The organism is Massilimicrobiota sp. An105 (genome assembly GCF_002161155.1).
Lineage (GTDB): Bacteria > Bacillota_I > Bacilli_A > Erysipelotrichales > Coprobacillaceae > Allocoprobacillus > Allocoprobacillus merdigallinarum.
Genome location: NZ_NFLY01000022.1, coordinates 1 through 41,705, shown reverse-complemented (window position 1 = coordinate 41,705; position 41,705 = coordinate 1). Strand labels below are relative to the sequence as shown.

The window sequence follows — 41,705 nt, the reverse complement described above, 5'->3', positions numbered from 1 at the left end:
ATCATGAACTCCATGTGTGAGCTAAGATATAGTGACTTTACAAATGAATTTTCATTTAAGACCATATAATCAATATATTTTAAATATAGTTACCAACATTTATCTAGGGTTAGATTTTAATAAAAAAATGCATGAAAACATGCATTTAGTCTAATATTTTTGTTAAGTCTATCGGTTGTTTAAAGAAGGTCTGAGGATCATTTTCATTAAATTGATGTAAGAATTCTATAACTTGATTTGTTAAATAGGTTGGTGTAGATGCACCTGAAGAGACTGCAGCTTTCTTTTTCCCTTTTAACCAGTTAATATTTAAATCATCAAGACTCTCAATCATATGAACTTCTTTCTTTTCACTAGCAATGCTTGCTAGTTTTTGAGTATTGTTAGAATGAGGATCACCCACAATGAAAACAATATCAATATCTTCTTCCATGTTTTTAATAGCTTCTTGTCTGATTTTCGTTGCTGTACAAGTTTCTTTTTCGATTGTGACATGAGGAAGTATCGTTTTGGCATACTCACATAAATCATAGACATCGTATAAAGACATGGTTGTCTGATTCGTCATCACATAATGCTTATTTGGATCCATCATTTGAATATCATTTTTACTGGTAATCAAATGAACACGTTTTTCATCAATAGAAATGGCACCTTCAGCTTCAGGATGTCCTTTTTTTCCAATATATAAAATGTCATATCCTTCATTCAATTTCTTTTTGATTAAATCATGTGTCTTAATCACATCTAAACATGAAGCATCAATGACATTGAGACCTTTATTTTTCGCTTTTTGAAATACCTGATCACTAGCACCATGAGCAGTGACAATGACAGTTCCATGTTGAATCTGATCTAATAATTCTAGACGTGTTTGACCAGGAATATCAATTGTCTGAATACCTCTTTCTTTTAATGCATCAACAATATATTGATTATGAACAATCATTCCTAAGATATAAATAGGTTGTTGTTCATTTTGTGCGTTTTTAGCTATTTCAATAGCACGGACGACACCTTTACAGTATCCTCTTGGGGTAATAGCTTTCACTTGCATACCTTTTCACCTCCACTTCATTGTATCATAATTTCTTGTGATGATGAAGAAATCTTTATATAATGAAAGCAGGTGGTTGATGATGCATATTCAGGAAGTTTCTCAACAATTAAATTTATCTAAGAAAGCGATTATGATTTATGAACAAAAAGGGCTCATTCATCCTCAAAAAGATGCTCATGGTTATCGTGTTTATCAACAGAAAGATATTGAAAGATTAATGCAAATGAAATGTTTAAGACAACTTGATTTCTCTATTTCTCAAATTAAAGATATACTGATCAATAATCAATATGATATTTTTGATCTGAAAAAAGAAGAATATGAAAAACAGATTTTTGATATTGAAACATCATTACAATATATTGATGATGTGAAAAAGAGTTTGACGCAAAAACGGACATTAGATAATTTAAGCCATCAGCTAGAACAAACCAAACAATTGAAAAAAATCAATTTTTCTACACAAACCATCCTACTCTTTGAAAAAATCATAATTTGTTTATCTGTTTTTATTTATGCTTTATTTTTATTTGATAATGACTCATTTTTATCTATATTGGCTTCTTTAGCCATGTTACTTATTTTAGTGATTCACTTTTCTTCTACATTTAGACTGTTTTTATATGAAATTTATCAAAAAATAAAAAAATAGTTGCTTTACCCCAAGGGTAGTGCTGTAAAGTCAAGGTGAGGTGAGATACCATGATGATATTTTGGGTAGCTATTTTACTGATATTGATAGTGATTATGGTTTTGAAAGGCTTATGGAATGTTTTTATGCATAAACGATTAGTTCAACTGTTTCCATATCAGCTTGAAAAGGATGAAATAGAATGGAATGAGGAATATGCTGAAACTTTAAAAGAAAAAGCAATATCTAAACAGGAAATTGATGATTTTCAGTTATTAAAAGTTTTACAGAAATGTGACTTTACTTATACGAATATAGGTAGAGAATATATGTATGGTCGTATGTTATCAAAACAATGTGATCATCGTTTGTTAGAAATGATGGTTCAGCGTTATCAGAATCCTCAAATTTTATCTGATACACTTTATCATCTTTATCAGTTAAGTAAAGAATATGACGCATGTTTAGGCTTGTTTCAGCATTCTCAAGTCTTTTCGTTATGGGAAAAACGACTCATTATGTGCTTAGGTTTTTGTCCGATTGTATTTATCATCATGTGGTTTTTCTTAGGTGAGCTGATTTTTTTACCACTTTGTATATATGCAGCTTTGATGATTCTTTTGAATACTTATTATAGTCAACGTACAAAGACTATTGTGACGGAAACAATGAGTTATTGTTTTATGATTGAAGCTTTATCACATTTGGTTAAACATCGTGTTTTTCCTGAAGAAGATATTCAAAAATTAAAGCCAATGCTTAAAAAAGCAAAGACATATACAGTATTGGCACGTGTCATTTATAAGATTTCTAAAATAGATGTTTTCTATTTCACACAGACAATCCAAAGCTTCTTTATGTTATCACTACATCAATATCTCATATTATTAAAGCATCAAGAAGACATGGAAAGCTATATGCTTACTTTCTATGAATATTTAGGAACTGCAGATGTTGCTTTAAGTGTGCGATTAGTACGTGAACGTTATGTCACGTGTTTGCCTGAATTAACACAAGATAAACAGCTTTCATTTGTCGAAGCTTACCATCCTTTAATTTCTAATCCTGTAAAAAATAGTTTTTCAACAACACGTTCTTGTATGATTACAGGATCCAATGCATCAGGTAAGTCTACATTCTTAAAAATGATTGGTATCAATATGCTGATGGCGAAAACTTTGCATACATGTTTTGCAGATGAATGGAAGTGTTATCATTATACGATTCATAGTGCCATTCATATGAAAGATGATTTAACATCAGGAGATAGCTATTATGTAAAAGAAATTAAAACTTTAAAAGCCATGATAGATGATGTGAAAGAAAAGGATTGTATGATCTTTATTGATGAAATTTTAAGAGGAACAAATGAAAAAGAACGTGTGATGATTTCTCAGGCTATTTTGACTTATTTATTTCAAAGTTCATCATTGATTTTGGTGACAACACATGATTTATCTTTGGTTGAAAAGTTTCCTTGGATTGATCAGTATTGTTTCCGTGATGCGATTGTGAATAATCAATTATCCTGTGATTATAAAATACATCAGGGACGTTGTACAGTAGGAAATGCGATTGCATTATTAGAAATTTATGGATATGATGCAGACATTATCAATGCTATAAGAAAGCCTAACTAGGCTTTCTTACTGGTAACATATTTTCAAAAGTCTGTGATTCCACTTGAACATTTTTATCAATATCCTCATCTATGTCATCTAAATCAAAACTCTTTACAGCTTTAACAACACGGAAAGCTGTTTTGGCGTTATGCAAAACAGGACGTAATTGATTGATAATAGGAATGAGCTGATTAGCCGTATAAAGTGTTTTTTGAGCTGTCTGAATTGTTGATGAAAGGTTCATCTGATGAAGTGAATATCTCATAGATTGTAATAATGATGGTTTTTGATACATCATTGGTGGATAATAGGGATAAAAATCATAGGGTGGATATTGTGGATACATGATTAACACCTCCTATGTTAAGATATGTTAAAAGAAAAAAGATGATACTTGTGTTTTGGATAAAGAAAAATAACGACTTTGAAGAGGAATCATCAAAATCGTCATGAGATATTTTATGCTCTTTGTTTATAAATGAGAAGATTAACAATACTGCCAAGCATGATATAAATCATCCAAAAAAGAATAAATCCAACATAGGAAGCATCAAGAAGAGGATATGGAGCAGTTCCTAAGCCACTTGTCATGATGTTATATGCCATAGATAAAGGAATGAATGTTAATATCCATATATTTATGGACCAAAATAATTGTTTGGCTTTTGTCTGAGAAGATTGATCTGAGATGACCATACCAATACCATAAATCATACATCCAAAGATAATCAAAATGAGTCCAGTGAGTGTTGCGATTGCAGTTTGTTTTTCATTCCATATCATTGCAGCAACAATCAATCCCAGGGCATTCATTGTTGTTGCGACGATTGTAAAAATGACACCATTAGGTTTTTCGTGCGTTGATATAGACTCACAAGGAGTGGGCTCAATACCTTTGAGTAAATAGTCTGTTGTTACTTCAAAAAAGTCACTCAATAAAATAATCTTTTCAATGTCTGGTAAAGTTTGTTCGCTTTCCCATTTAGAAACGGATTGTCGTGAAACACCAATTTGATTGGCAAGTTCTTCTTGTGATATTCCTTTTACTTTTCTTAAATGTTGTATTCTATCAGCAATGTTCATATATAGTCTCCTTTCTTAGGCACTCATATTATAACAAAAAATAAAAAAGCAATACTACCAACTGATGTGGTCATTTTGACAACTTTTACGTTCTTTTTGTCACTTTGTTTGTTTTTGCTTAATAAAAGGCTTTTTATTATTGTAACTAGGATCATTTGTAATATCAAGATATATGTCAAATATGTCTTTCCATCTTTTTTGCTTTGATAAATAATCAAAGAAAATATAAGATTTTATCAAAGTTTTTTGCTTTTTTTAAAGTTTTAGTGTATAATCATATGGCTAAAAGGAGGCGATTATATGAAATTATTTGAACAATATCAATTTCAACCTTTTGTAAAAGAAACATTACAAAAGTTGAATTTTCAATCACCAACAGAAATTCAAAAATCAGTCATTCCACTTGTTTATAAACATCGAGATGTGATTGGCATATCACAGACAGGAACAGGGAAAACACATGCTTTTTTAATTCCAATTATGGATATGATAGAGACATCAGCAGATTGTGTGCAGGCAGTCATTACTGCTCCTACAAGAGAATTGGCACAACAGATTTATGATCAGGCTAAAGTTTTTATAAATTATAATAAGAATTTAAGGGTTTCATTAATCATTGGTGGTAAGGATAAACAAAAAACAATTTCAAAGTTGAATGTTCAACCTCATTTGGTTATTGGAACACCTGGACGAATTAAAGATTTATCTTTAGAGGAACAGGCTCTTAAAATTACAACTGCGGATATATTTGTCATTGATGAAGCAGATATGACATTAGAGTATGGTTATTTAGAGGATATTGATGCAGTACTGGGAAAGATGAAAGAGAATCTTCAAATGCTTGTCTTTTCCGCAACAATTCCACAAATGTTAAGACCATTCTTAAAGAAATATATGGACTCACCAAAGATTATAGAAATTGATGAGCATCTGTCAACATCACGTAATATTTCACATTATCTGGTTCCAACGAAACATCGTCAGCGTTATGAAGTTTTAAAAAATATTATGCAGGTCATTGATCCCTACATTTGTATTATCTTCTGTAATAAACGTGAAGAAGTTGAACAGTTAAGTCATCAGTTGCGTGAAGATGGTTATAAGGTTGGAGAAATACATGGAAACCTGGAACCAAGAGAAAGACGACAGATGATGCGTCGTATCAAAAATATGGAATATCAATATATTGTCGCAACTGATATTGCTGCAAGAGGGATTGATATTGATGGTGTCAGTCATATTATTAATATGGAATTTCCAACTGAGCTAGATTTCTATATTCATCGTAGTGGTCGTTGTGGACGTGGAAAATATACGGGTGAATGTTATAATATGTATGATACATATAATCAACAAATGGTTGAAGCCTTGGAGAAAAAAGGTATTCATTTTGAAGTCAAGGAATTAAAAGGACAGCAGTTTAAACAAAGTCAAGAACGAGAAAAACGTAAGACACGTGTTAAACATCAAACTGAGCTGGAAAAGAAAATTTCAGCTATTGTCAGAAAACCAGCTAAAGTGAAACCTGGATATAAGAAAAAACGTAAAAGACAAATTGAAGCTATGGTTCAAAAAGAAAGACGTGCGATGATTAAACAGGACATTAGAAGACAAAAGAAAGAACGTGCAAAACAGGCACAAAGAGAAAAACGTGAAAGAGAGGCACAGTAATGTTGAAGATTGGTAGTCATGTTTCCATGAGTGGAAAAGAAATGATGCTAGGATCAGTGAAAGAAGCTTTATCCTATGATGCAACGACATTTATGTTTTATACAGGTGCTCCACAAAATACTGCCAGAAAACCAGTGAGTCAGTTACGTGTTGAAGAAGCCAAAGCATTAATGACAGAACATCATATTGATATTCAGGATGTTGTTGTTCATGCGCCATACATTATCAATTTGGCAAATACGATTAAGCCTGAAACATTTGAGTTAGCTGTACGCTTTTTAAAAGAAGAAATTGAAAGATGTGAAGCTATTGGTATCAAACGTTTGGTTTTACATCCTGGTTCTCATGTCAAAGCAGGGGATGAGGCTGGCTTGGATCAGATTGTAAAAGGATTGAATGAAGTCTTACATGAAGACCAAAAAGTACATATTGCTTTAGAAACAATGGCAGGTAAGGGAAGTGAAGTTGGAAAAACTTTTGATCAGCTTCAGTATATTATTGAACATACAAAGTTATCTTCTTTACTGGGTGTTTGTTTGGATACTTGTCATTTACATGATGCAGGTTATGATTTAACTCATTTTGATGACTTGTTGAAAGAGTTTGATCAAAAGATAGGTTTAGATCGTTTATTGGTTGTTCATGTGAATGATTCTAAAAATGAACGAGGAGCTCATAAAGATCGTCATGAAAATATTGGATATGGATATATTGGCTTTGATACACTCAATACTATTGTTCATCATCCTCAATTAAAAGATGTTCCAAAGATTCTTGAAACACCTTATATTGATGGAAAAGCTCCTTATCGTGAAGAAATCAATATGTTTGTTCATCAAACATTTAATAATGGTTTAAAATAATGATTTAATAATACAAGTATTTTTTGACAAGTGAATTCACTTGTCAATTTTTTTATATAGTTTTCTAAAACAAAATGATATTGTTCATGTTGTAAGGCGTATTGATTGTTTTTAATCATGTTTAATAATCTTTGTTGTGTAGATTGATCAAGTTCGATATCAAATTCTTTTAAAAGAACTTGAAAATCATCTAGTTGAAGTGATGATATATATTCATTGTTTTGATTTGTCATAATTTCCTCCTTAACTATATCCTATGTAGGCGTTAAGAAAATAGACCACATTTTTGATAAGACTTGCGTCAAATATCAATTGTATGATAGAATATGAGCGTTTTAAATAGAAAGGATTAGAAAGATGAGTAAAGTTAATCAATTAGGAAATTACACAGGAATTGAAGTCAAAGTGACTTCACGTCAAGTATTAGACGAAGATGTTGAAAAAGAAATCCAACATTTATTATCACAAAAGAGTCAATTGGTTGAAAAAGAAGGAACTGTTGAAAACGGGGATGTCACAACAATTGATTTTAAAGGATTGAAAGATGGAGTGGCTTTTGATGGTGGAACTGCTGAAGGATATCAATTAGAAATTGGTTCAGGATCATTTATACCAGGATTTGAAGAACAGATGATTGGTATGAAAAAAGGAGAAACAAGAGATTTAAATCTGACTTTCCCAGAAAATTATGGGGTTGCTGATTTAGCAGGTGCAGATGTTATTTTCCAGGTTACAGTTCATCACATTGCATCAAAAGTACAAGCTCAACTTGATGAAGAATTCGTTAAATCTTTCCAAATGCCAGATGTTGAGACAGTGGAAGATTTCAAAAAGAAAGTTAGAGAAAGTTTAGAAAATCAAAATGCTCAGACATTACGTGCTGAAAAAGAAAATAAAGTTTTAGGTGTTTTGATTGAAAACAGTGATGTAGAAGTAGATGAAGCTGATATTCAAAAAGCTTTAGATCAACATGTTCAATATGTCAGCAATGAATTAGCTGGACAAGGTATGGCTTTAGAACAATATCTTCAAATGATGGGAATGGATATGGATGCATTACATGCACAATTAATGCCAGCTGCTAAACAACAAGCTATTTTTGAAGCTATTATTGATGAAATTATTCGTGTTGAAAATTTAATGACAAGTGATGAAGATGTTGACCGTCAGGTTGATTTGATGTCACAACAATATCAAATGGATAAAAAAGATATTTTAGAAAAGATTGATTTAGAAGGTTTAAGACGTGATTTAAATCGTATTCAAGCAAGTCAATTGATTTTAAACAGTGCTAAATTTATTATGGAGTAAAGATTGTCTCAGGGCAATCTTTGTTTTTATTTATTTTATAAATCTGCTAATAAACATATTATAATATAATGGATATAGATGTTGGTGAGAGTTGAAAGAGAGATGAGACTATGAAAAATCAGAATATTTTTATAAGTTTAGGAATTGTCATTTATATTGTGATGTCTGGGATAGATAAATTTGTTTATAGGCTTCCAAATATGGTTTATATTCCCATTGCTATTTTAGGTATTATTTTGATTCTGATTGGTTTTTTAAAAATAAAAAAAGACAATCATTGACAAATGTGAGTAAGAAGATGTTATTTAAAGATAATAAAATATGAGGATTGTCCAAGATCGTTTAATGAAATGATAAAAATGGGGAGGATAAAGTGTGTCGGTATTAAGAAATTTTGAATATTATAAAGAAGAAATAGAATTAGCACTGATTCAAAATGCTGGTGTAGAAATTGAGCTTTATTCCATTGTAGCAAGTATGATAAGAGAATCACAAAATACATCTCCATTATCTATACGAGATGTATCTGCAAGGAGAAAAAGTGATATTTCAATGAAGTTTTATGGGCAAGCAGGTTTCCCGGATTTTGTTGTATTGGCAAGAGAAAAGGACAGTAATGCGAAGCTATATGGATGTATTGAAGTAAAAATGCCAACAGTTTCACTTGATGGAAATGATGAACAGTTAAATGGACATATTCAATCGTTTAAAAAGGTTCTTTATACAAATGGAATCAGATGGATATTTTTTGAGAATGATATAAAAAATGTTCTTTTTGATATTGAACTTGGAGATATAAATAAGAGTCAAATTCTTTGGAAATCACAGAAATATTGGGATGATTTATTACGATGTATGGATCAAATCAAATGGGATTTATAAAAGATAGTAGAAATAAAAAACGCCAATATAAAAAAGCAATGATTTTTTGTCATTGCTTTTCTATCATTTTGAGTATTTCATCTTTTAAGACTTGGACCATGTCTTCTTGTTTGACTTTTTTTATAACTTCACCTTTTTTAATCAATAAACCTTCTTTAACACCACCGGCAATACCAATATCAGCATGTTTTGCTTCACCAGGGCCATTGACTGCACATCCCATGATGGCGACTGTGATATCAGCATGGATAGTATTCAAGAAATCTTCAATCTCATTTGCGACTGGAATCAAATCATATTGAATACGACCACAAGTTGGACATGATACCAAAGTTGGAACATGATCAATCAGTTCTAATTCCTTTAATAATGTTTTAGCAACTTTGATTTCTTCTACAGGATCAGCACTTAAAGAGACACGAATGGTATTACCAATACCCTGATATAACAATGTACCAATACCTAAACTTGATTTGATCGTTCCACCAAGCTTTGTGCCAGCTTCTGTGACACCAATATGTAAAGGACAATCAAAAGTTTGACTGGCAAGAGTATAAGCTTCGATGGTTAATAAAGTATTGGATGATTTTAAAGAAATGGCATAGTCATGAAAATCTAATGACTCTAAAATATCAACATGTTTTTTGGCACTTTCAATCATCCCTTGTGCCGTTGGTTTTCCATATTTTTCTAAAATATCTTTTTCTAAAGAACCACCATTGACACCAATACGAATAGGAATATGATGTTGTTTGCAGGCTTCTACAACAGCTTTAACCTTATCCATAGAACCAATATTACCAGGATTAATACGAATTTTATCAATACCATTTTCAATTGCCAGTAAAGCCAAACGATAGTCGAAATGAATATCAGCAATTAGAGGAATATGAATCTGTTTTTTGATATCAGCAATTGCTGATGCATCCTCTTTATCAAAAATCGCCACTCTTACCATTTCACAACCTGCTTTTTCCAACTCATGAATCTGTTTGACAGTTGCTTCTACATCTTTTGTTTTGGTATTGCACATAGATTGAATAATGACATGATTATTGCCACCCATTGTTAAATGTCCAATTTGAAATGATCTTGTTTCTGTTCTTAACATAATCTAACCTCGTTTCTGTTTTTATTATACACGAAGTTATTCAAAAAATAAATCTATTCCCTATTTTCTATTGAGAGTGATTTTTTCATATATTAAAGTTATCGAAAATCAATAAACAATATTTTCCTTTTTTCGACCGTTATGCTATACTAACCAAAGGAGGGAGAGGAAATTTATGATCAAGTATGAAGATATACTTTTTTTTCGTGATCAGCATATTGTTGATGAATTGTATCAAAAACTGAAAACAGACAATGATAACGAAGAATTAGAAAAAGCATATCAACAGATATCAACAAATAATCAGACACAGTTACATACATTTTTATATCAGTATCGTCAGATTATGACTAAAATCTATAGTGTATGGAATGTAATCAGTTGGCTATTATTTGCAATCTTATTTATTGTATCAGGATCAATGATCTGTGCAACAGGGGTTGCTTATCTGTTTTTCGCAATTGATTTTTTTAATGCGATTTATCAGTTGATCAGTGAAATAGGAGTAAGTTTGTTGGAGGGGATCTTTCGTGTTCCAACAGAAACAATCACTTATTTTCAACAAGTTTCACCGATATTTTTATGTATTGTAGGATTAACATTTCTTTTTATTGTGTTATTTACGACTTTATATATAATCAGTTTATTTAAAAAAGATTATCAAAAACAAACATCAATACAAATGAGTCTTGATGATTGTTATCACAGTTTACAGTGTTGTCAAGATGATCCTTGGGATTATATTCGTCAATCTTTTGAAAAAAGAATACATACTAGACGAAACCATCATTTTTTTGAACGCTATTATTATGCCTATATCAAAATTGCTCAAAATCATGAACTTGTAGAAGGGACTGTTCAAGATTTAACAAAAAAAGAACAAATCATTTTATACATTCGTACTTTTACAAATAGTATTAAAAATATTTTTGGTGCATTTTCAATGCCTATCTATATATCAACAGCTCTTTTGATTTCTTATTATAGAAATTTTCAGGCTGTGAGTGCATTAAGATTAAAAAATATTTTAGAATATATACATTTAGGAGATTGGATTTATAGTTTTTAGACTTATGTTATGGAATTGTCAGTCATTTTCCATTATTTTATTATTTAGAAATCTTAGATTTAGAATTCGTAAAAGTCATTTCTTTTTGTATTTGTTTAACGATTGTATGGGGTCTTTATACAATTATAAAGACACGTATCAGTGAAATCAAAAGACAATATTTACGTCGCCAACAATTCTATTTGAAAAAACATCAAGGGTTATATGCATCAAATGAGAAGTTCCCTAAAGTTTATCAATATAGTGTACAATGGACTGTTTTTGTTGTATTTGTATGTATAGCTATAGGATTATGGCAGGCTTTCTTGGCATCTTTTCCATATGATGTAGAAGCAGTTTTTGCGATGATGAAACAAAGACAAGTTGTCTTAGATCAAATGCAGCCTTATGTTGAAGAAAAAAATCATATTTTAGGGAATTGGGAACAACGTCTTTCACCTGAATATATAGCAGTTGATTCTTTAACGGATATGGAAAAAACAGGAACTTATAATAACCCTTATTTAAGAATTTATACATATTATACACAAGAGGATGCTACAAAAGCTTTTGAAGATCAAAAAGACAGTTATGATCATTATAAGAAGAAAGAAGATCAATTACAATTAAAAATTCAATCTTCCCAAATTCCTTGATTTTTCAAGGCTTATCGCCTATCAAATATCAAAACCTTATGTATTTTCCCTTGTTTTTGCCCTTATGAGCCGAAACAAGGGAAATTTTTTATGCTTCGCCCACGACCTTATCCAAGAGCCTGGCGGAAGTCCGCTTTGCTTCTCTGGTAGAGTGAGCATAAATGTTCATTGTGGTACTGACATCAGAGTGTCCGAGAAGTTCCTGCACATCTTTGGGTTTTGCACCGCCTGAAAGCAGGTTGCTCGTATATGTGTGGCGGAGTGTGTGGAAATGGAAGTCCTCCAATCCCTCAACCTCTGCCTTTGCTTTGCGGCAAATCTGACCGACTGCACTTGCAGAAACAAAAGCACCGTCCTCCTTTAAGCAGACAAAGGATAATTCCCTGTCATTTTCGGGCGTTTCCTGCGTCCTTTGCAGACTGTAAACCTCGTAATAGGTACGCCCCTTTTCTTTGACTGCCTTGCAGTAGTTAAGATGATACAGTTCGCCATAGCGAAAACGGTTTTTATGCTGTTCTGTTTTTGCTTTCCGTAAGATGTCAGCCAATGTGTCGCAGAAATCAACGGTACGGACTTTCCTGCGTTTTGTTGTGCCGACCTCGTGCTTATGCCTTGTGCCATTGTACCGCATACTGCGTCTTACGGTTAGATACTGCTCGTCAAGGTTGATGTCCTGCCAAGTCAGACCGCAGACCTCTCCGATACGCAAGCCTGCATAATAGGCTATCTGCACCGCAAGCAGCGCAGGGTGTTTCTTTGCAATTAAGAAGTCCGCCAGCTTTTGGTATTCCCCGTGTGTAATGGTAGGAATGGGAGTAATATCTTCTTCGCTGTCCGAGAAAATATCCGTTTCCTCTTTTCTGCCACGCAGCTTTACATACTGCATCGGGTTAAAGGTTATCAGCCTTTTCGGGAATACCGCAAAGCGGAATGAGTTTTGCAGCACCGCCGAGAATTGCAACATATAGCCTTTGCTCATAGGCTTTGAATTTGTACCGTCGGGATTGACCCCTCCGTAACTCATAAGGTCGATAAACGCCTGTAAATGGTCAGCGGTCACGGTTTTCAGTTTTCGGCTGCCAATGGGATATTTCTTAATCTTTTTGACTGCCGCCGTGTACGCCATAACCGTACCGTTGCTAAGACTGCCGGGCTTCAGTTCTTCCTCCACCCACATATCCAGCATTTCGCCTACCGTGATGTTTTCGGCTTTCCCGACAAACTTCTTTTCCTCATAGTCAGCGATTGCCTTTCTGAGCAGGGCTTCTGTTTCAGACTTGCTTTCTGTTCCCACAAACTCTTTCTGTACTTTTCTGCCGCTTTCATCTTCGATGTAGAAGCGTGCGTACCACTTTTTACCTTTTTTTCTTACAGAACCTTTTGCCATAGATAAATTTCCCCTTTCTATCCGTGGCAATCGGGACTGTGACATATGGTGTGCGTAAAGTAATAGTGTCACTTATGCCGAGGAATGTCAATCGGCATTTTCACTTGTCAAAGAGCCACGGAATTTTTCTTTTTCAGCAACCCTTTCTTCTGCTGCTGTCCCTATCCCGAACAGGTCGCCCATCTTTACAGCGGTGCGTCCCTCATCGTAGATATGTAAAATCCCATCTAAAAACTGTTTCATATCCTCGATAGGAAGTTCCATTTCTTTACGGTAAACTCTCTCCATAATCGCCCCTGACTCAATCGCATAGCGGCGTAAAGACTGCTTTAAGCCCTCGTCCTCCGCCACACGGTCAACCTCAGCCATAGCGTCTGCAAAGTGATAAGTCATAACCGTATAGAGGTCAATCATCTTTCCGAGGAATGTAGTGAGCAGTTGTTGGTGCGGTTCGCCCTTTACCACAGAAGAAACCGTATCAAGATATTTTTTGATATGTTCCTCCATATCCCTTGCACATAAAGTGCGGCTGTCATATTCCTTATCTTCGGAAAGTCCTGTCAACCATTCGGGAGTGGTAAGCAACGCTTCTGCCAGTCCGTTGATAATCATTGTGCGTTTCGGGTCTACTCCGTCCGCTTCATATCTCTGAATGGTAGATTTGTTTACTCCGACACGCTTACCAAGTTCGGGCATTGTTAAGTTTAATTCTGTTCGGCGTTCTTTTACTCGTTCACCGACCTGTTTTGCGGTGAATGTAATTTCTTTTTTCAAGGTTTTCACCTCCTATTGCTGATAGTATAGCATAACGAAACCTATTTTGCAACCGCAAATTTAAAAAAATGAAAAAATATTTCTTGATAAGTTGCAAAATAGGTTGACATTAGATAGCAAAATAAGTATAATAGCATACACATAGTTGTAAAATGCGTATTTTGAAAGGGGGGTCGATAAAATGAGCAACATCAAAATGGGTTTAACCATAGAAGAAGCAGCAGAATGTACGGGTATCGGAAGAAATACAATGCGTAAGTTGGTCGACTGGGGCAAACTTCCCGTCCTCAAGGTCGGTAGAAAAGCGATTATCCGCAGGGATACTTTAGAGCGATTTATGAGCGTCAATCAGGGAAGAAACCTGCTGAATGAAAACGATGTCCGCAAAGTAGAATAACCATTCTCCAAGCCCTCGGCGTTTGAGAGCGAAATACACCCCTCGCACAAATCTTCGATTTGTACTCTGGGTATTTCGCCCTTGCAGGGGGCTATGTATCACAGCTTCGGGCAATGCACCGCCGCTATGATACAGAAGAAAACAGCACGCTGTTTTCTTCGCTGTCCGTCTGCTTGCGCCGCCGAAACAGCGGCAACCGATTTATCGGTTGCAAAAAGAGTATGCCCGTCACGGGAGGAAGGAGTTTATGGCAAGACACTCATTTATACAGATGTCGAAGCTACCCAATGTCAAGGGAAGAATATCCTATATCACAAGCCACGCAAGGCAGGAAAATCTCTATGCCACCTACCGCACCGCCGACAATGAATTTTGGAAAAACCTTGCAAGGGAAAGCCAGCAGGAATTTAAGCGAAGCGGCACAGAGGGCAAATGTATCGAAGCAAGGGAATTGATTATTGCCCTGCCCGAAATTTATACAAGATATGAGCCACAGCAAGTGCTGGAGGACTTTACGGAGGAGTTTCGCAAGCGGTATGGTGTGGAGTGCGTGTCAGCCCTCCACCACAATAAACGCAAAACAAACTATCATATCCATCTTATCTTCAGCGAAAGAAAACTGCTCCCTGAGCCTGACATCAAGATAGCCACACGCAGCGTGTTCTATGATGAAACAGGCAAAAGGGTACGCACCAAGAAAGAAATCACAGGGGAGGACGGGCAGATACGAAAAGGCTGCACCGTCATAAAAAAGGGAGAAATTTATGAAAGCCACCTCTTTACCGTGAAAGATGATAAATTCAAAAGCGAGCCTTTTCTTCGGGAAGTGAAAGAGATTTATACCAACCTTATCAATCGCCATATTGCTGATCCCGAACAGCAGTTAAAGGTATTTGATAAGAACAGCGTTTATCTTCCCACAAAGAAAATCGGAAAGAACAATCCCAAAGCCGCAGAAATTGAAGCTGACAACACCGCAAGGCAAGAATGGAACAGGACAGCGGATATGGCGTTGTTATCGGGTATTTCCGAAGCAAAGATTTTAGAAGTTAAGCAGACCGAGATACACGAAAAAGCAAGTCAGTCCATCAAAATCAAGGGCTGGCTGCCCAATCTGTTCCGTGGGATTGTGGCAAAGGCAAAAGACTTCCTGCAAAACCTTATCCGAGAAAAGGATATGCCGCCCAAACCTACGTTTGATATTGATATGGCAGAATTCCGTCATATGCGAAATCTGATGATAAAAGTACAAGACAAAGCGGTAAAAATAAAAAACTTGCAGGACAAAGTTCTGCCGCAGTTGAAACAGCAGCTTGCCGATACAAAGGGGCTTTTCAAAGGCAAAGAACGAAAAGCGTTGGAGGCAAAAATCAAAGAAACCGAAGCAGAGATTGCCGACAGACTGGATAAAATCCCCGATACGCTCAAAGAGGACGGTTATCCCGATGTTCAGATATTTATGCGTACTTTCCGAGAAATGGAAAGCGTTGTGGAACAGTACAACCGTGACCTTGCCGAGTGGGAATACCAAGTCAGCAGGAAATCGACAGCCACCGCCAAAGAACAGCACAGACCGCCCGAAAAGCAGAGTGTGTTAAAACATCTGCGTGAGATACAGGAACGCAACAAGCAGAAACCACCGCAAAAACAGCGTAAAAAATCCTTAGACAGAGATAGCCGATAGGCATTGAAAAACACCACAAGGCGGTTTTCTTGCCTTGTGGTGTTACATACATCGGATAACACTCTTCAAAATTTATCATCTTGAAGAGTGTTTTTTCCTGTGTTAATCGTAAGATTATTTCTTTCTGTTATGAAAAAACACACAACTAACAGCCACAAATAATCCCAACAGAATCCACGGAAGTGCCGCTTGAAAAAATTCATACATTTATATTTACCTCTACCTTCTTACTTAAATTATTTTCTGTTGCTCTTATACTGACTATATTTCACAAAGAATATAGCGAATATCACAATGTACATGGTTAAAACCCCACCAACAAATGCAGCTATAAAATAATTGTGTGTGTCAAACAAGTTGGTAAGAAACTGCGGCAATAGTATGAGAAAAAATATAATCAACAGTGGCAACATTCTTCCCTTTAATACCCGCTGCATCATCTGAAGTCTTGATTCATCATCGCAAAAAATTTCTTCAGCTACACCATCGTCAGAAACTACTTTTCTAAAATAACTATAACCCAAATAATCCTGTATGTATTCCCAACCGCAGTCATCAAACATTTTCAAATATTCATCTTTATGAGTAAGTCCGTCTTTGTTATAATCCAGTTGATAGACCACATCTTGAGGAAGGCATTTTTCAAAATAATACATTCCCAAGCCAGTTACTTTAACAAATCGCCAACCTGACTTGTGCATTTCTCGCAAATAATCCTGTTCTTTTTCGTATTCAAATATTGTAAACCATTTGAATTGTTTTTTTGCTTCCATTCTACATTTCCTCCTGAGCTATCTTATATAAGCGTTCAATTCGTTTAAGTTCAATCCGTAAAACTTCTAACCCTAAATCTGTTATTTGATAGATTTTTCGTTTATCCTCTTCACGAATAAAATGAATTACATTGTCTTTTTCCATTTTTGATAAACTCCCGTACATCGTACCGGGCGTAAGTCTGATAGCACCATCTGTCATTTTTTCAACCATTTGAACAATACCATATCCGTGATTAGGTTTTCGTAAACACAATAAAATGAAAAAAGCAGTTTCCGTCATAGGAACATACACTTTTTTTATATGTTGATCCATTTCACATACCTCCCATCAATTCCAGTGCGATACATCGTACTTCGATATATATAGTATATCGCAGTACGATATGAAAGTCAATGACTTTCGCAAAATAAATAGATGGCAGAGAGAAAATCTCCCTGCCACCATTCTTTGGTTAGTTGAAAATTATATCATGATTTACGATTTCCATAACTCTGCTACGGATGTTATTCATCCGAGTGACCCACTCCATGGGATTGTCAGCTTTCAGTTGCTCGGTCACATTCTCTAACTTTGCAATCTGCTTTATCAATCTGTGAAACATTTGCTCTGCCTGTTGGTTAATATCTGCAAGATAGCAGTTAAGTGTACCATCAATCAGCATTGTGGTATAAAAGAACTGCTTATGTTCCTTTAGGTACTGTTTATGGCGTTGTCCCCACAAACCAATGGGCTGTGTTTCTTCTTCGGAAAGTATCAGACAAGGAATATAATAATTTCCTTGTAGTTCATACCAAAGACCGTTGCTTTCATCACAAATATACTTGTCCATAAAAAATCCTCCGTTATAATATATTCGCACATATATCACAGTTCTCCGATTGCCACACTTTGTTATATCTTGTTATGAGATTTTTATGCCCTTGATTTTGCCCTTATGATTGTTCAAAACAAGGGTAACATTGTGTGAAACCATATAAAGAGATAAGGTGTACTGATTGCGATAAATCCTTTATTTTCAAGGCTTTTGGAGGATTTTATTAAAACCCTATGAGGTGTGATAAACACCTGTAAAATTATGGGTTTCTAATTTAAATTAGCCTATTCATCAAAGGGATTTATGATTGTAGATCATGGAATTGTAATGAAAATGTCAAACACTTCTTCATTGTTACAACAGACATTATCACAAGAAGATATCACAACAATGATTAAACAAATAGGATATACGATTGAATAGAAATAAACATATCATCATATATGTCGATGGTTTTTTATTGATGATTATATTGATTTTAGGGATTTTTTATTCTTTGAATATACCTCTATTTCAAGAAGAAAAAGCAGTGGAAACACTGCTTTAATTATTCATAGAAATAGTATAAAAAGAGCATATAATTCAACGAGAAATCCTAAAAAACGTCCAATTTGAGTGCTCTTAAGATAGCCAAATTTTTGATAGGTTTCAGGTGTACAAAAGGGAAATAGAATGAGTGTCATACCTAGACATAACATACCACATCCTGTCGTTATGTTTTTTTGAAATGGTAAAAGAGATAAAGCACTTGTTAATAAAAGGAGAATAGATAAGATAATACCAAGATAAAACCATTTCAGTTGTTTTTGGATTTTGTTTAAAGCTTCAGTATGTGCCAATTGACATGTTTGTGAGCAATAGGCTTGAGTTTTTGTCTGGTCTAAAAAATATCGAGCCTCTTTTCCACAATAAGAACATTTGACATGCTGATTGATGATTGGTATGTGTGAATCTTTTGTATCTGTAAGTTCAGATAAACTGATTTGGAATAATTCAGTAAGTTCAATAAGATTTTTCATTGAGGGTTCACTTTGGTTTGTTTCCCATTTTGAAACAGCTTGTCTACTAACACCTAATCTTTCAGCAACATATTCTTGAGATAATTTCATTTGCTGTCTCTTCTTTTTTATATTTTGACCTAATGACATTTGATAAACCACCTTTCATTGTATAATCATTATATCAAATGATATTCAAAAGACCACCAACTCTTTGTCAACTATCAGTTGCTTTATAAAAAAAGCACTTTATTACAAAGTGCTTGACATATCTAGGATAATTTTTTCAAATTCATTTAAAATTGTTTCAAAATAATGGAAAGCATCATCGTATAATTGATCTTCTAAAGGATTGACTAAAGCATCTTTTAAAAGGTCAACAGGATCTTTGCTGCCACCTGATTTTAAGAAGTTGAGATAAGCTTCTTTTTGTTTTTCATCACCATTTAATAAACGTGAGACAATGGCTAAAGCAACAGTCATTCCTAAAGTATATTTATAAACATAATAGTTATAATAGAAGTGAGGAATATAATAACAAGAATAACCTACATATTCATCCATTGTTATTTCTGGTCCATAATATTCAGCGTTTTTAGTATAATACAAATCTGTAATCATTTGTGATGACATTGGTTTTCCTTCTTTAGCCCATGTGTGTAAAATATGCTCAAAGTCAGCATACATAGGTTGTCTGAAAATAAGACCAACACAATTTTCTAGGAGTTCATATAAGAAATAGGCTTTTTCTTTTTCGCTTGAAGCATGATCTAACATGTAGTTAATGAGCAATGTTTCATTGACTGTTGAAGCAACTTCAGCGACAAAAATACGATAATCACAATTTACTGGTGACTGGTGATGACAAGATAAATAACTATGGGCACTGTGACCTAATTCATGAATCATCGTTGAAAGTGAATTATAATCACCAATAAAATTCATAAGAATATATGGATTTGTATCATAGCAGCCACTTGAATAGGCACCAATACGTTTACCAGCATGTGGATAATAATCAATCCATCTTTCTTCTCTGGCTTTTTTGATGATGTTGACATAATCTTCACCAAAGATTTGAACAACATCTAAAATAATATCAAAACATTCATCAATTGTGTATTTCTTTGTCTGGTATTGAACCAAAGGAATATTCAAATCATAATTATACATTGTATCAAGATTTAAAATCTTCTTTTTTAAAGCGTTATAACGATGAAATAATGGTCGATATTGTACATTTGCTTTTTCTAAAATTTTAAAGAATAAAGATGTTGGTACATTATCATCAAAAAGACTGGCTTCCAATGGTCCTTCAAAGTTTTTCACATCAGCATAAAATGCGTCTTTTTTCATAACACCAGATAATGTTGCAGCATAAACATTTTCAAATTTCTTATATTCTTTAAAGAAGTTATGATAAGCTTCTTTTCTAACTTTAGGATCTTTGTTTTTAAGAAATTCTGTTAGGGTTGCACTGTTTAAGACTTTTTCTTTTCCATCTACATGAACAGGGTCATAATCTAATCTTAAAGCATCAAACACTTGGGAAGAAATATCGGAAATAGAAGATGTTTTAGAAACAATAGTTTCTAATTCCTGTGATAAGACATGCTTTTTTTGTCTTAAAACTTCCTGTAAACTATAACGATAATCTTCTAATTTTTCATCTTCAAGATATTGAGCAACTTTGTCACTGTTTTCAATCATCATAACAGTATAGAAATCTAAAGATGAAGTCACTTGATCATAGAATGAGAGAATGGCAGCATACATTGTTTGATATTCCGGGTTGTTAGGTTCAACATCACAATGTAAATGCGCAAAACAATGTAATTTTTGAATATAACGAGATAACATTGTTTCATCCTGATGAAACTTTAAGAATTGATCAACATTTTCTAAAAAAGAATCCTTTTGTTGAAGCAAAGATGATAATAAATCTTTCGCTTTTTCTAAATCTGTATAAAATTCCTGTTTATTTGCATAGATACGAGATAAATCCCATGTATCCTCAATTGCAATACTTTTACGTTCCATATGTTCCTCCTTTTTGCATATACACATGATAATCCTATGACTAACGAAAGTCAAATTGATATATCAAAATAAAAGATTTCTTCAAATGTCTTATCTAATGCAATACATAAAATTAATGCCAGTTTAGCAGTAGGATTAAATTGTCCATTTTCAATAGATGAGATTGTCTGTCTTGATACACCAACCATATTGGCCAATTCCATTTGTGAGAGTCCTTTTTCATTTCTTGCTTTTCTTAAATGATTTTTAAGTACTAATTTTTCATTCATATTAAACGCCAACCATGATAGATATATATTGATAACCATTGATAAGACAAAGAGCAATCAAACCAAGCCCACATATGAAATAGAATTTATTTTTGTCATACCATCCACGCCATACTCAATGACAATCCAGCTATAGGCATAATCAAGATATAAATGGTATAAAAGACTGTTGGAACTTCCTGAAATTCAAAAGAAAAGAACATCAATGTGAGAGCAACAGTTACAAGAAAAGACATACCTTTCAATAACGCTTTTCTTTGGCATTGAACTTGTCTTTCATCTTTTTCATGACGATATAAATCAAGAATTTTATTTTTATCCATATGTTTCACCTACCAAATCAATAACCATAGATAACTTATAGAAAACATCAAGAAAACAAGGAAGAAAAGGCCTATATATAAGTATTTCGATATACGTAAATAATAGAAATAAGCAAGAAAGTATGATGCAAGAAACGTCAATAACAGGGTTGTTGAGGTATAAAAGATTTCCTGTTGGAATGGGGTTATAAAAGAGAATAACATCATTGCAAAACACAAAATGATAAAAACAGTCATTAATATAGGAAGTGTTTTTTGATCAAGAAAAAAGTCATATTCTTTATTCATTGTTTTTTGATTCTTTTTTAAAATATCTTCTTTATGCATTATATCACCTCATGTCAAGTTTTCTTTACACTTTTATTATAGGATGATAAAAAATGTATGTCAAGAAAACTTGACATACAAGATAAATAAAAAACTCTATCTCATTAAGCGATAGAGTTCACTAATTTTGCTAATTTAGATTTTTGTCTGCTAGCATAGTTTTTATGATGAATTCCTTTGCTGACAGAAGCATCTAATTTAGATGCAGCTACATTGTATGCAGCAATTGCAGCTTCTTTATTTCCAGCTTCAACTTCAGCTTTTACGTTTTTAATTGCTGTTTTTAAAGCACTTTTATAAGAATTGTTGATTAAACGTTTTTTGTTGTCATTTTTATAACGTTTGATTTGTTGTTTCATGTTTGCCATTATCTTTCACCTCACTTTGACTTTTGCCATGTTATTCTACCAAAAATAGATGATAAATGCAATGTTTTATTGATAATTGATTATATTTTTTTAATTTTGGTAATGCTTATAATGGTGAGAATATGAATAAATATTATACACGTAGCGATTTAGCCATAGAATCATTGGCTTATGCAACACGAGATAAAGATTATAAACATCATCAAAAACAAGATGGAGATATTTCTATTGAAACATTTGAAATATTACAGACCAGTCCTCTTTATCCTCATGATATAGGCAAATATATTGAAATCAGTTTTCCTGATTATCAGGATTTTGAAAAAATTTCACAACATTTTCAAAAGCAGTTATCTCTCCTTATTAAAGAGAAGGTCAAGAAAATAGATCCGCTTATCTTATGGATAGGATTGGGAAATCCTACTCTCACAAGTGATGCGATTGGACCGAGGACATTGAATCAGATTCGTGCCACGCATCATTATTCTATCGAAGAAAGACATCGTCATCAGTATTATGATACGATGTGTATTGCCCCAGGGGTAATGGCACATACGGGTATGGAAACTGCCGATTTGTTGTTGGCATTGGTACAGGAATTTCAGCCTGATCTGGTTATCGCTATTGATGCATTGTGTGCACAAAGTTATGAAAAGATCTGTCGTGTGATTCAAATGAATAATGTGGGTATATATCCAGGAAGTGGAATTGGCAATCATCGTAAAAATATAAGTGAAGCAACAATGGGTGTTCCTGTTTTGGCTATTGGTGTACCAACAGTCATTCATGTTTCTAGTTTAGTGAGTGATGTTTATAATCTGTTAGAGGGTTATTTTAAAGAATCTTTAGATCCTTCAACAGCCTTAAAGGTAGGAAAACGTAAGCGTTATGAAGGACGATTGAATGAAGTGCAAAGACGATTGATATTAGGAGAAATTGGACAGTTAAGTGAACAAAAGCGTATCCAATTATTAAATGAAGTTTTAAATCCCATTGAAAATCAATTTGTTATGAGTGATAAACAGATTGATTTTGATATTGAAATGTTATCTAAATTATTATCAACAAGTATTAATAGTATAACTTATTAAGAAATTCTTTTATGAATTTCTTTTTTATGTACTAAAAATAACTTTTTTTGCATATAGTTCATTGTATAGTTAGAGGAGGGAAGGTTTCATGAATAAAAATATAAAAATTATTTTCAAAATAGTTGTGGTGATTGTGATTTTATTCAATCTTCCTTTTCAAAGCATTTATAGTGAAAGTGTTGAAAATGTTGTGTCTTCATTAACAACAACCAATGTGAAAAAGCAGCTTAATGGAAAATCAATTTATATTTATAATACGCATCAAGGTGAGAAATATGCAACAAAGTCAGTGAAAGAAGGGAGTCGTTATTTAATGCAATTGTTAGAAAACAGAGGTTATGAAGTCGATTATGAAACAACGGATTTTGAATTGTATAAAACCAAAAATCATATTGATTATGCCAAATCATATAGTGTTTCACAAAAGTATTTAACACAGGCAGTTGAAAAACATGGAAAGTATGATTTAGTGATTGATTTTCATAGGGATTCTATTAAAAAGAACTTATCAACAATTACTGTGGATCATAAAAATTATGCAAAATTAATGTTTGTTGTGGGAAAGGGAAGTTCTCATTACAGTGCAGTCAATAAACGTTGTGAAAAACTGGCTGATATGTTGAATGAAAAGATTCCTAAAATATGTCGAGGTGTTTATCTTAAACAAAGTCATTATAATCAAGGTGTTACTGATAATATGGTGTTAATAGAAGTTGGAGCAAATGAAAACACATATGAAGAAGTTCAAAATTCTTTGAATATTTTAGCAATGGTTTTAGATGAATATTTAAGTGCATGAAACAGTTTTGGATTGATTTATGCTGTGTATTGCTTCTTATATGTGTGATGAGCTTATTCTTTGGTGATCATCAGGTATCTAGAACTTTGTTTGAAAGACAGATTGATCAGTTTGAAGAAGATGTATCTTCGAGAAAAGAAATTCAGTCAGTCATTACTTTACAGGATACATCAGATAATCGTGTGGGGACAATGATGGAAACATTGAGTCAATGGTGTGTCAATATTATTGAATTTATCGCAAAAATATTTTCTGATTTTATTAGTCTGTTTATTTCATGAAAAAATGTCGGTATGTTAAACATATCGACATCTTTTTTATTGAAAGATAGAATTACCTACAAATTCAGCGAGAATTGAAGTTTGGGGTACACTCACTTTGGCTTCTACAAAGTAATCTAGCAGTTTACAAAGATGATTAGCTTCAATGTATTCTTTAGATTCTGGGGATACTTGTAATAATAACTTTTGAGCAATTGGTTTTAAGACAGCGAGCTCATATACCATAGATGTATTAAAAATAGCATCGGCTTCTTCCTGATAAGGATAAATATATTTGTCTTCTCCATTTTTTACATTTTTCCAACGACGGATTGTTTCTGTAGCATCAGCATTTCTAAACTGATAGTCACGGACAATACGACGAATCAGGCGATAATCCGATGTTGGAATACGATTATGATTATCATAATTTAAATGAGTTAAAGCATTGATATATATTCTCATTTTCGCATTTTCAGGTATATAGTAAGAAGTACGTGGATTTAATCCATGAATACCTTCAATGATAAGAATTTGACGATCAGATAATACAGTAGGATGTTTATCATATTCTCTGAAACCTGTTTGAAAATGATAACGAGGTAAATAAACAGGTTTATGATGAATCAGATGAAGCATGGTTTCATTGAAACATTTTAAGTCCACAGCTTCAATATTTTCAAAATCATAACTGCCATCAGGAAGCTTAGGAGTTTGTGTACGATTCAAATAAAAATCATCCATGGAAATTGTGATAGGGCTCATTCCTAATATTTTTAAATGAATACCTAAGCGCTTAGAAAAAGTTGTCTTGCCTGCAGAACTAGGACCTGCAATTAAAATCATTTTGAGATGCTCTTTTTCTTTGGCTATATATGTTGCTAATTCAGCTAATTTCTTTTCAATCATCGCTTCTGACATTAACATCAGTTCATTGATTTGATTTTTGACAATTTTTTCATTCATCTTTGCGACAGTAGGCACATCTATTAACTCACCCCATTCTTCATATTCTTTCATGATTTGGAAAAGTTTATAGTGTTGAAAAGTGACATCATAACGTCCTAAACGTAATCCTGGCGCAAAGAACTGTAGAGAAATCTGTTTGAGATATGAAGCATCAGGGAGCATAAAACCATAAAAATAATCATAAATGCCTTCCATTTCATAAATACTGCATGTGTCTTTTGCACGATATTGTAATAAATGAGCTTTATCTTCAAGATGATTTTGTTTAAAAAAGTCAATAGCCTGATTTTGTGGCATGACATGACGTGTTATTTTGGATTGTTCTTGAATCAAATCTAACATTCTTTGTTTGATTTGATCAACATCCTGTGGTGTCAGACTTTCCTTTTTTTGAATAGAGCAGTATAGTCCATCCTGAAACGTAAATTCAACATGAATCACAGCATCTTTAAATAATTGTTTTGTCGCCACAATAAAAACAAATGTGAGTGTTCTTTCATAGATTTGTTTACCAATGATGCTTTGTTCATCGACCCATTCAATAGTCGCATCATTTTCAATAATATGATTGAGTTCGTATAATTTCCCATTCACTATACCAGCATAAATCTGCTGGTCTGGAAAATACTTTTTCGCAATTGTTTCTAAACTTGCAGGCTGATTGATTTCAATTGTGTGTTGATGAATAGTCAGTAACATATTAACACTTCCTCTATCAAATATCTTACCATGTTTTCACAATGATTGATATGTATAATATCATAAAAATATATGGATCTGATGAGAGGAATACAAGAAAAGCATTAATGATAAAACATGCTTTATAAGCATGATAAATATTTATTATAGGTATTAGACATTATAAATAAGGACATTATATAATAAGTATGAAAAGAGGAGGAAATACAATGGAAATAGGACAACAAATCAAGAAATATCGTGATCAACTACATTTATCACAGGAACAGTTAGCTGATAAAATTTACGTCACACGACAGACGATATCTAATTGGGAATTCAAAGAGGCACAAATATGCCGGACATAAGTATTTTGATTAATTTGGCTGAGTTCTATAATGTGGGTATCCCTGAAATTATTGATGGAGAAAGGAAGGGTGAGAAAATGAATGAAGAAGTCAAAGAAACAGTATTAAAGTTATCGGATTATGCGGAAACAATAAATCAAAAAATAAAGATAAAATTATTTTGGTTAACGATTGCTGCTTTGTTAGGAATGATAGCGTTTTTAGTAATTGAAACATTAGGTTTGAATACACCAGACAGTTTATACGAATATATAGCAAGTGCAGGGCTGGGTTTGGACTTTGGTATGCTAATTGTGATTGCAATGTACTTGTCGGGTGTTCTTGGAAAGATAAAAGCAAGACGAATGAAGCTTAAGAATATTCACTAGATATAAAAGTTTGATAATTAAGATGCGGATTCATTTTTTTATCTTGAATATAAATGTTTATTTGTATATTTTTTAGCTCATTTATGATGAAATTATTGGTAATCATATGTTTATGATTAAAAAAAGAACAAGAAATGAATTGTCATAAAGCAATGATTTCGTGTTCTAGTATTGTTATGAGAAAATTATTTTATTTTCAAATTATTTATAAAAATTGGGAATGTAAACTTGCTAAAATACCTTCTGTGATAGTAATAGTGATGATTTGTAATATTTCTTCTTTTGATGTTTGTGGGCTTTCTAGATGCCACCATTTTATAGCAACTAAGATGTTTGAAGCAATAATTTTTGAAAAATAATTAGCAATTTTGATTTGAGAATCACTAATGTGATAATGATAAATAAGTTCGTTTAATAAATAATGACTATAGATTGTCAGCATTTCATCAAAAATATTTATGGGTAAATCATTATTGTATAACACTATAAAAATATCTTTATGTTTATTAAAATAATCTAATAATGAACTAAAATATGGTTTAAAATCATTCTCTTTTTTTAAATGAAGAGTAATAAATTGGCAATGAATATTTTTTTTAAATTGCTTGATGAGTTCTTCAACTATTTTATAAATTAAATCGTATTTGTCTTCATAATTTCTATAAAAAGTAGAACGATTGATTTGACATTCATTAATTAATAGTTTAATGGTAATGTCTTGGAATTTATAGCGTTCTAATAAATTGATAAAATGTGATTCAATATTTTCTTTTGTTTTGATGTTTCTTAAATCTTTACTCATTTTTTCCTCTCTAATGCAACATTCATTATGAAAAAGTTGCATATGCAACTTTTTTAAGTGATTTATCGCTTGTTAATTATTTATCATAATTATATCATTATTTATAGAAATAATAAAGATATAAGGAGATAAAGTATGAAAAACAAATATTACCCTCATCTATTTAAAAAAGGAAAAATTGGAAACGTTGTTATCAAAAATAGAATTGTACGTAATTCTATGGGAACGTACTTAGGTAATCCAGATGGTACAGTCACTGATAGACAAATTAAAGCTTATGCACAAGCTGCTGATGGTGGTGCTGGACTTATTTTTATGGATAATGCTGTACCTGTTCCTATGACATCTTGTGGTTTAAGAGCGGACAAAGATGAATTTATTGCTGGATTAACTTTGTTGGCAGAAACAGTCAAAGAACATGGAGCAACTCCTGGTCTACAATTGGCACATCCTGGTAGAGATGCAGCATTTGTAGGAAGTGCTGATGTTATTGGAGCATCACCAATTACTTTTGAACCATGGTATGAAATGGGATTTAAAATGCCTAGAGCTTTAACTATTGAAGAAATTCATGATTTAGTAGAGAAATTTGGAGATGCTGCTTTAAGAGCAAAAAAAGCTGGGTTTGAAGTCCTTGAAATTCATGGGGCTGCTGGATGTATTCCTACAAATTTCTTATCACCTCATGATAACAAACGTACTGATATGTATGGTGGATCACTGCATAATCGTATGAGATTATTGATAGAGATTGTCAGAAATATGAAACAGAAATGTGGAGCTGATTTTCCTATTGGTGTTAAATTAAGTACTGAAGATTGGGAACCAGAAGGAATTCGTATAGAGGAAACAATTGAAGTTGCGAAAGCATTAGAAAAAGAAGGTGTATCTCATTTAAATATGATGGGTGGGACACATGCAACTGCATCTCGACAATTCTTATTGCCAAATGCTTTTAATGCTGAACATACAAGAATGATTAAAGATGCTGTTCATATTCCTGTATTTATTGGACACAATATTTTCTCTCCTGAAGAGGCAGAAAAAATGCTGGCTGAAGGAAATGGTGATTTTGTGGCTTTAGGACGTTCTCAATTGGCTGACCCAGCATGGGCTAAAAAAGCGAAAGAGGGGAAAGCAAGAGATATTAAACCATGTATCAATTGTATGATCGGTTGTATTGATAAAGGAATGTTAGGTCATACACCAATCCATTGTACAGTGAATCCAACTTTATACAGATTTGAATGCAAACCTATTGTTGAAGCTGAAGTTAAGAAAAATGTAGCAATTGTAGGTGCTGGTCCAGCAGGATGTGAAGCAGCATTGACGGCATCTTTACGAGGACATAAAGTCACTATTTTTGAAAAGAGAAGTTTTGGTGGTGCTATGATAGAAGCAAGTAAACCAGACAATAAGGCAAATATCAAACGTTTGATTAATTATTATGAAGACCATATTACTCATGATCCTAATATTACTTTAGTTAAAAAAGAAGCAAATTATGATATGCTTGTTCAAGGTGGCTATGATGCTGTTATTATTGCCATAGGAGGTAAAACAAGAATTTTAGATGTTCCAGGTAGTGATAAGTCATCAGTTGTTTATGCAAATGACTATTTAAATGGTTCTCGAGTTGTTGATGGAAAAAATGTCGTTATTATTGGTGGAGGTATTACAGGAGCTGAAACAGCACTAGAATTAGATAATGATGGAAAAAATGTAACCATTGTAGAAATGGCAGATACTTTCTTAGCTAATTCTGGTTCATCTTGTCAAGCTTATAATATTGCCATTGCTCAATCAAATATAAAAATTATGACTGGTAAACGTTTGGTTGCTGTAGAAGATAATGGGGTAGTTTTAATTGACAGATGGGGTAACGAAAATACTGTTGATGCTGATAATGTTGTTATTGCAGCAGGATTTACTCCTCAGTATGATCTTGCAAATCAATTAGAAGAAAATACAGAAATGGAAGTTTATAATATAGGGGATAGCAAGAAAGTTCGTCAAATTTACGATGCTATTCATGAAGGATTTATAGCAGCCAGACAAATCTAATATTTGCTCTGTTATATTATCATATTTTGTTGAATCTATTCTTTTTATCCTTCCCAAAATGAATAGATGATAAAAATGAATGTCATAAAAATGATGTTCATTTTTTATATGTGTGCCGGGCATGGCATGAATTCAGTTGGAGATAAACCAACCACGGGTATTTACCGCCAAGTGTAGTGAACCACAAGCCGTTGACAGTGATGTCATGGGTGAAGGAAGTGGTGTAGCGATTCTTTCGAACGTACGAACAGAAACCTGATATAAGGCTAAATGGTGGATAAGGTTGCATAACAAATCGAAGTCCAAAAGGTAAACGTAAAACCAAGACAGTAAATCAGGACGTTGTGAAAGAAAGAGGGTTCATGAATTACCCCGGGAGGTCTTATGGACGAGGAAGTCTAGTAAACTTTAAAATCAGTGATAGTACCCTCGGTCGAAAAAGGTTTGCCATAAGAAGTCAGATGAAGTCATAGTAGGTAGAGATACTGAAGGACTGAAACGTTTATAGAGTGCAAATCACTATAAGCAATGTCTGGACAGTCCGAATATGAGGATAGCCTAGAACTATGGAGCGCAACCATAGATGGTAAAGGTAATTGGGATGGTTCCGGATAGATTTACAAATAGAGGAGGAGCAGCAAATGAAATTAATGGAAAAGATTTTAAGTCAGGAGAACTTGAAGATAGCTATCAAAAAGGTCAAGAAGAACAAAGTGTTGAATGCCAAATTAAATAAAAAGAAAAATAAAGAAAATAGTCAAAATAAAAGAAAAAGTCTTATCAAAGTGAATGAATAAGAAATAATCACTTTAAATGATAAGACTATTTTAGTATGATAATAGTTGGAAAGAATGAAAAAGTAATCAAGGAATATATTCAAAATCAATTGCAGGAAGATAAGCTATATGATCAAATGAGTATGAGAGAATTCATAGACCCGTTCACGGGTGAGCCAGTAAAAGGAGGCAAAAAATAAAAGCCCTTAAAGGGCTAGCCAGAAAAGGCGTTGCGGCTGTCAGGCTTCAGAGTGTGAAACACAGCGCAACAGAATGCCCTTCTAGGGCGCGTACATACCACGTCTTTTAGGCGTGGTTATGATACGTTTAGCTTTTTTTGAATAAATAAATTATAAGCAAAAGGATTGATAGAAAAAGTGTTATGGTAGATATTTCACAGTACAGTTTATATTGGTTTATTTTCTTTTGAATGTTTGTTTGGTATATCTTAAAATCATATTCAAATAGTTTTCTTCCCACTTGAATGTCATTTTTATTATAATTTTGTGGTTCATATAACCCTTTTTCCTCATAAATGTTTTCTTTTGTTAATGGGAAAATTAAAGTAGAGTAAATTGTAAATGTATAAGAAGTATTATTTTGGTTTTTATTTGATTCAATATAACTGGTAAAATTGTAATTTCTTTTTGCTATGTTTTTATCTAAAGCATTTTCAAAATCTTGTTGCAGTTTTTCAAATTCATCTTGATTTTCTTGGGAATATTTTCCGCTAATTGAAAATTGTGCATAAGTGTTTGCATCATGCAATGAATAATGTAATGCAGATGTTTTTAAATAAATCGTGTCTTCATAATAAATATGAGGATATTGAAATATATCACAATCACGAAATAAAATAAGCAAATCTTTTTCATTATATTGACTTCTTTGAAACTTAGCTTCATCTAATCCCCTGGCATATCCTTTTATTTGAGTGGAATGAAAAAAAGAATCATCATCTTTATTCTCAACGTATAAATCTAATCTCCAAGAGCAAAACCAAAGAAACAGGAGACTTAATATTGACGATAGACCTAATAGAGAAATGATGATTTTTTTTAACATAAATACTCCTTTAATAATCTATAAGATTTTTTGATGTATTTTAGTTGTTTTAATATAAAAAAGCATGATGAATTTTGATAGTATTTTCCCGTTTCATAACACATTAATTCTTCATTGAGCATTGCGTGATTAAATGACATATATCCATCTTTCCTTTCTAAATATATTGCTTTCAAATATATCACTCCAGCGGTATACCACTATTACTAGTATTTTATCATGTTTATACATTTAAGACAAAATTTAAGAATAATAATTAAATTAGATTCTGTATTTACTGAGCAAAAGTTTTTTTATATAATTATGATGTTGAAAAGATAGGGATAGAAATGGATAACAAATCAAAAATTAAATATCTAAAATTTGGAGTGGTTATAGGCTATGTTTGTGTAACAATATTTGTTATATATTTTTTATATAGTTTTATTGCTGGACGTGTCACTGCTCCTTTAGGCAGCGATGAGTGGTATGTTCAATTTGAAAAATCAAGCCAATTAAAGTCAAATCTTCCTATTGCTTTTATATTCATGGTTATTGGTTCAGCTTTAATATATTTTTGTCAAAGACCATATCAAAGATTAAAAAGTGGTATTCAAGGAGAGGCAAGAACACAGAATGTATTAGAAAACCTACCTTCAAACTATACTATTCTATCTAATATTCCTATTGAATATGAAGGTCAGAGAAGTGAGATAGACAATCTTATTTTAAGCAACAAAGGGATTGTTATTGTTGAAACGAAGAATTATAAAGGCAATATTCAAGGTAATGAAGATGATAGGGAATGGAAAATCACTAAAACATCAGGAAAAGGAAACCATTATCAAGATTCTATAAAAAACCCTATCAAACAGGTAAAAAGACAAACATATATACTGTCACAGATTTTAAAACAAAATCAGATTCATTGTTGGATTGATGGATATGTATTCATACATCAAGCACATGTTTTGTAAATTCTGATGTTGTTTTTACTCATTCTGGTAATTTGATTCAGACAATTCTATCTTCAGGAAAAGAAAATACTTTAAGTGAAGAGGATATGGAAAGAATTAAGAAAGTATTAGGCCAATAAAAAATACCAACCGAAGAAGGGTTGGTGTTTTAATTATAATATGAATCCAAAAAAATCTGTAAATGAAGTAAATATTTTAAAAATTTCTCGTTTTCCATACTATTCAATCAGAAGTTTTATTAAAAGTTCGATTTGTCTCATTTTTTAGGGATTTTTTTATGACGGTGAAAGTTATAACAATAACAACTATTTCATTATTTCTTTTCCCAAATCATAGTTTCTTTATCTTCTGATTCATAACCACAAGTTTCCCAGAATTCATATGCATCTTTGTCTGAAGGATTTAAGTTAATTGAATTAAAATATTTGTTAATCAAATTGATTCCGTTTTGCTGAATATCTGAGATGATGGATTGTCCAATTCTTTGTCTTTGCTTAGACTTAACAACTTCAAATTCATAAATTGTAAGTGATTCTCCTTCTAATGCTAAAGAAATGAAAGCTATTGGAATATTGGGTTCAGATTCCCTATAATAATAAAGTGTATACGTATCGATTCCATACAAACATCCATATGGAAATTGACTAATCTCGCCACGTTTTTTATATTCTTTTAGAAGTTTATCGTTACATTGTTTATATTTGATATCCGTCTTCATACTTACTCCTCCTCTTTGTTATATAAATACAGTATTTTGAGATGGCTCCCATAGGTTATTTGGGTTATTATTCCCGAATAGGTAAAGCCTTTATATTGTTTTCTGATTTTATTATTACTATCATTCTTGAACATTGTCAACAATCTATCCCAATATCCTATACCAGCTATTATAGTAAAAATAAGAAAAAACAAACATCATCAATCTATGTCGAAATATCCAAAACAAATTTATGTATTTCACAAATTTTGCATTGAGAAAAGTTTGCGTTTATGGTATAATACATGTGTAATAAAAAATTATACATATCATATGAAATAGTCTTTTTTTACACTGCTATATGATTATTCTCATGTAAAAACACCGGAAGTCGAAGACATCTGCACCACCTCAATTGCATAAAGTGCAGTTAATTGCAAATAATCATTATAAGTAGTTAAAGAATATAATATCGATTTTGTATGATAAAAGTGTAGAAAACATAATACTGAAATAAAATGATATAGATATAAAATATATATTTGGGGTAAGGATATGTGAAAAGAGAAGATATCAGCAATCTTCATGGTAAGGAATATGATAAAGCTGTAAAAAGATTAAAAAGAAAGACGACTGTTAAGAAGATATTATCTGATATTGTAGGAGTTGTCTTATTTTTTGGAATTATTTTTGGTGGATATAAATTATGGTCTGATTATAAATCAGGAAATGCTTATAATGATGATTCATACAAAATAGAAACAAAAAGAGATAGTAGTTATAATGGTATATATAGTTTAACAAAACTAGATGAAAATGGTAATAACACTTGGGATGGACTTATGCTTTATGTTGAAAACGATAAAGTTGTAAGTTGTGCTAATTATGACTTTTATACTTTTGATGATTTAAGTGAAATGAACGGTGGAAAGAAAGTTGATGAGTCATATTTTGAAATGGGCGATCAAGATATATCTGAATTTGGTGATAAAGTTAATTCGATTAAAATTCCTAAATCTAAAAATTTTAGTTACATAAAGAATGGTTTTTCAGTATCTGGTGGAATTACTTATTTGGGTAATGGCGGAATTCCTGTTGTAAAAGGAGCTTTTCTATGTACAGATAAAATCGATTTTGATAAAGTTACAGATACAAGTACAGATTACGATTATATGAAATCATGTGATATTGTTTCTGGATATGATGAAGATAGTCAGGAAGTATGGTTAAGCAAATTATTGTCTAATGAGAAATCAATTTATCATGATGGTTATAAGTTAATTCATTATAGCGGATATGATGATTTAAATAAGAATTGTAAATTAGACAACGGAAGTTGTATTGAAGGATTAAATAAAGATTTAGGTACTAATTTATCTGAGTGGTAGGAGGTATAGAATGAAAAAAATATTTTATATAGTAGGATTAATAATGTGCATTGCTTTAGTAGGTTGTTCTAATAATTCGTCAGAAAATATAGATAATGAAACACAAAATAATACTGAAAGTGTAACATATGTTATGACAGAAGAGTCTGAAGATATTGATAGTGAAACAAATGAGTGGTTTGATATAACAAATAAATATCAATTAAGTATTATTTTTATTAATGATAGTGTACATGAAGTACAGATGAAATCAGAATATGATTATTCTAAAGCCTCAACGACTTATGTAAATGAATTGTATGAGGATAATAAAGCTACACTAGTAGATGAATATAATAAAAATTCAGGAGTTGAAATGAGTATTTCTAAAAATGATAAAAATATTATATTAGAATCAGCATACGAATTACAAGAAATTGATAATGCTACAATAAAAGATTATATTCATATTAATTGTGGATTAGACCCAGAAAAATATAATGATGACGGAACATATCCATTAAGCGATTTAGAAAAAGCTTTAGAGGAAAAAGGGTTTACTAAAGAATCTTAATACTTTGCAATAAAAGCCTAGATGAGAGTTGATAATTTTCAACTCTTTTTATTTTTGGAATTTTTTGTAATGAGTAAAATATCTTTATTTGAGGTATGGATACGATTAGAGAGTCTACACTTACAAATGCTTTATAAGCATGGCTCAATATGATTGATAAGTATTAGACATATGGTTGTTTGTTAGATAAGATGTAGTTAGAAAGGAAGTGGAAGGATATGAAAAAAATTAAATGCCTTTTATTCGTATTTTGTGTATGTCTATTAAGTGCATGTCAAAGCAATGACAATGTATCAAAGGTTAATGAACAACAGAGTGTTTCTGTACCTAACGAAACGATAAGTTCAGATGGAAAAATATTGATTGCTTATTTTACATGGGCAGATAATACACATGTGGATAATCCATCAAGTGTAGATGTTGATGCTTCGACATCAGCCAGTGTTTTAGCACCAGGTAATACAGAAAAAGTCGCACATTTTATTCAGGAACAAGTTGGTGGAGATATGTTTTCTATTATTGTAGATGAACCTTATTCCAGTGACTATGATGAATGTTTAGATCGTGCTTCAGACGAACTTGCACAACAGGCAAGACCTACAATTGTAGATACAGTAGAAAATATGGATGAATATGATGTTATATTTTTAGGTTATCCGAATTGGTGGTCTTCATGTCCAATGGCCATTTTCTCATTTATCGAAAGTTATGATTTATCCAACAAAACAATAATTCCATTTTGTGCACATGGGACAGGTGGACTGGGAAGAAGTATTGAAGACTTACAGGATGCTTTACCTCATAGTACACTGCTAGATGCATTTGGTGTTTATCGTCCTGATACAGATAGCTGTCAAGTTGATGTCAATCAATGGTTATCAGATATAGGAATGGTTGATTAGATGAAAAAGAATAAAATCATTTTAGATATCATCATGACAATATTATTAATTGTTGTGATGGGATATCATCTATGGTCAAATTTTGTACATGAATGGCTTGGAGTCATCTTATGTCTGTTATTTATATGGCATCATATTTGGAATAGAAAATGGTATACAACATTGTTTAAAGGAAGATATACACCAGTAAGAATCTTTCAAATCATCATCAATACATGTTTATTCATTGCTATGATATGTACAGCTGTAAGTGGCTTTATGATTTCAAGAGATGTCCTAAGCTTTATAGATCTAGGAGGAACATCTTTAGGAAGAACAGTGCATCTGGTTTCTTCATCATGGCTATATATTGTGATGTCTATTCACATTGGATTTCATTTCAATGCGATGATAGCAAAATTGAAAAGAAGTTCGTTATATATAAGACATCATCAAATATTCCATATAGTTATGATAGCCGTTCTCGTTTGTGGTTTGTTTGTCTTTTATCAAAGAAGAATGTGGCAAGATATGTTCTTTATGACTGAATTTAAGTTCTTTGATTTTTCAGAATTGAAACTTCGTTTTTACTTGGATTATTTATTGATTATGGTGACATTTTCATTGATAGGAAACCAATTATTAAAACGAATAGCAGTTAAGTAAAATATGTAGAAATACTTATTGATAAGGTGGTGAAACAATGAATATCAATGAAATCAGTTTAGCATATAATGTTCCTGTTGACTGTATTCAGGATTTTGAAAATCAAGGTTTTTTTGATGAAGTCAAGCAAATAAATGGAAAAAGATATATGAAGAAAAAGACATACAAAAGCTTAGTTTTCTTATGACTTTAAAAAATGTAGGAATGAGTATACAGGATATGAAAAAGTATATTCAATATATAAGTGAAGGTGATAGTACCCTATCACAAAGAATAGATATGCTGACAAGATATCGACAGGCTTTATTGGAAAAAGCGCATACTTGTTATAAATCTATTGATATATTGGATTATTTTATTTATCTAATGAAAACTAAGCCATAAATATATCATATTGAAATTTATGTTGGATTTAAAGTTCTTATTAACAAATGAATGATATCATTCTGTTTTTAATTAAGATGATTCAAAGTTGAAATAAGGGAGAGTTAGTATGAAAAATATTATCAAAATAGTATTATCCTTAGTGATGTGTTTTTTTCTATGGGGTTGTCAAAATCAGACAGAACCAAATCGTACAAGTACGACACAAACTCAGGATCATCAGGAAACTGTTGAACAAGATGTGACATCAAAAGAGTCTAAAAAAATCAGTGTCACTTCGAATGGACAAATCACTATTTTTGAATTAAACGATAGCCAAGCAGCAAACTCATTATATGAACAATTACCACTGACTATTGAAGTAGAAAATTATAGTGATAATGAAAAAATATTTTATCCACCTGTTGATTTAACAATGACAGATGCAGTGAGTGCTAATGCTGTGACAGGAACATTAGCCTATTATGAACCATGGACAGATGTAGTCATGTTTTATGAAGATTTTGGCAGTGCCAGTGGTCTTTATGAACTAGGACAAGCTATTTCAGGAAGTGAATATATTGAAGATATGTCAGGGACAATAGAAATTGAAGTATATCTTGAATAAATATATCATGAAATGATTTTGGATGAAAATAATAGAATGATATGGAATGAAAAGTAAAAAGGAGCAGATAATTATGATGATTCAGATTGGTGAAAAAACTTTAAAGGCATCATTGGTTGATAATTCTTCTACAAAAGCATTAAAAGAAAAGCTTCAAAATGGTCCCATCACAATTGAAATGGAAGATTATGCAAGCATGGAAAAAGTAGGTGATTTGGGATTCCATTTACCAACCAATGATCAAAGCATAACAACTGAAGCTTGTGATTTGATTTTGTATTTAGGACATATGTTTGTCATTTATTATCGTCCTAATACATGGAATTTTACTCAATTAGGCAAAATACAGGGAATTTCTAAAAGTGAATTGATGGAAATTCTTGGTCAAGGAAATGTCACTGTGACATTATCACTTGATGAAGAGAATTGATAGAAGGGATTAAATGATTTTTTAATCCTTTTCGTCTATATTTATATTTCATGAAAGATGTCATAGATTGATAGTAAAGAATAGAATAACAGTGCAACAGGATTTTAGAAAGAATTTAAGTAGACATTTTATAAAAAATGTCAATATATAGACTTTATAAAATCTTTGTAAATTGTTTTTTTATGTAAGAAAGAATAATATAATAGATGTCGAGATAGCCATGATATATATGAATATATCTATTTAACTGTTGTCTTATATAAATGAAGAATGAAAATATTTTGATGACTGGACGGTAGTTATGAATGGATGATTATACATGGAAAGATAAAAACATTGATTTGAAGGAGGTCAAATATATGAAATATACAATGTTGGGAAATAGTGATTTAAAAGTATCAAAAGTATGTTTGGGATGTATGGGATTTGGTGATGCAACAAAGGGAATGCATTCTTGGACTTTGCCAGAAGATAAATCTAGAGAAATTATAAAGTATGCGCTAGATAATGGTATTAACTTTTTTGATACAGCGATGGCTTATCAGGGAGGAACAAGTGAAGAATTTTTAGGTAGAGCAATTAAAGATTTTGTAAGAAGAGAAGATGTTGTGATTGCGACTAAATTTTCAGCAAGAACACCTGAAGAAATTGCAAATGGTATTTCTGGAAAGCAACATGTCAGAAATTGTTTAGAAGCCAGTTTAAAACGTTTGAACATGGATTATGTTGATTTATATATTTGTCATTCTTGGGACGATCATACACCTATTGAAGATATATTAGAAGGATTACATGAATTGATTCAAGAAGGAAAAGTAAGATATATCGGTATTTCAAACTGTTTTGCTTATCAGCTTGCGAAAGCTAATGCCATTGCTCGTGCGAAAGGTTATGAAGAATTTATTTCCATTCAAGGACATTATAATTTGATCTTTAGAGAAGAAGAACGTGAAATGGCTAAACTTTGTAAAGAAGATAACATTGCTATGACACCATATAGTGCTTTGGCATCAGGAAGATTAGCTAAACATCCAGGAGAACAATCAAAAAGAATGCAGGAAGATAGCTATGCCAAAGGCAAATATGATGCTACAGAAAAACAAGATAGAATCATTATTGATAGAGTTATGGAATTAGCCGAAAAACATAATGTGTCAATGACTGAAATTTCATTATCATGGTTAATGTCAAAAGTGGCTTCACCTATTGTTGGCGCAACAAAACTTCATCATATTGATGGAGCTGTGAAAGCAACTGAATTAGAACTAACAGATGAAGAAAAAGCATATTTGGAAGAACCATATCAACCTCATCGTTTAGTAGGAATGATGGCCCAAAGATAATAGATTTAAGGTGACTATAAACAAGAAGTATAAGCTTCTTGTTTATTGTTTTTATAGAAGGAGGGATATCGAAATGGAACTGAGAGTATTAAAATATTTTTTAATGGTTGCCAGGGAAGAAAATATAACAAAGGCAGCAGAGTTGCTTCATATTACACAGCCCACTTTATCAAGACAATTAATTCAATTAGAAGATGAATTAGGGGTTCAATTATTTGAAAGAAAACAGCATAGCATTGAACTCACAAGTGAAGGCATGCTTTTTAGACAAAGAGCACAAGAGATGATACAAATTGAAGAAAAAATAAAAGAAGATTTTAATCATGATGCCCAGCATATCACAGGTTTAATAACGATTGGCTGTGGAGAAGCTTTAGGAGTGAAATATTTATCTCAAATAGTAAGTCGTTTTTCAAAAGATAATCCTTTGGTTAAATTTGAAATTATTACAGCTAATTCTGATACGATTAAAAATAATCTTGATAAAGGCATTGTGGATTTAGGTTTATTAGTAGAACCGGTAGATATAACGAAATATAATTTTAAAAAAATGGCACAAAAAGAACAATGGGGAATTTTAACAAAAAGTGATTCTTCCCTCGCAAAGAAATCATTGATTAAACCTCAGTTTCTTCAAACTGTACTTTTTGTTAAAGTTAACATTGCAATAACTATAAAATCAACTTTACAAAGGAGCTTTAAGAAATATTTACAATTATTCATAAATAGTGATTTATTTAGTTACTGTTAAATTAATAGTTTGATTCAATGTACAAATATACGATCTATAATCTTATAAAAATGCATAACATATAAATAGTTAAATAAGAACATACTAGCAAAAATTGAAATAAATGCACAAAACCAACCGCTACCAATAAAAGTAGTCCATACATAATACATAGCAAAGTATAATGCTATTATGATAGGAATAAAAATGATATTATAAGTTATCAACTCTATAGAAATATCTTTCTTAATATTTTCATTTATATTTTTTAAATATGTTATAAATGTAATAAGTACTATTATTGCGCATGCAATAGATATTGGAGTAAAAAAGCTGAATGTAGCAAAACTTAGTAATATTTCATATATATTTTCTGTTTGTTCACCAAAAAAACCAAAGTTATATAAGAAAATAACTAATACAATATTTATAATGTTAAAAATGATATTAGACATATAATAATTATATTGGTTCATTACATGATATATTTTTTTCATAAAAATCCTTCCTTTTGTTTTTAATTTTATGCAAATTTATAAACTATAAATAGAATGAAGAAGTTTTTGACCTTCACTTGTATATCTTAATTGACAGATTTTTAAATTATATGATCAAGTGATTTTATAAGCGTGATTAAGGAATAGAGTACATATATTTTTTTCAAAATCTAAATTGTAAAAACTTATATTCTAGTTCGACATAATAAATTATGATAAAATGATAATTTAAAGCATATAATAATGGTGTTTAATAATCAGCAAACAGTGAAGAACATTTAACTAGATTTTATAAAAGATATACTATTTTCGTTCATATAGCATTATCCTAAACGATTTTTTTAGTTATGTTTAAAAAATCTTTTTATTCGTTGTTATTATGTTCCATATTTACTTTCACTTAAAAATATTTTTATCAAAAAATAGTAAAATATATTTTAATGCAGTTTCATTATTTAAATTTATTGTAACTGATTAAATAATGTTAAAAAATCAATGAAAAACAATTACCATGGAAAGTGTTTTTTTATAATTTTATAGCTAAACTTTTATTTCTATAAAAATTTTATCATAAACAAATACTTCTTTATATACTATTTGTGTAAGTGGTAATTTATTTGCGTAAGTGGTATGAATATTTATATCCATATTTGATTTATTATAATATATTGATTGTTTTTATTATGTTATACAACCAAACAAAAAAGGGGAGGGAAAATTCATAAAGTAATAACATATACTTTAGCATCATTTCAAAGTGATAGTTCTCTACAATAGAATAAAATGTATTTACTTTTTATATTGGAAAAGATAAATAGTTTAATTTCCTGAATAAATATGTTAGTTAATAGGCAATATTTATTGGAATATAATAGAATAGAATTCAAATGACCTATTAAACGATAAAATTGATAGATTTTTATAGTTAAATCAGTAACTAAATTGAAAAAATCTTTAGCTTTTAAATTTCCATGATTTAAATATAAAAAGGTTTAAATCATGATATTGAAATGATATAGAGAATAATCACGAAATAAACCTTTTTAATTTTTTGATGAAAAAGTTTATCATATATATGAAAAATTATTTTAGTTAATAAATTTTAATAAAATTTGAATATTGATTATTCGCATGTAAAAGCACTGGTAGTCGCAGACATCTGCACCACCTCAATCGCATAAAGTGCACCACTTATATTTATACACAATTATAGTCAATCATGTCCAAACATGATTGA

Annotated in this window: 50 protein-coding genes and 1 pseudogene; 30 read left to right on the top strand and 21 right to left on the bottom strand. The window is 31.7% G+C overall.

The genetic code is table 11. From position 1 onward, the window contains the following. Positions 1–145: 145 nt before the first annotated feature. Positions 146–1,057, bottom strand: a complete 912-nt coding sequence (locus tag B5E48_RS07590) for a 4-hydroxy-3-methylbut-2-enyl diphosphate reductase (RefSeq protein ID WP_087304640.1) — start codon at positions 1,055–1,057, stop codon at positions 146–148. A gap of 82 nt (positions 1,058–1,139) precedes the next feature. On the opposite strand from B5E48_RS07590, the gene B5E48_RS07585 reads away from it, so the two are divergent. Further along, a complete protein-coding gene (locus B5E48_RS07585; RefSeq protein WP_158097271.1) occupies positions 1,140–1,712 on the top strand; it encodes a MerR family transcriptional regulator in 573 nt (190 codons plus the stop codon). A gap of 50 nt (positions 1,713–1,762) precedes the next feature. Then, positions 1,763–3,331 carry a MutS-related protein gene (locus B5E48_RS07580; RefSeq protein WP_087304638.1) on the top strand — a complete coding sequence of 523 codons (1,569 nt, stop codon included), beginning with the start codon at positions 1,763–1,765 and terminating at the stop codon, positions 3,329–3,331. Here B5E48_RS07580 and B5E48_RS07575 read toward each other — a convergent pair. Both B5E48_RS07575 and B5E48_RS07570 read right to left on the bottom strand, forming a co-directional pair. Beyond that, positions 3,324–3,659, bottom strand: a complete 336-nt coding sequence (locus B5E48_RS07575; RefSeq protein WP_087244575.1) for a hypothetical protein — start codon at positions 3,657–3,659, stop codon at positions 3,324–3,326. The two genes, B5E48_RS07580 and B5E48_RS07575, sit on opposite strands and share 8 nt — an antisense overlap. A gap of 113 nt (positions 3,660–3,772) precedes the next feature. Further along, the gene (locus B5E48_RS07570) at positions 3,773–4,396 is read right to left on the bottom strand and encodes a helix-turn-helix domain-containing protein (RefSeq protein ID WP_087304637.1); all 624 of its coding nucleotides are present in this window, start codon (positions 4,394–4,396) and stop codon (positions 3,773–3,775) included. A 300-nt stretch (positions 4,397–4,696) separates the two neighbouring features. On the opposite strand from B5E48_RS07570, the gene B5E48_RS07565 reads away from it, so the two are divergent. Further along, a complete protein-coding gene (locus tag B5E48_RS07565; RefSeq protein ID WP_087244573.1) occupies positions 4,697–6,067 on the top strand; it encodes a DEAD/DEAH box helicase in 1,371 nt (456 codons plus the stop codon). After that, a complete protein-coding gene (locus tag B5E48_RS07560) occupies positions 6,067–6,930 on the top strand; it encodes a deoxyribonuclease IV (protein WP_087304636.1) in 864 nt (287 codons plus the stop codon). Before B5E48_RS07565 ends, B5E48_RS07560 begins: the two co-directional genes overlap by 1 nt. Here B5E48_RS07560 and B5E48_RS07555 read toward each other — a convergent pair. After that, positions 6,903–7,163: a hypothetical protein gene (locus B5E48_RS07555; protein WP_087244571.1), complete on the bottom strand. Its 261-nt coding sequence runs from the start codon at positions 7,161–7,163 to the stop codon at positions 6,903–6,905. The two genes, B5E48_RS07560 and B5E48_RS07555, sit on opposite strands and share 28 nt — an antisense overlap. 124 nt (positions 7,164–7,287) lie before the next feature. On the opposite strand from B5E48_RS07555, the gene tig reads away from it, so the two are divergent. The 3 genes from tig (at position 7,288) to B5E48_RS07545 (ending at position 9,123) form a co-directional block, all read left to right on the top strand. Then, positions 7,288–8,241 carry a trigger factor gene (gene tig / locus B5E48_RS07550; RefSeq protein ID WP_087304635.1) on the top strand — a complete coding sequence of 318 codons (954 nt, stop codon included), beginning with the start codon at positions 7,288–7,290 and terminating at the stop codon, positions 8,239–8,241. Positions 8,242–8,351: 110 nt separating this feature from the next. Continuing rightward, a complete protein-coding gene (locus B5E48_RS13725; RefSeq protein ID WP_164483489.1) occupies positions 8,352–8,522 on the top strand; it encodes a hypothetical protein in 171 nt (56 codons plus the stop codon). Positions 8,523–8,616: 94 nt separating this feature from the next. Continuing rightward, a complete protein-coding gene (locus B5E48_RS07545; protein ID WP_087304634.1) occupies positions 8,617–9,123 on the top strand; it encodes a hypothetical protein in 507 nt (168 codons plus the stop codon). 49 nt (positions 9,124–9,172) lie between these two features. Here the strand turns inward: B5E48_RS07545 and ispG are convergent, their stop codons facing one another. Beyond that, entirely contained in the window at positions 9,173–10,234 is a 1,062-nt protein-coding gene (ispG, locus tag B5E48_RS07540) for a flavodoxin-dependent (E)-4-hydroxy-3-methylbut-2-enyl-diphosphate synthase (RefSeq protein ID WP_087244568.1), read from the bottom strand. 175 nt (positions 10,235–10,409) lie between these two features. On the opposite strand from ispG, the gene B5E48_RS07535 reads away from it, so the two are divergent. Both B5E48_RS07535 and B5E48_RS07530 read left to right on the top strand, forming a co-directional pair. Continuing rightward, positions 10,410–11,303, top strand: coding sequence for a hypothetical protein (locus B5E48_RS07535; protein ID WP_087304633.1), 894 nt, complete (start codon positions 10,410–10,412; stop codon positions 11,301–11,303). 182 nt (positions 11,304–11,485) lie between these two features. After that, on the top strand, positions 11,486–11,938 hold the full coding sequence (locus B5E48_RS07530) for a hypothetical protein (RefSeq protein WP_087304632.1): 453 nt from the start codon (positions 11,486–11,488) through the stop codon (positions 11,936–11,938). A gap of 88 nt (positions 11,939–12,026) precedes the next feature. On the opposite strand, the gene B5E48_RS07525 is transcribed toward B5E48_RS07530, so the two are convergent. Further along, positions 12,027–13,325: a tyrosine-type recombinase/integrase gene (locus tag B5E48_RS07525; protein WP_087304631.1), complete on the bottom strand. Its 1,299-nt coding sequence runs from the start codon at positions 13,323–13,325 to the stop codon at positions 12,027–12,029. An 87-nt stretch (positions 13,326–13,412) separates the two neighbouring features. Next, complete coding sequence (locus tag B5E48_RS07520; RefSeq protein WP_241146946.1) at positions 13,413–14,108, bottom strand: helix-turn-helix domain-containing protein; 696 nt, start codon at positions 14,106–14,108, stop codon at positions 13,413–13,415. A 172-nt stretch (positions 14,109–14,280) separates the two neighbouring features. Here B5E48_RS07520 and B5E48_RS07515 point away from each other — a divergent pair, with 172 nt between their 5' ends. Then, positions 14,281–14,496 carry a helix-turn-helix domain-containing protein gene (locus B5E48_RS07515; RefSeq protein WP_004612412.1) on the top strand — a complete coding sequence of 72 codons (216 nt, stop codon included), beginning with the start codon at positions 14,281–14,283 and terminating at the stop codon, positions 14,494–14,496. A 247-nt stretch (positions 14,497–14,743) separates the two neighbouring features. Further along, the gene (locus B5E48_RS07510; RefSeq protein ID WP_087304630.1) at positions 14,744–16,180 is read left to right on the top strand and encodes a MobA/MobL family protein; all 1,437 of its coding nucleotides are present in this window, start codon (positions 14,744–14,746) and stop codon (positions 16,178–16,180) included. A gap of 236 nt (positions 16,181–16,416) precedes the next feature. On the opposite strand, the gene B5E48_RS07505 is transcribed toward B5E48_RS07510, so the two are convergent. The 9 genes from B5E48_RS07505 to rpsT all read right to left on the bottom strand — a co-directional run bounded on the left by B5E48_RS07505 (position 16,417) and on the right by rpsT (position 22,096). Further along, positions 16,417–16,953: a DUF2812 domain-containing protein gene (locus B5E48_RS07505; protein WP_087179780.1), complete on the bottom strand. Its 537-nt coding sequence runs from the start codon at positions 16,951–16,953 to the stop codon at positions 16,417–16,419. 1 nt (position 16,954) lies between these two features. After that, complete coding sequence (locus tag B5E48_RS07500; protein ID WP_087179781.1) at positions 16,955–17,269, bottom strand: PadR family transcriptional regulator; 315 nt, start codon at positions 17,267–17,269, stop codon at positions 16,955–16,957. A gap of 139 nt (positions 17,270–17,408) precedes the next feature. After that, on the bottom strand, positions 17,409–17,786 hold the full coding sequence (locus B5E48_RS07495) for a TnpV protein (RefSeq protein ID WP_087179782.1): 378 nt from the start codon (positions 17,784–17,786) through the stop codon (positions 17,409–17,411). A 536-nt stretch (positions 17,787–18,322) separates the two neighbouring features. Next, entirely contained in the window at positions 18,323–18,919 is a 597-nt protein-coding gene (locus B5E48_RS07490; protein WP_087304629.1) for a helix-turn-helix domain-containing protein, read from the bottom strand. A 102-nt stretch (positions 18,920–19,021) separates the two neighbouring features. Continuing rightward, complete coding sequence (pepF, locus tag B5E48_RS07485; RefSeq protein ID WP_087304628.1) at positions 19,022–20,809, bottom strand: oligoendopeptidase F; 1,788 nt, start codon at positions 20,807–20,809, stop codon at positions 19,022–19,024. 50 nt (positions 20,810–20,859) lie between these two features. Continuing rightward, on the bottom strand, positions 20,860–21,078 hold the full coding sequence (locus B5E48_RS07480) for a helix-turn-helix transcriptional regulator (protein WP_087244565.1): 219 nt from the start codon (positions 21,076–21,078) through the stop codon (positions 20,860–20,862). A 95-nt stretch (positions 21,079–21,173) separates the two neighbouring features. After that, the gene (locus B5E48_RS07475) at positions 21,174–21,401 is read right to left on the bottom strand and encodes a DUF6442 family protein (RefSeq protein WP_087304627.1); all 228 of its coding nucleotides are present in this window, start codon (positions 21,399–21,401) and stop codon (positions 21,174–21,176) included. 9 nt (positions 21,402–21,410) lie between these two features. Next, positions 21,411–21,728: a DUF6442 family protein gene (locus B5E48_RS14105; protein ID WP_087304626.1), complete on the bottom strand. Its 318-nt coding sequence runs from the start codon at positions 21,726–21,728 to the stop codon at positions 21,411–21,413. Between the two features lie 104 nt (positions 21,729–21,832). After that, positions 21,833–22,096 (bottom strand): 30S ribosomal protein S20, encoded by a 264-nt coding sequence (rpsT, locus tag B5E48_RS07465; RefSeq protein ID WP_087244562.1) that lies wholly within the window; start codon positions 22,094–22,096, stop codon positions 21,833–21,835. 122 nt (positions 22,097–22,218) lie between these two features. Here rpsT and gpr point away from each other — a divergent pair, with 122 nt between their 5' ends. From gpr to B5E48_RS07450, 3 genes are all read left to right on the top strand, one after another. After that, positions 22,219–23,187 carry a GPR endopeptidase gene (gpr, locus tag B5E48_RS07460; protein ID WP_087304625.1) on the top strand — a complete coding sequence of 323 codons (969 nt, stop codon included), beginning with the start codon at positions 22,219–22,221 and terminating at the stop codon, positions 23,185–23,187. An 88-nt stretch (positions 23,188–23,275) separates the two neighbouring features. Then, positions 23,276–23,986, top strand: a complete 711-nt coding sequence (gene spoIIP, locus B5E48_RS07455; RefSeq protein ID WP_087296760.1) for a stage II sporulation protein P — start codon at positions 23,276–23,278, stop codon at positions 23,984–23,986. Continuing rightward, the gene (locus B5E48_RS07450; protein ID WP_087244559.1) at positions 23,983–24,267 is read left to right on the top strand and encodes a hypothetical protein; all 285 of its coding nucleotides are present in this window, start codon (positions 23,983–23,985) and stop codon (positions 24,265–24,267) included. Before spoIIP ends, B5E48_RS07450 begins: the two co-directional genes overlap by 4 nt. Positions 24,268–24,303: 36 nt before the next feature. Here B5E48_RS07450 and B5E48_RS07445 read toward each other — a convergent pair whose 3' ends face one another. Beyond that, positions 24,304–25,914 carry a nucleoside kinase gene (locus tag B5E48_RS07445; RefSeq protein WP_087304624.1) on the bottom strand — a complete coding sequence of 537 codons (1,611 nt, stop codon included), beginning with the start codon at positions 25,912–25,914 and terminating at the stop codon, positions 24,304–24,306. A gap of 209 nt (positions 25,915–26,123) precedes the next feature. Between B5E48_RS07445 and B5E48_RS07440 the strand changes: the two genes are divergently transcribed. Both B5E48_RS07440 and B5E48_RS07435 read left to right on the top strand, forming a co-directional pair. Then, the gene (locus B5E48_RS07440; RefSeq protein ID WP_158097270.1) at positions 26,124–26,261 is read left to right on the top strand and encodes a helix-turn-helix transcriptional regulator; all 138 of its coding nucleotides are present in this window, start codon (positions 26,124–26,126) and stop codon (positions 26,259–26,261) included. Beyond that, the gene (locus tag B5E48_RS07435) at positions 26,249–26,629 is read left to right on the top strand and encodes a hypothetical protein (RefSeq protein WP_087304622.1); all 381 of its coding nucleotides are present in this window, start codon (positions 26,249–26,251) and stop codon (positions 26,627–26,629) included. Before B5E48_RS07440 ends, B5E48_RS07435 begins: the two co-directional genes overlap by 13 nt. A 205-nt stretch (positions 26,630–26,834) precedes the next feature. Here B5E48_RS07435 and B5E48_RS07430 read toward each other — a convergent pair whose 3' ends face one another. Next, positions 26,835–27,431 carry a TetR/AcrR family transcriptional regulator gene (locus B5E48_RS07430; RefSeq protein ID WP_087246110.1) on the bottom strand — a complete coding sequence of 199 codons (597 nt, stop codon included), beginning with the start codon at positions 27,429–27,431 and terminating at the stop codon, positions 26,835–26,837. Positions 27,432–27,566: 135 nt separating this feature from the next. Here B5E48_RS07430 and B5E48_RS07425 point away from each other — a divergent pair, with 135 nt between their 5' ends. The 3 genes and pseudogenes from B5E48_RS07425 to B5E48_RS13865 form a co-directional block, all read left to right on the top strand. Next, positions 27,567–29,495 carry an FAD-dependent oxidoreductase gene (locus tag B5E48_RS07425; RefSeq protein WP_087304621.1) on the top strand — a complete coding sequence of 643 codons (1,929 nt, stop codon included), beginning with the start codon at positions 27,567–27,569 and terminating at the stop codon, positions 29,493–29,495. 641 nt (positions 29,496–30,136) lie between these two features. Continuing rightward, positions 30,137–30,292, top strand: a complete 156-nt coding sequence (locus B5E48_RS13605; protein WP_158093966.1) for a hypothetical protein — start codon at positions 30,137–30,139, stop codon at positions 30,290–30,292. Positions 30,293–30,336: 44 nt separating this feature from the next. Continuing rightward, positions 30,337–30,471: pseudogene (locus B5E48_RS13865) on the top strand (IS200/IS605 family transposase); the annotation flags it as partial. A 127-nt stretch (positions 30,472–30,598) separates the two neighbouring features. On the opposite strand, the gene B5E48_RS07415 reads toward B5E48_RS13865, so the two are convergent. After that, positions 30,599–31,336, bottom strand: coding sequence for a hypothetical protein (locus B5E48_RS07415; RefSeq protein WP_087304620.1), 738 nt, complete (start codon positions 31,334–31,336; stop codon positions 30,599–30,601). A gap of 329 nt (positions 31,337–31,665) precedes the next feature. Between B5E48_RS07415 and B5E48_RS07405 the strand changes: the two genes are divergently transcribed. Next, complete coding sequence (locus B5E48_RS07405) at positions 31,666–32,292, top strand: nuclease-related domain-containing protein (protein WP_087245941.1); 627 nt, start codon at positions 31,666–31,668, stop codon at positions 32,290–32,292. A 313-nt stretch (positions 32,293–32,605) separates the two neighbouring features. On the opposite strand, the gene B5E48_RS07400 is transcribed toward B5E48_RS07405, so the two are convergent. Then, positions 32,606–33,010 (bottom strand): hypothetical protein, encoded by a 405-nt coding sequence (locus tag B5E48_RS07400; RefSeq protein WP_087304619.1) that lies wholly within the window; start codon positions 33,008–33,010, stop codon positions 32,606–32,608. Between the two features lie 536 nt (positions 33,011–33,546). On the opposite strand from B5E48_RS07400, the gene B5E48_RS07395 reads away from it, so the two are divergent. The 10 genes from B5E48_RS07395 to B5E48_RS07355 all read left to right on the top strand — a co-directional run bounded on the left by B5E48_RS07395 (position 33,547) and on the right by B5E48_RS07355 (position 39,992). Further along, positions 33,547–34,377: a hypothetical protein gene (locus B5E48_RS07395; RefSeq protein WP_087245945.1), complete on the top strand. Its 831-nt coding sequence runs from the start codon at positions 33,547–33,549 to the stop codon at positions 34,375–34,377. Between the two features lie 10 nt (positions 34,378–34,387). Next, positions 34,388–34,930, top strand: a complete 543-nt coding sequence (locus B5E48_RS07390) for a hypothetical protein (protein WP_087298220.1) — start codon at positions 34,388–34,390, stop codon at positions 34,928–34,930. A gap of 218 nt (positions 34,931–35,148) precedes the next feature. Further along, positions 35,149–35,832 carry a flavodoxin gene (locus tag B5E48_RS07385; protein WP_087304618.1) on the top strand — a complete coding sequence of 228 codons (684 nt, stop codon included), beginning with the start codon at positions 35,149–35,151 and terminating at the stop codon, positions 35,830–35,832. Beyond that, entirely contained in the window at positions 35,833–36,477 is a 645-nt protein-coding gene (locus B5E48_RS07380; RefSeq protein WP_087304617.1) for a DUF4405 domain-containing protein, read from the top strand. A 37-nt stretch (positions 36,478–36,514) separates the two neighbouring features. Next, positions 36,515–36,664, top strand: coding sequence for a hypothetical protein (locus B5E48_RS13600; RefSeq protein ID WP_158097269.1), 150 nt, complete (start codon positions 36,515–36,517; stop codon positions 36,662–36,664). Between the two features lie 32 nt (positions 36,665–36,696). Then, positions 36,697–36,861 carry a MerR family transcriptional regulator gene (locus B5E48_RS13595; RefSeq protein ID WP_158097268.1) on the top strand — a complete coding sequence of 55 codons (165 nt, stop codon included), beginning with the start codon at positions 36,697–36,699 and terminating at the stop codon, positions 36,859–36,861. Between the two features lie 109 nt (positions 36,862–36,970). Continuing rightward, complete coding sequence (locus tag B5E48_RS07370; protein WP_087304615.1) at positions 36,971–37,468, top strand: cyclophilin-like fold protein; 498 nt, start codon at positions 36,971–36,973, stop codon at positions 37,466–37,468. A 73-nt stretch (positions 37,469–37,541) separates the two neighbouring features. After that, on the top strand, positions 37,542–37,898 hold the full coding sequence (locus B5E48_RS07365) for a cyclophilin-like fold protein (protein ID WP_087298215.1): 357 nt from the start codon (positions 37,542–37,544) through the stop codon (positions 37,896–37,898). A gap of 359 nt (positions 37,899–38,257) precedes the next feature. Further along, positions 38,258–39,241, top strand: a complete 984-nt coding sequence (locus B5E48_RS07360) for an aldo/keto reductase (protein ID WP_087304614.1) — start codon at positions 38,258–38,260, stop codon at positions 39,239–39,241. Between the two features lie 73 nt (positions 39,242–39,314). Then, entirely contained in the window at positions 39,315–39,992 is a 678-nt protein-coding gene (locus B5E48_RS07355; RefSeq protein ID WP_087304613.1) for a LysR family transcriptional regulator, read from the top strand. A gap of 14 nt (positions 39,993–40,006) precedes the next feature. Here B5E48_RS07355 and B5E48_RS07350 read toward each other — a convergent pair whose 3' ends face one another. Further along, complete coding sequence (locus B5E48_RS07350; RefSeq protein ID WP_087304612.1) at positions 40,007–40,468, bottom strand: hypothetical protein; 462 nt, start codon at positions 40,466–40,468, stop codon at positions 40,007–40,009. Positions 40,469–41,705: the final 1,237 nt, after the last annotated feature.

Excerpts from the sequence above, each read along its gene's own strand:
- B5E48_RS07365 (WP_087298215.1), top strand. The coding sequence starts at position 37,542 with ATGATGATTCAGATTGGTGAAAAAACTTTAAAGGCATCATTGGTTGAT.
- B5E48_RS13595 (WP_158097268.1), top strand. The coding sequence starts at position 36,697 with ATGAAAAAGTATATTCAATATATAAGTGAAGGTGATAGTACCCTATCA.
- B5E48_RS07450 (WP_087244559.1), top strand. The coding sequence starts at position 23,983 with ATGAAACAGTTTTGGATTGATTTATGCTGTGTATTGCTTCTTATATGT.
- B5E48_RS07380 (WP_087304617.1), top strand. The coding sequence starts at position 35,833 with ATGAAAAAGAATAAAATCATTTTAGATATCATCATGACAATATTATTA.
- B5E48_RS07510 (WP_087304630.1), top strand. The coding sequence starts at position 14,744 with ATGGCAAGACACTCATTTATACAGATGTCGAAGCTACCCAATGTCAAG.
- B5E48_RS07560 (WP_087304636.1), top strand. The coding sequence starts at position 6,067 with ATGTTGAAGATTGGTAGTCATGTTTCCATGAGTGGAAAAGAAATGATG.
- tig (WP_087304635.1), top strand. The coding sequence starts at position 7,288 with ATGAGTAAAGTTAATCAATTAGGAAATTACACAGGAATTGAAGTCAAA.
- B5E48_RS07415 (WP_087304620.1), bottom strand. The coding sequence starts at position 31,336 with ATGTTAAAAAAAATCATCATTTCTCTATTAGGTCTATCGTCAATATTA.
- B5E48_RS07430 (WP_087246110.1), bottom strand. The coding sequence starts at position 27,431 with ATGAGTAAAGATTTAAGAAACATCAAAACAAAAGAAAATATTGAATCA.
- B5E48_RS07580 (WP_087304638.1), top strand. The coding sequence starts at position 1,763 with ATGATGATATTTTGGGTAGCTATTTTACTGATATTGATAGTGATTATG.
- B5E48_RS14105 (WP_087304626.1), bottom strand. The coding sequence starts at position 21,728 with ATGCATAAAGAAGATATTTTAAAAAAGAATCAAAAAACAATGAATAAA.
- B5E48_RS07575 (WP_087244575.1), bottom strand. The coding sequence starts at position 3,659 with ATGTATCCACAATATCCACCCTATGATTTTTATCCCTATTATCCACCA.
- B5E48_RS13605 (WP_158093966.1), top strand. The coding sequence starts at position 30,137 with ATGAAATTAATGGAAAAGATTTTAAGTCAGGAGAACTTGAAGATAGCT.
- rpsT (WP_087244562.1), bottom strand. The coding sequence starts at position 22,096 with ATGGCAAACATGAAACAACAAATCAAACGTTATAAAAATGACAACAAA.
- B5E48_RS07490 (WP_087304629.1), bottom strand. The coding sequence starts at position 18,919 with ATGTCATTAGGTCAAAATATAAAAAAGAAGAGACAGCAAATGAAATTA.
- B5E48_RS13600 (WP_158097269.1), top strand. The coding sequence starts at position 36,515 with ATGAATATCAATGAAATCAGTTTAGCATATAATGTTCCTGTTGACTGT.
- B5E48_RS07555 (WP_087244571.1), bottom strand. The coding sequence starts at position 7,163 with ATGACAAATCAAAACAATGAATATATATCATCACTTCAACTAGATGAT.
- B5E48_RS07385 (WP_087304618.1), top strand. The coding sequence starts at position 35,149 with ATGAAAAAAATTAAATGCCTTTTATTCGTATTTTGTGTATGTCTATTA.
- B5E48_RS07350 (WP_087304612.1), bottom strand. The coding sequence starts at position 40,468 with ATGAAAAAAATATATCATGTAATGAACCAATATAATTATTATATGTCT.
- B5E48_RS07480 (WP_087244565.1), bottom strand. The coding sequence starts at position 21,078 with ATGAATGAAAAATTAGTACTTAAAAATCATTTAAGAAAAGCAAGAAAT.
- B5E48_RS07495 (WP_087179782.1), bottom strand. The coding sequence starts at position 17,786 with ATGGACAAGTATATTTGTGATGAAAGCAACGGTCTTTGGTATGAACTA.
- B5E48_RS07405 (WP_087245941.1), top strand. The coding sequence starts at position 31,666 with ATGGATAACAAATCAAAAATTAAATATCTAAAATTTGGAGTGGTTATA.
- B5E48_RS07475 (WP_087304627.1), bottom strand. The coding sequence starts at position 21,401 with ATGGATAAAAATAAAATTCTTGATTTATATCGTCATGAAAAAGATGAA.
- B5E48_RS07370 (WP_087304615.1), top strand. The coding sequence starts at position 36,971 with ATGAAAAATATTATCAAAATAGTATTATCCTTAGTGATGTGTTTTTTT.
- B5E48_RS07360 (WP_087304614.1), top strand. The coding sequence starts at position 38,258 with ATGAAATATACAATGTTGGGAAATAGTGATTTAAAAGTATCAAAAGTA.
- B5E48_RS07440 (WP_158097270.1), top strand. The coding sequence starts at position 26,124 with ATGGAAATAGGACAACAAATCAAGAAATATCGTGATCAACTACATTTA.
- B5E48_RS07570 (WP_087304637.1), bottom strand. The coding sequence starts at position 4,396 with ATGAACATTGCTGATAGAATACAACATTTAAGAAAAGTAAAAGGAATA.
- B5E48_RS07590 (WP_087304640.1), bottom strand. The coding sequence starts at position 1,057 with ATGCAAGTGAAAGCTATTACCCCAAGAGGATACTGTAAAGGTGTCGTC.
- B5E48_RS07535 (WP_087304633.1), top strand. The coding sequence starts at position 10,410 with ATGATCAAGTATGAAGATATACTTTTTTTTCGTGATCAGCATATTGTT.
- B5E48_RS07400 (WP_087304619.1), bottom strand. The coding sequence starts at position 33,010 with ATGAAGACGGATATCAAATATAAACAATGTAACGATAAACTTCTAAAA.
- B5E48_RS07565 (WP_087244573.1), top strand. The coding sequence starts at position 4,697 with ATGAAATTATTTGAACAATATCAATTTCAACCTTTTGTAAAAGAAACA.
- B5E48_RS07525 (WP_087304631.1), bottom strand. The coding sequence starts at position 13,325 with ATGGCAAAAGGTTCTGTAAGAAAAAAAGGTAAAAAGTGGTACGCACGC.
- gpr (WP_087304625.1), top strand. The coding sequence starts at position 22,219 with ATGAATAAATATTATACACGTAGCGATTTAGCCATAGAATCATTGGCT.
- B5E48_RS07355 (WP_087304613.1), top strand. The coding sequence starts at position 39,315 with ATGGAACTGAGAGTATTAAAATATTTTTTAATGGTTGCCAGGGAAGAA.
- B5E48_RS07445 (WP_087304624.1), bottom strand. The coding sequence starts at position 25,914 with ATGTTACTGACTATTCATCAACACACAATTGAAATCAATCAGCCTGCA.
- B5E48_RS07500 (WP_087179781.1), bottom strand. The coding sequence starts at position 17,269 with ATGGATCAACATATAAAAAAAGTGTATGTTCCTATGACGGAAACTGCT.
- B5E48_RS07425 (WP_087304621.1), top strand. The coding sequence starts at position 27,567 with ATGAAAAACAAATATTACCCTCATCTATTTAAAAAAGGAAAAATTGGA.
- B5E48_RS07585 (WP_158097271.1), top strand. The coding sequence starts at position 1,140 with ATGCATATTCAGGAAGTTTCTCAACAATTAAATTTATCTAAGAAAGCG.
- B5E48_RS07515 (WP_004612412.1), top strand. The coding sequence starts at position 14,281 with ATGAGCAACATCAAAATGGGTTTAACCATAGAAGAAGCAGCAGAATGT.
- spoIIP (WP_087296760.1), top strand. The coding sequence starts at position 23,276 with ATGAATAAAAATATAAAAATTATTTTCAAAATAGTTGTGGTGATTGTG.
- B5E48_RS07505 (WP_087179780.1), bottom strand. The coding sequence starts at position 16,953 with ATGGAAGCAAAAAAACAATTCAAATGGTTTACAATATTTGAATACGAA.
- B5E48_RS13725 (WP_164483489.1), top strand. The coding sequence starts at position 8,352 with ATGAAAAATCAGAATATTTTTATAAGTTTAGGAATTGTCATTTATATT.
- ispG (WP_087244568.1), bottom strand. The coding sequence starts at position 10,234 with ATGTTAAGAACAGAAACAAGATCATTTCAAATTGGACATTTAACAATG.
- B5E48_RS07435 (WP_087304622.1), top strand. The coding sequence starts at position 26,249 with ATGCCGGACATAAGTATTTTGATTAATTTGGCTGAGTTCTATAATGTG.
- B5E48_RS07390 (WP_087298220.1), top strand. The coding sequence starts at position 34,388 with ATGAAAAAAATATTTTATATAGTAGGATTAATAATGTGCATTGCTTTA.
- pepF (WP_087304628.1), bottom strand. The coding sequence starts at position 20,809 with ATGGAACGTAAAAGTATTGCAATTGAGGATACATGGGATTTATCTCGT.